59 protein-coding genes, 10 tRNA genes and 1 rRNA gene (1 of these 70 running past the window's edge) are annotated in these 57,671 nt (G+C 41.9%); 16 read left to right on the top strand and 54 right to left on the bottom strand.

The features are described from left to right. The 3 genes from LCL89_RS13215 to LCL89_RS13205 form a co-directional block, all read left to right on the top strand. On the top strand, positions 1–943 hold the final stretch of the coding sequence (locus LCL89_RS13215; protein ID WP_224810475.1) for a bifunctional diguanylate cyclase/phosphodiesterase. 1,877 nt of this gene lie to the left of the window's left edge; 943 of the gene's 2,820 nt are visible here — the last part of the coding sequence; its start codon lies beyond the left edge, outside the window; the stop codon is at positions 941–943. A gap of 4 nt (positions 944–947) precedes the next feature. Then, positions 948–2,582 carry a thiamine pyrophosphate-binding protein gene (locus LCL89_RS13210; protein ID WP_224810474.1) on the top strand — a complete coding sequence of 545 codons (1,635 nt, stop codon included), beginning with the start codon at positions 948–950 and terminating at the stop codon, positions 2,580–2,582. 94 nt (positions 2,583–2,676) lie between these two features. After that, positions 2,677–3,153: a PCYCGC domain-containing protein gene (locus LCL89_RS13205; protein ID WP_224810473.1), complete on the top strand. Its 477-nt coding sequence runs from the start codon at positions 2,677–2,679 to the stop codon at positions 3,151–3,153. Between the two features lie 334 nt (positions 3,154–3,487). Here LCL89_RS13205 and LCL89_RS13200 read toward each other — a convergent pair whose 3' ends face one another. From LCL89_RS13200 to LCL89_RS13185, 4 genes are read right to left on the bottom strand one after another with little or no spacing between them, the layout of a single operon-like run. Beyond that, positions 3,488–4,012 carry an RNA polymerase sigma factor gene (locus tag LCL89_RS13200; RefSeq protein ID WP_224810472.1) on the bottom strand — a complete coding sequence of 175 codons (525 nt, stop codon included), beginning with the start codon at positions 4,010–4,012 and terminating at the stop codon, positions 3,488–3,490. 11 nt (positions 4,013–4,023) lie between these two features. Then, entirely contained in the window at positions 4,024–6,009 is a 1,986-nt protein-coding gene (locus tag LCL89_RS13195) for a DUF6449 domain-containing protein (RefSeq protein ID WP_224810471.1), read from the bottom strand. Continuing rightward, the gene (locus LCL89_RS13190) at positions 5,984–6,883 is read right to left on the bottom strand and encodes an ABC transporter ATP-binding protein (protein WP_224810470.1); all 900 of its coding nucleotides are present in this window, start codon (positions 6,881–6,883) and stop codon (positions 5,984–5,986) included. Before LCL89_RS13190 ends, LCL89_RS13195 begins: the two co-directional genes overlap by 26 nt. After that, positions 6,858–7,253: a GntR family transcriptional regulator gene (locus LCL89_RS13185; RefSeq protein WP_224810469.1), complete on the bottom strand. Its 396-nt coding sequence runs from the start codon at positions 7,251–7,253 to the stop codon at positions 6,858–6,860. The genes LCL89_RS13190 and LCL89_RS13185 overlap by 26 nt, the downstream gene beginning before the upstream one ends. Positions 7,254–7,585: 332 nt before the next feature. Between LCL89_RS13185 and LCL89_RS13180 the strand changes: the two genes are divergently transcribed. Both LCL89_RS13180 and LCL89_RS13175 read left to right on the top strand, forming a co-directional pair. After that, a complete protein-coding gene (locus LCL89_RS13180; protein ID WP_224810468.1) occupies positions 7,586–9,001 on the top strand; it encodes an alanine/glycine:cation symporter family protein in 1,416 nt (471 codons plus the stop codon). 100 nt (positions 9,002–9,101) lie between these two features. Beyond that, a complete protein-coding gene (locus LCL89_RS13175) occupies positions 9,102–10,190 on the top strand; it encodes an NAD(P)/FAD-dependent oxidoreductase (protein WP_224810467.1) in 1,089 nt (362 codons plus the stop codon). Positions 10,191–10,223: 33 nt separating this feature from the next. On the opposite strand, the gene LCL89_RS13170 is transcribed toward LCL89_RS13175, so the two are convergent. Beyond that, positions 10,224–10,805 (bottom strand): cell wall hydrolase, encoded by a 582-nt coding sequence (locus LCL89_RS13170; protein ID WP_224810466.1) that lies wholly within the window; start codon positions 10,803–10,805, stop codon positions 10,224–10,226. 170 nt (positions 10,806–10,975) lie between these two features. After that, a complete protein-coding gene (locus tag LCL89_RS13165) occupies positions 10,976–11,413 on the bottom strand; it encodes an OsmC family protein (protein ID WP_197318323.1) in 438 nt (145 codons plus the stop codon). Positions 11,414–11,759: 346 nt separating this feature from the next. On the opposite strand from LCL89_RS13165, the gene LCL89_RS13160 reads away from it, so the two are divergent. Continuing rightward, entirely contained in the window at positions 11,760–12,341 is a 582-nt protein-coding gene (locus LCL89_RS13160) for a CDP-alcohol phosphatidyltransferase family protein (protein WP_224810465.1), read from the top strand. A gap of 455 nt (positions 12,342–12,796) precedes the next feature. Here the strand turns inward: LCL89_RS13160 and LCL89_RS13155 are convergent, their stop codons facing one another. Next, entirely contained in the window at positions 12,797–13,474 is a 678-nt protein-coding gene (locus LCL89_RS13155; protein ID WP_224810575.1) for a Crp/Fnr family transcriptional regulator, read from the bottom strand. Between the two features lie 47 nt (positions 13,475–13,521). Between LCL89_RS13155 and LCL89_RS13150 the strand changes: the two genes are divergently transcribed. After that, entirely contained in the window at positions 13,522–13,737 is a 216-nt protein-coding gene (locus LCL89_RS13150) for a glutaredoxin family protein (RefSeq protein ID WP_224810464.1), read from the top strand. 120 nt (positions 13,738–13,857) lie between these two features. On the opposite strand, the gene LCL89_RS13145 is transcribed toward LCL89_RS13150, so the two are convergent. The 4 genes from LCL89_RS13145 to LCL89_RS13130 form a co-directional block, all read right to left on the bottom strand. After that, positions 13,858–14,289, bottom strand: coding sequence for a DUF1440 domain-containing protein (locus tag LCL89_RS13145; RefSeq protein WP_224810463.1), 432 nt, complete (start codon positions 14,287–14,289; stop codon positions 13,858–13,860). Between the two features lie 114 nt (positions 14,290–14,403). Then, positions 14,404–15,360 carry a UV DNA damage repair endonuclease UvsE gene (uvsE, locus tag LCL89_RS13140; protein ID WP_224810462.1) on the bottom strand — a complete coding sequence of 319 codons (957 nt, stop codon included), beginning with the start codon at positions 15,358–15,360 and terminating at the stop codon, positions 14,404–14,406. A 133-nt stretch (positions 15,361–15,493) separates the two neighbouring features. Next, entirely contained in the window at positions 15,494–16,318 is an 825-nt protein-coding gene (locus LCL89_RS13135; RefSeq protein ID WP_224810574.1) for an aldo/keto reductase, read from the bottom strand. 90 nt (positions 16,319–16,408) lie between these two features. Then, the gene (locus LCL89_RS13130) at positions 16,409–16,825 is read right to left on the bottom strand and encodes a DUF4362 domain-containing protein (protein WP_224810461.1); all 417 of its coding nucleotides are present in this window, start codon (positions 16,823–16,825) and stop codon (positions 16,409–16,411) included. A gap of 122 nt (positions 16,826–16,947) precedes the next feature. On the opposite strand from LCL89_RS13130, the gene LCL89_RS13125 reads away from it, so the two are divergent. Next, a complete protein-coding gene (locus LCL89_RS13125) occupies positions 16,948–17,265 on the top strand; it encodes a sunset domain-containing protein (RefSeq protein ID WP_224810460.1) in 318 nt (105 codons plus the stop codon). A 26-nt stretch (positions 17,266–17,291) separates the two neighbouring features. On the opposite strand, the gene LCL89_RS13120 is transcribed toward LCL89_RS13125, so the two are convergent. The 5 genes from LCL89_RS13120 to LCL89_RS13100 all read right to left on the bottom strand — a co-directional run bounded on the left by LCL89_RS13120 (position 17,292) and on the right by LCL89_RS13100 (position 21,206). After that, positions 17,292–17,780 (bottom strand): DUF1189 family protein, encoded by a 489-nt coding sequence (locus LCL89_RS13120; protein ID WP_224810459.1) that lies wholly within the window; start codon positions 17,778–17,780, stop codon positions 17,292–17,294. 20 nt (positions 17,781–17,800) lie between these two features. Continuing rightward, positions 17,801–18,049 carry a YuzB family protein gene (locus LCL89_RS13115; protein WP_197318332.1) on the bottom strand — a complete coding sequence of 83 codons (249 nt, stop codon included), beginning with the start codon at positions 18,047–18,049 and terminating at the stop codon, positions 17,801–17,803. Positions 18,050–18,072: 23 nt separating this feature from the next. Further along, positions 18,073–18,969, bottom strand: a complete 897-nt coding sequence (locus LCL89_RS13110) for a riboflavin kinase (protein WP_224810458.1) — start codon at positions 18,967–18,969, stop codon at positions 18,073–18,075. A gap of 255 nt (positions 18,970–19,224) precedes the next feature. Further along, the gene (locus tag LCL89_RS13105; RefSeq protein ID WP_224810457.1) at positions 19,225–20,718 is read right to left on the bottom strand and encodes a UDP-N-acetylmuramoyl-L-alanyl-D-glutamate--2,6-diaminopimelate ligase; all 1,494 of its coding nucleotides are present in this window, start codon (positions 20,716–20,718) and stop codon (positions 19,225–19,227) included. Between the two features lie 290 nt (positions 20,719–21,008). Beyond that, positions 21,009–21,206, bottom strand: coding sequence for a hypothetical protein (locus LCL89_RS13100; protein WP_224810456.1), 198 nt, complete (start codon positions 21,204–21,206; stop codon positions 21,009–21,011). Between the two features lie 152 nt (positions 21,207–21,358). On the opposite strand from LCL89_RS13100, the gene LCL89_RS13095 reads away from it, so the two are divergent. After that, the gene (locus LCL89_RS13095; protein WP_197318336.1) at positions 21,359–21,775 is read left to right on the top strand and encodes a VOC family protein; all 417 of its coding nucleotides are present in this window, start codon (positions 21,359–21,361) and stop codon (positions 21,773–21,775) included. Between the two features lie 158 nt (positions 21,776–21,933). Here LCL89_RS13095 and LCL89_RS13090 read toward each other — a convergent pair whose 3' ends face one another. The 5 genes from LCL89_RS13090 to LCL89_RS13070 all read right to left on the bottom strand — a co-directional run bounded on the left by LCL89_RS13090 (position 21,934) and on the right by LCL89_RS13070 (position 26,645). Further along, a complete protein-coding gene (locus LCL89_RS13090; RefSeq protein WP_224810455.1) occupies positions 21,934–23,055 on the bottom strand; it encodes an NAD(P)/FAD-dependent oxidoreductase in 1,122 nt (373 codons plus the stop codon). 134 nt (positions 23,056–23,189) lie between these two features. Continuing rightward, on the bottom strand, positions 23,190–23,420 hold the full coding sequence (locus tag LCL89_RS13085) for a hypothetical protein (RefSeq protein ID WP_197318338.1): 231 nt from the start codon (positions 23,418–23,420) through the stop codon (positions 23,190–23,192). A 63-nt stretch (positions 23,421–23,483) separates the two neighbouring features. After that, positions 23,484–23,867, bottom strand: coding sequence for a carbonic anhydrase (locus LCL89_RS13080; RefSeq protein ID WP_224810454.1), 384 nt, complete (start codon positions 23,865–23,867; stop codon positions 23,484–23,486). Positions 23,868–23,922: 55 nt separating this feature from the next. Further along, the gene (locus LCL89_RS13075) at positions 23,923–25,635 is read right to left on the bottom strand and encodes a DNA-binding protein (RefSeq protein WP_224810453.1); all 1,713 of its coding nucleotides are present in this window, start codon (positions 25,633–25,635) and stop codon (positions 23,923–23,925) included. A 56-nt stretch (positions 25,636–25,691) separates the two neighbouring features. Continuing rightward, on the bottom strand, positions 25,692–26,645 hold the full coding sequence (locus LCL89_RS13070; protein WP_224810452.1) for an MBL fold metallo-hydrolase: 954 nt from the start codon (positions 26,643–26,645) through the stop codon (positions 25,692–25,694). 131 nt (positions 26,646–26,776) lie between these two features. On the opposite strand from LCL89_RS13070, the gene LCL89_RS13065 reads away from it, so the two are divergent. Then, positions 26,777–27,154: a hypothetical protein gene (locus LCL89_RS13065; RefSeq protein WP_224810451.1), complete on the top strand. Its 378-nt coding sequence runs from the start codon at positions 26,777–26,779 to the stop codon at positions 27,152–27,154. A gap of 50 nt (positions 27,155–27,204) precedes the next feature. Here the strand turns inward: LCL89_RS13065 and cydC are convergent, their stop codons facing one another. The 4 genes from cydC to LCL89_RS13045 all read right to left on the bottom strand — a co-directional run bounded on the left by cydC (position 27,205) and on the right by LCL89_RS13045 (position 32,054). Next, a complete protein-coding gene (gene cydC, locus LCL89_RS13060; protein ID WP_224810450.1) occupies positions 27,205–28,914 on the bottom strand; it encodes a thiol reductant ABC exporter subunit CydC in 1,710 nt (569 codons plus the stop codon). Next, on the bottom strand, positions 28,911–30,641 hold the full coding sequence (gene cydD, locus LCL89_RS13055; RefSeq protein WP_224810449.1) for a thiol reductant ABC exporter subunit CydD: 1,731 nt from the start codon (positions 30,639–30,641) through the stop codon (positions 28,911–28,913). Before cydD ends, cydC begins: the two co-directional genes overlap by 4 nt. A gap of 106 nt (positions 30,642–30,747) precedes the next feature. Next, complete coding sequence (locus LCL89_RS13050; protein ID WP_224810448.1) at positions 30,748–31,314, bottom strand: P-loop NTPase family protein; 567 nt, start codon at positions 31,312–31,314, stop codon at positions 30,748–30,750. Between the two features lie 20 nt (positions 31,315–31,334). Then, positions 31,335–32,054: a nucleotidyltransferase domain-containing protein gene (locus tag LCL89_RS13045; protein ID WP_224810447.1), complete on the bottom strand. Its 720-nt coding sequence runs from the start codon at positions 32,052–32,054 to the stop codon at positions 31,335–31,337. Positions 32,055–32,224: 170 nt separating this feature from the next. Between LCL89_RS13045 and LCL89_RS13040 the strand changes: the two genes are divergently transcribed. After that, positions 32,225–32,947 carry a 3-ketoacyl-ACP reductase gene (locus LCL89_RS13040; protein WP_224810446.1) on the top strand — a complete coding sequence of 241 codons (723 nt, stop codon included), beginning with the start codon at positions 32,225–32,227 and terminating at the stop codon, positions 32,945–32,947. A 436-nt stretch (positions 32,948–33,383) separates the two neighbouring features. Here LCL89_RS13040 and LCL89_RS13035 read toward each other — a convergent pair whose 3' ends face one another. Next, positions 33,384–34,733, bottom strand: a complete 1,350-nt coding sequence (locus LCL89_RS13035) for a S8 family peptidase (protein WP_224810445.1) — start codon at positions 34,731–34,733, stop codon at positions 33,384–33,386. 240 nt (positions 34,734–34,973) lie between these two features. Here LCL89_RS13035 and LCL89_RS13030 point away from each other — a divergent pair, with 240 nt between their 5' ends. Then, on the top strand, positions 34,974–36,146 hold the full coding sequence (locus LCL89_RS13030; protein WP_224810444.1) for a DUF3179 domain-containing protein: 1,173 nt from the start codon (positions 34,974–34,976) through the stop codon (positions 36,144–36,146). A 41-nt stretch (positions 36,147–36,187) separates the two neighbouring features. Here the strand turns inward: LCL89_RS13030 and trxB are convergent, their stop codons facing one another. The 4 genes from trxB to LCL89_RS13010 all read right to left on the bottom strand — a co-directional run bounded on the left by trxB (position 36,188) and on the right by LCL89_RS13010 (position 39,332). Beyond that, complete coding sequence (gene trxB, locus LCL89_RS13025; RefSeq protein WP_224810443.1) at positions 36,188–37,141, bottom strand: thioredoxin-disulfide reductase; 954 nt, start codon at positions 37,139–37,141, stop codon at positions 36,188–36,190. Between the two features lie 96 nt (positions 37,142–37,237). After that, on the bottom strand, positions 37,238–37,660 hold the full coding sequence (gene arsC / locus LCL89_RS13020; RefSeq protein WP_224810442.1) for an arsenate reductase (thioredoxin): 423 nt from the start codon (positions 37,658–37,660) through the stop codon (positions 37,238–37,240). 18 nt (positions 37,661–37,678) lie between these two features. Further along, entirely contained in the window at positions 37,679–38,974 is a 1,296-nt protein-coding gene (locus LCL89_RS13015; RefSeq protein ID WP_224810441.1) for an arsenic transporter, read from the bottom strand. Between the two features lie 13 nt (positions 38,975–38,987). Then, on the bottom strand, positions 38,988–39,332 hold the full coding sequence (locus LCL89_RS13010; protein WP_197318352.1) for an ArsR/SmtB family transcription factor: 345 nt from the start codon (positions 39,330–39,332) through the stop codon (positions 38,988–38,990). 283 nt (positions 39,333–39,615) lie between these two features. Here LCL89_RS13010 and LCL89_RS13005 point away from each other — a divergent pair, with 283 nt between their 5' ends. Beyond that, positions 39,616–39,900: a phospholipase gene (locus LCL89_RS13005; RefSeq protein WP_224810440.1), complete on the top strand. Its 285-nt coding sequence runs from the start codon at positions 39,616–39,618 to the stop codon at positions 39,898–39,900. 87 nt (positions 39,901–39,987) lie between these two features. On the opposite strand, the gene LCL89_RS13000 is transcribed toward LCL89_RS13005, so the two are convergent. After that, positions 39,988–40,464: an SRPBCC family protein gene (locus LCL89_RS13000; protein WP_197318354.1), complete on the bottom strand. Its 477-nt coding sequence runs from the start codon at positions 40,462–40,464 to the stop codon at positions 39,988–39,990. A gap of 108 nt (positions 40,465–40,572) precedes the next feature. On the opposite strand from LCL89_RS13000, the gene LCL89_RS12995 reads away from it, so the two are divergent. Both LCL89_RS12995 and LCL89_RS12990 read left to right on the top strand, forming a co-directional pair. Next, positions 40,573–40,863, top strand: a complete 291-nt coding sequence (locus tag LCL89_RS12995; protein ID WP_224810439.1) for a DUF6958 family protein — start codon at positions 40,573–40,575, stop codon at positions 40,861–40,863. Positions 40,864–41,007: 144 nt separating this feature from the next. Continuing rightward, complete coding sequence (locus LCL89_RS12990) at positions 41,008–41,310, top strand: hypothetical protein (protein WP_197318356.1); 303 nt, start codon at positions 41,008–41,010, stop codon at positions 41,308–41,310. Positions 41,311–41,355: 45 nt separating this feature from the next. Here LCL89_RS12990 and LCL89_RS12985 read toward each other — a convergent pair whose 3' ends face one another. The 8 genes from LCL89_RS12985 to sigW all read right to left on the bottom strand — a co-directional run bounded on the left by LCL89_RS12985 (position 41,356) and on the right by sigW (position 51,273). Beyond that, on the bottom strand, positions 41,356–43,008 hold the full coding sequence (locus LCL89_RS12985) for an endonuclease/exonuclease/phosphatase family protein (RefSeq protein WP_224810438.1): 1,653 nt from the start codon (positions 43,006–43,008) through the stop codon (positions 41,356–41,358). Positions 43,009–43,231: 223 nt separating this feature from the next. Continuing rightward, the gene (locus LCL89_RS12980) at positions 43,232–44,158 is read right to left on the bottom strand and encodes a DUF6454 family protein (RefSeq protein ID WP_224810437.1); all 927 of its coding nucleotides are present in this window, start codon (positions 44,156–44,158) and stop codon (positions 43,232–43,234) included. A gap of 203 nt (positions 44,159–44,361) precedes the next feature. Continuing rightward, positions 44,362–46,164 (bottom strand): glutamine--fructose-6-phosphate transaminase (isomerizing), encoded by a 1,803-nt coding sequence (glmS, locus tag LCL89_RS12975; protein WP_224810573.1) that lies wholly within the window; start codon positions 46,162–46,164, stop codon positions 44,362–44,364. A gap of 495 nt (positions 46,165–46,659) precedes the next feature. Then, on the bottom strand, positions 46,660–48,012 hold the full coding sequence (gene glmM, locus LCL89_RS12970) for a phosphoglucosamine mutase (protein WP_224810436.1): 1,353 nt from the start codon (positions 48,010–48,012) through the stop codon (positions 46,660–46,662). A gap of 75 nt (positions 48,013–48,087) precedes the next feature. Then, positions 48,088–49,077 (bottom strand): CdaR family protein, encoded by a 990-nt coding sequence (locus LCL89_RS12965; RefSeq protein WP_224810435.1) that lies wholly within the window; start codon positions 49,075–49,077, stop codon positions 48,088–48,090. After that, positions 49,070–49,882: a diadenylate cyclase CdaA gene (gene cdaA / locus LCL89_RS12960; RefSeq protein WP_197318362.1), complete on the bottom strand. Its 813-nt coding sequence runs from the start codon at positions 49,880–49,882 to the stop codon at positions 49,070–49,072. The genes LCL89_RS12965 and cdaA overlap by 8 nt, the downstream gene beginning before the upstream one ends. 157 nt (positions 49,883–50,039) lie before the next feature. Continuing rightward, positions 50,040–50,693: a zf-HC2 domain-containing protein gene (locus LCL89_RS12955; protein WP_197318363.1), complete on the bottom strand. Its 654-nt coding sequence runs from the start codon at positions 50,691–50,693 to the stop codon at positions 50,040–50,042. 16 nt (positions 50,694–50,709) lie between these two features. Then, positions 50,710–51,273 (bottom strand): RNA polymerase sigma factor SigW, encoded by a 564-nt coding sequence (gene sigW, locus LCL89_RS12950; protein ID WP_197318364.1) that lies wholly within the window; start codon positions 51,271–51,273, stop codon positions 50,710–50,712. 164 nt (positions 51,274–51,437) lie between these two features. On the opposite strand from sigW, the gene LCL89_RS12945 reads away from it, so the two are divergent. Beyond that, complete coding sequence (locus LCL89_RS12945) at positions 51,438–51,629, top strand: aspartyl-phosphate phosphatase Spo0E family protein (protein ID WP_197318365.1); 192 nt, start codon at positions 51,438–51,440, stop codon at positions 51,627–51,629. A gap of 11 nt (positions 51,630–51,640) precedes the next feature. Here the strand turns inward: LCL89_RS12945 and rocF are convergent, their stop codons facing one another. The 15 genes from rocF to rrf all read right to left on the bottom strand — a co-directional run bounded on the left by rocF (position 51,641) and on the right by rrf (position 57,666). Next, on the bottom strand, positions 51,641–52,543 hold the full coding sequence (rocF, locus tag LCL89_RS12940) for an arginase (RefSeq protein WP_224810434.1): 903 nt from the start codon (positions 52,541–52,543) through the stop codon (positions 51,641–51,643). Between the two features lie 214 nt (positions 52,544–52,757). Further along, positions 52,758–52,833 (bottom strand) — tRNA-Ala (locus LCL89_RS12935). 3 nt (positions 52,834–52,836) lie between these two features. Continuing rightward, positions 52,837–52,911: transfer RNA gene (locus LCL89_RS12930), tRNA-Gly, on the bottom strand. A gap of 38 nt (positions 52,912–52,949) precedes the next feature. Beyond that, positions 52,950–53,022, bottom strand: a tRNA-Lys gene (locus tag LCL89_RS12925). Between the two features lie 113 nt (positions 53,023–53,135). Next, positions 53,136–53,210, bottom strand: a tRNA-Gln gene (locus LCL89_RS12920). A gap of 110 nt (positions 53,211–53,320) precedes the next feature. Further along, positions 53,321–53,406 (bottom strand) — tRNA-Tyr (locus LCL89_RS12915). A gap of 13 nt (positions 53,407–53,419) precedes the next feature. Continuing rightward, a tRNA-Thr gene (locus LCL89_RS12910) sits at positions 53,420–53,495 on the bottom strand. 16 nt (positions 53,496–53,511) lie between these two features. Beyond that, a tRNA-Val gene (locus LCL89_RS12905) sits at positions 53,512–53,587 on the bottom strand. 6 nt (positions 53,588–53,593) lie between these two features. Then, positions 53,594–53,668, bottom strand: a tRNA-Glu gene (locus LCL89_RS12900). 16 nt (positions 53,669–53,684) lie between these two features. Continuing rightward, positions 53,685–53,756: transfer RNA gene (locus LCL89_RS12895), tRNA-Thr, on the bottom strand. A 283-nt stretch (positions 53,757–54,039) separates the two neighbouring features. Further along, entirely contained in the window at positions 54,040–55,002 is a 963-nt protein-coding gene (locus LCL89_RS12890) for a glycosyltransferase family protein (RefSeq protein WP_224810433.1), read from the bottom strand. Between the two features lie 58 nt (positions 55,003–55,060). After that, a complete protein-coding gene (locus LCL89_RS12885) occupies positions 55,061–55,753 on the bottom strand; it encodes a GT-D fold domain-containing glycosyltransferase (RefSeq protein WP_224810432.1) in 693 nt (230 codons plus the stop codon). Between the two features lie 15 nt (positions 55,754–55,768). Next, complete coding sequence (locus LCL89_RS12880; protein WP_224810431.1) at positions 55,769–57,073, bottom strand: nucleotide sugar dehydrogenase; 1,305 nt, start codon at positions 57,071–57,073, stop codon at positions 55,769–55,771. Positions 57,074–57,445: 372 nt separating this feature from the next. Continuing rightward, positions 57,446–57,520 (bottom strand) — tRNA-Asn (locus LCL89_RS12875). Positions 57,521–57,552: 32 nt separating this feature from the next. Further along, a 5S ribosomal RNA gene (gene rrf, locus LCL89_RS12870) occupies positions 57,553–57,666 on the bottom strand. Between the last annotated feature and the right edge of the window lie 5 nt (positions 57,667–57,671).

Below are 57,671 nucleotides of genomic sequence, written 5' to 3'. Positions count from 1 at the left end.
TATAAAAACCAGCATCGGTATCAGCCTTTATCCTGAAGGTGGGACGACAAGCGAGACGCTCGTCAAACATGCAGATGTGGCGATGTATAAAGCCAAAGAACTGTCAGGTAACCAATATCAATTCTATTCTTCAGATATCGTAGATCGATCTGTTGAAAGTGTTCAATTGGAAAATGACTTGTACAAAGCCTTGGACCAAGGCGGCAATGAGTTTTTCCTTCACTATCAACCGAAGTTCAATGCAAATACAAACGAAATCACAGGAATGGAAGCTCTCGTCAGATGGAATCATCCTAAGCTGGGTTTCATGCCGCCAAATATGTTCATACCATTAGCTGAAGAAACAGGGTTGATTGTTAAATTAGGCGAGTGGGTCATCAGACAGTCCTGCCTGCAAATGAAGAGGTGGTATGATGCAGGACTTACGGAACTCGTCATTTCAGCCAATCTGTCTCCTCAGCAATTCCGTCAGCATGATATAACGAACGTCGTCAAAGAAATCCTTGAGGAAACACAACTCCCACCTGAAAATTTAGAATTGGAATTGACAGAAAACATTATCATTCATAACTCAGAAACAATGCTTGCGACCATGCATAAATTAAAGAATCTAGGGATAAAAATGTCGATTGATGACTTCGGGACCGGCTACTCTTCCCTTGGATATTTAAAAGATTTCCCTATCGATACGTTGAAGATAGACAAATCTTTCATTGATGATATTACGACCAATACGAATAATGCAGCCATTACGAACACCATCATCACACTGGCTGATAGCTTGAATCTCAGTGTCATCGCTGAAGGTGTAGAAGACCAGGAACAAGCTGAGTTTCTGATCGAACATGGCTGTTATTTGATGCAGGGATATTATTTCAGCCGCCCATTGGAGGCTGCCAAGTTAGAAGAAGTATTTTTGAAAAACTTATCACAAAAGGGGTAAAACAATGAAATCCGTTCGAGCTGTATTAGATTATTTTGTTTCTGGAAATATACAATATATATTCGGCATTCCAGCTGGATCTGTAAATGCTTTTTTTGATGAGCTATACGATACACCATCCATTACGCCAATCGTTACAAAACATGAAGGGGCTGCTTCTTACATGGCCGCCGCTTATGCCAAATATTCTAAATCTCTCAGTGTCTGTATCGGCAGCAGCGGTCCAGGCGGAACTAACTTAGTGACGGGAGCGGCTAATGCGATGAGAGAGCATCTTCCTGTCCTCTTCCTGACAGGTGCTGTACCCGTAAGCACTATGGGACTCAACGCATCCCAGGAGCTTGATGCAGGTCCAATCTATCAATCTGTGACGAAATATAGTAAGAGAGTGGATCGTGCCGAAGACTTACTGCCTGAAATACACAAAGCGATAGAAATAGCTATGACTGGTGTCCCCGGCCCGGTACATATCGCCATGCCTATCGATGTGCAGCTTCAGCAGATAGCTGATACCACTCTTCCTGAGTTCCCTGTGAGAAAACCTTTGCTTCCTGGTGATGATTCGATTTCAAACGCAGTAAATCATTTAGCAAAAGCTAATAGCGGTTATATCTTCGCAGGACAGGGAATCAGGGACAGCGTGGAGGATGTCATTGAACTCGCTGAACTATTGAACTGGCCGATTGTAACTTCTCCTCAGGCCAAAGGACTCATCCCTGGTGATCATTCCCTTCTTAAAGGAATTTTCGGTTTCGCAGGCCATGAAGAGGCTTCCCAGCTGATTAATGATACACCTACCGAAGCAGTACTGATACTAGGTTCAAGCTTGGGAGAAACGGCGACGAACAACTACAACATGAATATCACTAAAGATCGATTTACCATTCAAGTCGACTTTGACGACTCCGTGTTCAACCGTAAATATCCTGTTGATGTTTCGATCCATGGAGATATCCAGCTCTCCGTATCTTCCCTGGTAACAGAGTTGAGAAATAAAGGGTTTGAAAAGAAACCAAAAGCTTCTATTCAAACACCTCAGACAGCAGATATGGTCGAATACAACACAAGGAATGTCTTAGCTTCTCTCCAGGAGAAGCTCCCACAATCGACCAGGTATACGATCGATATCGGAGAGTTCATGGCTTATGTCATTCATCATATGGATGTTCTACATGAAGATTCTTTTGATATCAATGTACACTTTGGTGCAATGGGAAGTGGAATCGGCAGTGCCCTCGGTGCTAAACTGGCGGATCCTGATCGATTGACGGTCAGTATTACAGGGGACGGCTGTTTCTTCATGCATGGAATGGAAATTTTGACGGCAAAAGAATATGAAATCCCTGTTCTGATTGTGGTAATGAATAATGCCAGACTAGGCATGGTTCACCACGGACACTCACTTCAATACAAACGAGCGCATGATCGTTTCAATCAAGAACCGACCGATATCTGCAAAATGGCTGACTCTATGGGTATACCTAGTGCAAGAGTGGAACAATTAGAAGACTTGACTGCTGATAAGATAGAATCATTGACGGAACATCAAGGTCCTGCAGTATTGGAAATAGCTCTCGTCGATGACAACATCCCACCAATGGGTGACCGGGTAAAATTCTTATCTTCTTTCGGAAAGTAAATATGGCAAAATTCGTAACGATATAAATCCTTATTGATTATAATCAGCACCTTCTTTATGATGAATTTAAACATTCATAAAGAAGGTGTTTTTTTTGAAATTAAAATGGTTTCTTTCCATTGGAATCCTTTTAGGCAGTCTATTGTCAGGATGCAGCTCTCACTCTGCGGAAAAACACGAAGGACAAGAGCATGTGAATGGAGATATTCGTGAAGAAACAAAACATAAAGAAGAGCTTCCTTCTTTTTTAGATGATAAAAATGAAGATATGCAGCTCCTATATACGGCAGCAGCCGAAAGCAAACCCATCCTTGATCATATTCCCTGCTATTGCGGATGTGGAGACAGTGTGGGACACCGAAGCAACTACGATTGTTTTGTCCATGACAATAAAGAAAACGGAGCTGTCGTGTGGGATGACCATGCAACGAAATGCGGCGTTTGTTTAGAGATTGCAGCCCAATCGATTATGGACTACCAAGAAGGTAAATCCATTGAACAAATTCGAAAAGAAATTGACAAAAAGTATGAAGAAGGGTTTCCTGAACCGACCCCGACACCCGAAATATAAACACTCAGCGTTCTCTTTCATGATGAAAGAGAACGCTTTTTTGTGGATAACCTGTTGGATGTGAATAAGCTGCCCCTAATCAAATGTTTAATTTATGAGATTTTGCCTTTCTTTCCTGTGTATATGTGTATAAATTTACAAAAATGGAGGATAACTCCATATTTATCCCCAATCGATAATGATACATTGTTGGATACGACACGTTTGGTTTGTGGAAAAGTTTAAATTCTTCTTACAGTAAACCCCCATCAGTTGAAATCCTACTCAATAAACAGAAGACGGTATTTATACCATGTAAAATAAGAAAGGTTCCACATTTCTGTGGAACCTTTCTTCAAGCTATGAAAACTTTCATTTCCTTATTGTTCATTTTTTCTTTCATAGCTTTTCGAGCACGATGAAGGCGTGACTTTACAGCAGAAGGTGTAATGTTCAATTGCCGGGCAATTTCTTTCTCTCCCAATTGTTCTTGATAATTCAGGAGAAGTACGACTCTTAACTTTGGAGGAAGTGTGCACACCTTTTCCGTCACATCATCTACTAAAAGAATTTGCTCCATTTCCCTTTCGACACTTGATGAATAATCACAACCAATATCTTTGAGTTGGATTTCATTTTCAGGTACAAGCACCACCTTTTTTTCCCTCCTCAAATAATCGATAGCTTTATTAGACGCGATTCTCGACAACCAGGCACCGGCTTTTTGAACATCTCTGACCTCATTCAATTTGTTATATGCCTTCAAAAACGTTTCTTGAAGAACGTCTTCAGCTGCACTGGAATCTTTAGTGATTTTTAGAGCCACATGATACACACGCTGGTAATAATTCTGGTACAGATCATTAAACTGAATACCCATCATATTCTCCCTTAATTATTGAAGTGATTTTTAATGAATTCCGGAGCTTCTTCTTTTTTAAAACTTAATACTTCAAAATCACCCCGGCCGGATTCTCCAAAGTAGAACGCGACCAGATAATCACCGTCTTCTTGGTAATTCTTTGCCTTCATTGCCTCTTCGATCTTTTCTTTATCTTTTATAGTCAGACCACTTTTCCCATTCGCTCTAGCATGATGAAATGCACTTTCTGAATCATTATTCTCGAATGTGTTCCACGGAATAACCTCCATCCGTTCAATATCGTCCGCCTGAACCATCACTTCATCGTACAGCCCCTCTTCCTTCAGCCACTGTGTTGTCTTATCAAAAGAAGGAAGAATTGTTACGTGTGGTGGATTGTTATTACCTGAATGGACAAATACCTCAGCCCCTGGAATTCCAGTCGGCCCGATCATATCCTCATAGGTCAAAGTAAAAATATCAGACTTCAAACGGTTAAGGAACTCTTCGATCTTTTCAGGGCTGTTTAAAATCTTCCCTTTATTATGACCAGAATTAAACTCCAGCTTCATGACAGTAGAAGGATCGACTTGCACAATCGGGTAATGAATCTCTTTATACTCCTTCGTTTCTGATATAGTTTTCAACTCTGGGGCAAATACTTCTTTATCGATTTCATAGCTCCGAAAGATCGTATCTCCATTTTTCATTTCATAAGCCACAAAATAACGGCGGTCTCCTTCATCAAAAGAAGAATCCTGTTCTATTATTGCTTCATGAAGGTTGATTACGGACTGGATGCCTTCCTTTGATTCAATTACCATGTCACCGCTACTTTGATCAATTCGATCTTGATAGTGATGATAACTGTTTCCTAAGAACACACTTTCAACTTCATCCATTTGAGGAATATTGGATTCATACCCTTTCCATAGTAGTGGTAGAACAGTAATAAACAATAAAGTCACACCGCCATAAACTCCCAAGCCTTTGAGAAGGGATAAATTGAACACACGCCACGTTTTTTTAGTCACCATGACCGCAACGCAATAACCGAAAAGCAGTCCCATGCCGTATCCTACGAAGGACCAGTTTAGAGAAGATTGTGATTCTCCGAAATAGATCCCGCCGAATACGGAGAAACATAAGGTCATTCCAGCTATGAATACAGGTCTCAACGAAGCTACAGCAATAGCCGAAGATGCCGCCTCCAGAGATCTTTTCTTGTAAATGATTTTTGCAAGGACGTAGAATGAAACAGCTAAGATAATATAAACTCCCAGCTCCACATAAGAGATTGGCATGAACTTTTCTTCAGGTTGATAATAACTCGTCAAATCCAGTATAGGAGAAAAGTTTTGAATCCCGTCTTCATAAACCACTCCTTCCGTAAATCCGTTCACAAACATACCGATATGATAGGAACCTAGAAACATAATCCCTGTTGGGAAAAACAGCAGAATATAAGTCAAAACACCTTGAAGAGTGGAGAGGCCTGTCAATGTCCCGACCAGCACGGCTGCAAGAAAGACGAAAACAGTCAAAACCAGCATAACCGCCGTCCAATAGGCTACATCGCTGAACACGTAAAACTCAGAAGCTCCATCGATTCCCAGCAGGACTGCCATGATGATACTGTTTACCAATACAGGTAAAAGCAACATAAGCAGACCTGAGCTCGCATGATGGTTGAACAGCTTTTCCCTCTTTATCGGAAGACTGTGTATGAAATCCGAAGTCGTCTTTACATGTAGATAACGAAAAAGGAAAATGGCCATCAAGACGGGCAGAATGAACAAAAAGAGAACCTGGATATCAAATAAGAATGTCTGATCAAACAACCCTCGATCAAAGGTGATTCCATAATATTCTCTACGTTCATCACTCAATGCCATGAACAGCTGCAAAGGCAGAGCGAAGAATAAGCCGAGAAAATATACAATACTGATCCACCCCACATTACGGAAATCTTGTTTAAGAATCTCTTTTTTAAACAAGGATATTTTCAATGGCATAACCGACACCTCCCATTTCATAAATGAAAATCTCTTCTAATGTCAAAGGCAGCCGATCGAAGACAAGTGGTTGATGGCTTTGGATCAGCGATGTCACTTGTTCTTCTTCACCTCTTACAATCAACAGCTGGATACTGCCCCTGTGCTCTTTGTGTAAAATATTCAATTCGCTTTCCAAAGCAGCATTCATATCACCCTTAAAAGCGACTTGGATTTTATGGATATCTGCTTTCAAATCATCCAGATCCCGTTCTAATAGGATTTCGCCTTTATGTAAAATCCCTATGAAATCGCAGAGGTCCTCCACTTCACGAAGGTTATGGGACGAAATAAGGACGGTCATTTCACGATCCGCCACATCCTGAACGATCAGATTGCGGATTTTTTTCCGCATGACCGCATCCAATCCATCGAACGGTTCATCCAACACCAGAACATCCGGCATGACGGACATTGATAACCAAAAAGCGACCTGCCTCTGCATTCCTTTGGAAAATTGCTGGATTTTCTTATTTACATCCAACCCAAATAATTCATTCAGTTTTTGGAAACGCTCCTCGTTCCAATTTTCATAGATTTCCTTATAGAAATCCGCCATTTGTCTCACAGTATAGTGAGGGAGGAAATAAAGGGTATCAGGCAGAAAAACCATCCGTTGTTTGATTGATTCATTTTCGAACACATTTTCTTCTAAAACGGAAACTTCGCCTCGGGACTGCTTTAAAATTCCTGCCACCGTTCTTAACAATGTCGTTTTCCCTGCTCCGTTCGACCCGAGAAGTCCATAAATGGAACCCTTCCTGACGTGGAAGTGGACATCATTCAAAACTTTCGTCTTTTCAAATTCTTTATGAAGTTGCTGTACTTGAATCATCTTCCTTCCCCCTTTCCACTTCATAGAGAAGTGCATGGATCTCTTCAGCGGTCATCCCTAAATAAATCGCCTCTGAAAACAGTTTTTTCAACTCTTCCCGCACCTTTTTCATCTCCTCTTCATTCGCATCTTTTTCCACCGGGTGAACGAAACTCCCTCGACCTTTCACTGAATAGATGTATCCTTGTGACTCCAGCTCTCGATAGGCTTTTTGTATGGTATTCGGGTTGATCGTCAATTGCTGGGCAAGCTCACGGACAGAAGGCAGCTTTTCATCGGCTTTCAGCACGTCATGTATGATCAGCTGTTTGAGCTTTTCAACCAATTGTTCATAGATCGGTTTCCGACTTCTTAAGTCCAATTCGAACATCAACACACCTCCCGCTCATTTTTAACCGTATTAACTGTATTAGTATTTGTAGTACAGTATTAACTATATAGAATTCCTTTCATTTTGAGAAGTGCTTTTTTTATTTTTTTCCAAAAAAGGACTTAAGAACCATATTCACATGAACATCTCCACGTATTGAAATCATTTTCCGCGTTTTCTTATGTTTCACGTTATCTAGACAGTGTAAAGAGGCCTAAAGTTAGTCAATCCCTCCAATTAATAATTTTCTTGGAAGGTTTCAACCTATGGTTTATCAATCCCATATAAGGGAATATATGGGGCAACAATACAGCTATGAAGGAGGCTCCCCATTGGGACAACTTTGGAGTACTATTGAAAAAGGAATCGCAGATGTATCCAATTTTTTATGGACGTATCCCTTATCGATCATTTTAATTCTCGCCGGGATCTTCCTTACGATCAGAATCAAGTTTTTTCAATTCCGCTTTTTTGGGCACGTCCTTCATCAAACCATCGGACAAATTTTTAAAAAGACGGAACAAAAAGGAACCATCACCCCTTTCCAGGCTTTCACCTCGGCTTTAGCTTCTACAGCAGGAGCCACGAATATCGTCGGTGTACCGATTGCCATATCTTTAGGAGGGCCTGGTGCGCTGTTTTGGATGTGGCTTGTCGCCTTGATCGGTATGGCGACCAAGTATTCTGAAATACTTCTTGGAATGAAATACCGGGAGAAGAACGAGAAAAACATATGGGTAGGCGGACCCCAATACTACATAAAGAAAGCTTTGGGGTGGAAGTGGGTATCGACAGCATTCGCCTTCTTCTTAATGATTGAATTGATTCCAAGCACGATGGTCCAATCCAATTCAATCGCCACTCAGACCGAAGGAGCATTTGGCTGGCCGGTCTACATTACAGGCGCCATCATGTGTGCAGCCATAGCTTTAGTAGTGTTTGGCGGCATCAAGCGCATTGCTAAAGTAACTGACAAAATGGTCCCGGGAATGGTATTGATTTATTTAGGTATATGTTTATACGTCATCTTCGCCAATATCGATCAGCTCCCGAATGTTTTCGGTTTGATTTTCACCCACGCTTTCAGTCCGATAGCAGCTACTGGAGGGTTTGCAGGCGCTGGAATTGCACAAGCTTTGAGATGGGGTGTGGCCCGCGGGCTTTACTCCAACGAGGCTGGTCTAGGTACAGCCCCTATCGCTCATGCCGCTGCTAAAACAGACCACCCTTCCAGACAAGCGTTGTGGGGGATTTTCAGCGTATTCATCGATACCATCGTCATTTGTACCATCTCCGGTTTAACGGTCTTGGTCACCGGGGCCTGGAAAGAAGTCAGTGGTGAGAATGCGTCGAATATGATTAATGTGGCAATCGGAAGTGAGTTTGGAGATGCATTCGGCAGCAGCTTCATCAGTGTCTTCTTACTGTTTTTCGTAATCACAACGATTGGGATCCTTACTTTCTATGGAGAAAAACAAGCGGAGTATCTCTTTAACTTGAAGGCTGCCAAGTTTATGCGGATCGTGTATATTTTATCTGTATTCGTCGGAGCCATAGGAGGATTGAAGTTCGTGTGGCAGTTCTTGGATCTTCTGCTCGCCTTTGTTTTGTTAGCGAACGTCGTCCCGCTTTTATTTTTACACAAAGAGATTGCAGCGCTCACAGATGATTACATCAATCGTGTTTATAAAAAGCGTACGAAAAAGAAAAAAATCGACCTCTTTTATGAAGAGGAAGATGCAAGCTGAGAAGACACCGTCAACGGTGTCTTCTTTTCAGTTCGTTCCTTTGTATAAAATGACCTCTGAGAGTGGAAACTAACGCTCATAAAAGGTCAGGAGGAGTACAATGAAGATCGCTATTATAGGAGCTGGTTTGTCAGGACTTGCTTGTGCAGTGACGTTGGAAAAGTATGGATACACAGCAGATATATTTGAAAAGAGGGGCATGGCTGGTGACCGGATGGTCTTTGCTGAAGGAATATCCCCCCTTTTCCATACCCCTATCAAGGACTACATCCGTTATTTATCAGAGACTTATCAAATCGACTTAAAACCTACAAGCAACATCATCCGAACTTATATTCATTCAAAGAACGAAACCGCAAGCCTTGAGGGAAATCTGGGATTTATCAATTTGCGCGGCAAACACCCGCAGTCCTATGATCAACAATTAGCTCAACTTGTCTCTTCACCGATCCATTATAATCATGAAGCGGAGTATGAAGAAATCACCAAAGAATACTCACACGTCGTTTTGGCAACAGGGGACCCCTCGGATACCCAGAAAATCCAACCTTATGAGGTAGCTTATGAAGCTTCTTTCAAAGGGGCGATTGTCGAGGGGGATTTCAAACGAAACGAAATCCACACATGGTTCAACGAAGATTTTTCCCCCAAAGGGATGGCTTACTTGCTTCCTCATTCCGAATCGGAAGCCACATTGATTCTGGTCTATCCTCAATACCCTGAACAAATGGTGTATGATAAAGAGCAATTATGGAACGACTGCTTTGCATTTGTACAGAAAACACTCAATCAGAAATTGGTCATGCAAAGCGAATATTCCCTGCAGGATTTCAAAGTAGGAAAATCCGCATATCCAAGGATTGGAAATACATTCTTTACAGGGAATTGCTTGGGGTGCATTTCTCCATTTATCGGCTTTGGGGAATTCACCGCTCTCTTAACAGGAATTTATGCAGCAGAAGATATTTGTGGATTGAAAAGTTATGAGAAACAGACAAAGGCCATTTATCAAAAATACCATGACTCACTCACATTGAGGCGTGCAATTGAAAGGCTAGACAATGAACAGCTTGACCGGATCGTGAAATCTCTGCACATTGAATTATTAGGGAAAGCATTGACTTCTTCCAACCTTGAGCCTCTGAAATGGCTGTCCCGCCTCATACATCCGTTCCACAGAGAAAAATAAAAGAAGCAAGCATAATCTATATGCTTGCTTCTTTTACTTAGAGAACACATGATTTCCAATGACCACAGTGACTTCTCGGTCATTGTGGTATGCACTTGATACTTTTCCTGGGTTATAGAAAAATAAGGATCCTCCATCAAACCCTTGGAAAGATAGTGCTTCTTCAACGGCCTGTCTGGAAGTATGACTTGCCGGGTAATTAATGTGTCCGTTATCTACAGGCTCAAATTGATGGCTTTGATAAATCACTCCATATAAGGAATCCGGGAACAAAGGACTTTCCACCCTGTTTAAGACGACTGTAGCTACAGCCACCTGTCCTGCATAGCTTTCTCCTTTAGCTTCCGCTTCCACCAGTCGAGCTAGTAGATCTTTCTCCCATTCCTCCAGGGTGACGGGCAGGGTAAGCTCTTGTCCAGGGTAAATCATCGTCCCGTATATATCATTCATCGCTTGAATCTGTTGTACAGAAACCCCGTACTTCATTCCTATTTTATATAGAGTGTCGCCCTGCTTTACTTCATGGGTGTTTAACCCCTCTTCTGCTTGGACAGGGCCGGTAAAAGCCAGCGCACACAAAAACATCAAGCCTACAACAATCATTCTTTTTAACACTCTCGTAAACCTCCCTGAAAATTTCATCCCTTACAAGTTAACATAACCATCTAAATTTTTTCACTATTAATTCTTTCCAGTATTACCATTGTGACAAGCTTTAAGTGGATAATGAATAAAAAAACCCCTGGATTTCGTAAACCGAAACCAGAGGTTTTGTATAATTTTTATTAAGCTTTCGTCCAATTAACATTCAATTGTACATCTGCAGCTTGCAGCGTCGTGAATACCGGGCATCGTTTATCGGTGATTTCCTGCAGTTCTTCCACACGGTCCTGAGACTCTGAAGTTTCTACTTTTGCTTCAATGTTGACCGTGTCAAAATATGGTTTCACATCGGCCGTGCCCATCAACCCTCTTGGATCCAGTGTGCCATTGATATCAAAGGAAATACCTTGAAGGTCGAAATCGATCTCTTTAGCAACCATATTAGCGATAACCGTTTCACAACCAGCGAGTGAACCCAGCATCGTTGCCAGCGGGTCAGCTCCGAGATCTGTTCCTCCCATTTGTTCGGGTTCATCAATAGTGATTTGATGATTTCCTGCTTGAATTTCGGATTTCATTCCCTCAGAATGACTCGTAATTTCAATTGTATGTTGTGCCATATTAATCCTCCTTCGATTTATTGCAAAGTGTACATCATTCTTAAATTTCATGATGTAACTTAAGTTACATAGAAGAGAATCGACATACGCTTCATTCTTACTTTTCACATTTTTTCTCCTCAAAAAACATGACAATGTGTTTTTGTAAGCTCGCATACATCCACGCTGTGTCCAATGTAAGATGTGTTACATGTCCTTCCTTCTCCGTCATGTATAATTAGAAGAGAATCATTTCATCATAGTTCTGAACACATTGCTGCCTGATCGAATGACTACCCTGTCTTCATGGAGGGTACAATGACAAGCAGGACATTCTAAACGATTACAAATGTAAGTAGGTGGTTTTGTGCTGGACACACATGCAAGAAAGTATGTTCAACCTTCTATAGATAAGACCGCATCCTTCTTCTTGAAACGAGGACGGACAGCCGACCAGATCACAGTCATCGCTCTATTTGTCGGTTTATCTACAAGTGTGTTTTACGTTTTAGGTTATCCATTCTTAGGAGTCATTATGTTATGGTTTTCAGGTTTCTTAGATGCGGTCGATGGTACAATGGCCCGCCATACAAAAACATCACCGTTCGGCACTGTGATGGATATTACTTTTGATCGAGTGGTAGAAATTGCGATGATCGTAGCCATCGCCTTCGTTCATCCTGAAGTCACTTTCCCCCTCCTATTACTGAGTGTATCCATCATTGTATCCATGACTATCTTTCTTGTCGTTGGTGCGGTGTCTGAAAAAGCAGGCATCAAGTCATTTTACTATCAAGCTGGTATGGCTGAGCGGACAGAAGGGTTTTTATTATTCAGTATCATGCTGCTTTTCCCGGACTTTCTTTTTTGGTCGACTTTACTGTTCTTTGTGATCGAATCCTTCACTGGAATCCAGCGGTTTATGGAAGCTAAAAAAATATTGAAATGAAGTTTTTTGCAGGCTTAAAACCTTTCAAATCAAATCTCGAATAACTGAGACTAAATAAAAGGCTCTGTTAAAGGCTGGTGTTGATATTCGCTGTTTTATAAAAAAATGAATTCAGTGCAGGGTCGTCGGGGAAGGGTCTGCTTTCCTGCGGGGGAACCGGCAAGCTTCCTCGGGCTAAAGCCCTGTGGGATCTAGCCTGCTTCCTTCTCCCGCGGGAGTCTCCCCCTTCCCCGACGACCCTTTCGATGATTATCTCTTGATATCATCTTTTTCGTAAAAAGATTAAAAACCAAAAAGGTACCACATCCTATTTAAACGGTTCTAATTTGTAAATTAAAATTTTTAAATGTAAGTAAAGCATGGTTAAAGCAACTATTCACTCACAAAAGTCTCAAAACGAATAAATCAACACTAAACTTTAACAGAGCCAAATAAAAAGAATCACCTTGGTTTTGTTATACACCAAGATGATCCTTCGTCTTATCCGCATCAATAGCAAGATAACGTATTTTTCTTAAATACCCTTCTTTTTTCAACTGACTCATGACTGCACTCGTCGTTTCCCTTGTCGCACCAATCATATTGGCTAAGTCTTGATGCGTAAGCTTCATTTCAATCGTCTGCCAATTCTTTTTACGCCGTCCTGTCTTCTCGCTTAACATCAACAGCAAAAACAACAACCGCTGTCTCACATCACTCAAAGCGATTTTTTCACTCAAGCTGTAAAAGTCTTTCAGTCTTGAGGATAAAATATCAATCAACTTCAAAGCGATTTTTGGATTTTTCTCAATGAACTGCTCAAAATCTTTATGGCTCAGTGTACAAATGTATGTATCGGTCATCGCTTCTGCGTACATTTGATCATCTGTAAGCGTAACGGTTGACGTTTCTCCGAAGATGTTTCCATCAACGAGAATATCCATAGTAAATTGCTTTCCTTGCTCATTCATCCGGTACAACCGAACCTGACCTTTTTTCAAAAGGAACAACGCTTCGATCGGATGGTCAGGAGATAAAATGATTGAACCTTTTTTCACGGGACTCATTTCACTCATTTCATCAATGATCATCAATTCGTCTCTAGACAATTCATCGAATAAACTGATTTCAGACAATAAGGATAACTTGTCCATCATTCCTACACGCCCTTCAGAGATTATTATAAAAAGGAGATCATCTCATGAACACTCTCTACACCATACATGGCTGTTCTGTTTGTGCACGTTCAAGAAAGCATTTGATTCAAGAGGAGATCCCTTTTGAAGAAGTCAACATATTAAATACACCCATGGCCCAACGGAATCTTAAAGAACATATCGGAGAAGTCTACACCCCTGTTCTTGTAACGAACGAATCCGTTGTAAAAGGCAAGGATATTTTAACTTATCAAGGATAAAGTGTTCTTCTACATTATAAACAACAGAGTAAATTTAATAAATGAAATTGAACGATTATGATTTCATCAAAAAAGTTGCTGATGTATCAGCAACTTTTTAAATTTATATTTATAATTCCCTTATGCTGCTTTTGCTCCAGCAACTTTCTTTCTGGTCATAACCTTGAATGTAGCTCCAACAATGAAAGAGAAACCTATATGAGTCACTAAACTCATCAACAAATCAGGAGTAAAAGCATTGGCCAGATTCGTTCCCATCCCCATCATCGCAGGCATGATCAGCAATGGACCGATGATCCATATTCCGATACCGAACAAGAGGGAAAGTGTCCACAAATTAGGAATGACAAAGGTAAGAACTGCGAATGATAAACCGAAAATGACGCTGATCACCATATGCACGACCCATCCTACAAACAAGCTTTCACTACCTGCCAAGCTTGCGACCATCCCCAACATGCCCTGCATCTGCATAAAAAGACCGAATACGACTCCACCAATGATCCCTCCGATTATACCAATCCGATACGCTTTTGCTGCTGAACCAGTCATCATGCCACACTCCTTTTTGTTTTATGTCTCTATTGTAGCTAATCAACGGCATAATAACTGTAAGCTTGATTACAAATTTTTCAATATATTCAGATTATTTACGAGCACTTTACGTTAAATTTTTAATGTTGCTCCTCCAACCCGCTTATACCCTCTGATGTTCGATAAATCATCAATCAATTGGAGAAGGGCTCGATCTTTCTCTTTCGCTTCAATCATGAAGTCCACCGCTACATCAAAGCGCTTAAGCTCTTTTAGAAGAGGCTTTATGAATTCAGGATCTACATAGGAAGCATGACTTCTAAATTCACTTTCAGATTTTGGAGAGGATATATGGATCTTGGGCGGCATCCCTAACCTCTCCCACGTATTATAAAACCGAGGTAATAAATCCGTTAACGATTCTTCCTCTGTGTGATTGGCCATGAAATGATGATAATCAAACATCATAGGAATGCTTTCCTTTTCACACACCTCCAGCGTTTCACTCGTCGTGTACGTTTTATCATCATTTTCGAGCGTCATTTGATCTTTGATTGGTCCAGGCAGAGTTTTCAAATTCTCATGAAACCTCTTCAAGGCGTCTTCTTTGTTCCCATAAGCCCCACCCACATGTAAATTGATATGGGATTCTTCATGTAACCCCATCGCTTCCAGCAGAGCATAGTGATACTCCATATCCTGAATGGCGTTTTGGGTGACATGGTCCTTATCGCTTGTAAATAGGGTGAACTGATTCGGGTGAAAACTTGTCCTCATCTCATGCCTTTGGACTAATGAGCCGATTTCTTTATATAAATCCTCAAAAGGGGTGATATAATCCCATTCAACTTCATCATGTGTGGCTAAAGGAACGAGCGAAGAAGAAAAACGGTACAAGTTGATTTCATGAGCGATGTTATAGTGTAGAGCCCTTAAGGTATGAAGCAGATTTGTGCGGGTAATGTACTCTAACTTTTCTATGCGCTCTTCGGGTGACATTTTTTTATATCTCGAATAAGTAAGGGTTTTGGCAGGTGTAGCTTCCCATAAAGACAGGGCGTGGGAAACATAACCGAAACGTATCTGCATAAAGAATCTCCTTTAAAAATTGATATATACCTATCTTCCCCATTCCACATATTTTAAAAGTGACAGAGAGAGCTCAGTAAAGACTACAATAAAAAAAGCTGCCGTGATCATCACGACAGCTTTTTGGATATCTTTATCTAACATTCATTTCAGAAGGCTTGGGTCCTTTACGCTCTTCACGATCCAATTGATTGATCGCATCCATGTCTTCATGTGTCAATTCAAAATCGAAGACGTTGAAGTTCTCTTCAATTCTTGAAGGTGTTACAGATTTAGGGATGACAATAGTGTCATTTTGAAGATGCCATCTAATGACTACTTGAGCCGGAGTTTTGCCATGCTTCTTTGCAATAGATTGAATGGTATCATTCTGAAGGACTTCTCCCCCCTGCATGAGCGGGCTCCATGCTTCTACATAAATGCCGTGCTGACGACAGAAATCTTTCAGTTCGTTTTGAGCAAGATAGGGGTGGCATTCTACTTGGTTCACTGCAGGTTTGACCTCACATTCATCAAGCAGGCGCTGCAAGTGATCGACATCGAAGTTGCACACACCGATCGCTTTCACCTTTCCATCTTTTTGGAGTTGTTCCAATGCTTTGTAGGTTTCAACATATTCATCGAATTCCGGTGTCGGCCAGTGGATCAAATAAAGGTCGACATAGTCTAACCCAAGCTTATCCAAGCTTGTTTCCAACGCCTGTATTGTATTTTCAAATCCTTGGTCTGAGTTCCAAACCTTTGTAGTTATGAACAGCTCTTCGCGTTTTATTTCACTTTCACGAATCGCTTCGCCTACTTGTTCTTCATTTCCATAAATCATCGCTGTATCAATGGAACGGTAACCCGTTTCGATCGCTTTGGTTACAGCCGGTACCGCTTCCCCTTCTTCAACTTGCCAAACGCCGAACCCTAACTGCGGCATCTCCACTTTATTATGCAGCATCATCGTTTGCATTGCATCTTCCCCTTTCATTGCATATTCACAATCGTAGTGTAGCATATGGGGTTTCGCACCGCTTACTATCTGCTCATTGAACAAACCTGTTTACTCTATTGTGGTTTCATATATTTCAATGGATCCGTAAAATCCACACTTTAACACATACACGAGTGATTCATCTTTTTTTACCTTTTCAATTTTTTCACAAGTTCGTTCAATGATTTGCCCCTCTCCCACTTTCACTTTCCTCGTATCATGTTTATATAGGATGTTTTCTCCTGTGTAGGTCAAATCTGTATACACAGGGTCTCCTTCAACGCTTGATTGAATGATTCGCACCTCTGCCTGAACTCCGTTGTGATACTTTTGAATAAAATCATCCAACTTCTCGATATTGTCAGATGGTGCCTCCATATTTGAAACCCCCGTTCCAGTACGATTTTTCGAGCCTTCCCCTATATCCGGACTTTCTGTACAACCGACCATTATGACAATGAGTAAAACGCCCATCCAACGTTTCATTTTTCATCACCTCTACTCAATTAGACGTTCCAAAAATCAGGAGGTTTCACTGGTGTCCATCCCCCCTTGAGACAAGAACTTTTTTAACGGCCAAGCATACGATATCACAAGGGGGGAACGGTATGAGTAACTTGAAGAAAAAGGTTACTTACGCAAGTATCACTTTGGGCGCATTCTATTACTTCCGCTCTATACTTATCAAAAAAAAGGGCGTTAAATTAAATGTCCGCGTGTCATTGGACAAAGTTACTCCGAAGAAAAAGCTTAATGGAAACGTGTTGAATGAGCTTCCTGTCAAAGCACATATAACAAATGAGGGAGAACGAATCTATCATGTACCAGGAAGCCGTTACTACGAAGACGTTCAAGAATATGAGTTGTTTTCAACAGAAATCGAAGCTATAAATGCTGGATACCGAAGGTCAAAGCAGGAAAAGTAGAAAACACCCACCAAGGGGTTGTCACATTAAGACGACCGTTTGGTGGGTGTTTTAGGGTAAATTGCAATCATCTGATACATCATGTAAAAAAATACAGTAAAAAACAATAGAGCACTAACACCGTCCGGGACAGCCAGCGTTTTTAGCAACACACTCAAAATCAACGGCAAAGTCGAAGCGTATGCGGTCATTTTCCACAACTGCTGGTAAGTCAGTTTTCTCCCCATAGCTTTCCGCATCAATAGACACACTCCAGCTAAAACCGATACTCCGATCAATATCAGAAAAATGATGAATAATGGATAAAATACAAACATTTGGACCAAATACTGTCCACGGGAAACTTCAGTTAAACTAGAATCCAGATACAACACAGAGTAAATCATATCAGGCATGAATAATAGAGCTAACAATATGAATAAATACGAAATCGTATGCGTCATGCCATTACGATTCAACTGAAACATTGCTTCTTTTTTCGGGAGTCGTACACTATTCCAAAATGATTGAATCATCCCCACAATAATCTCCTACCTTAATCTGCATATACAGCAAGTTCTTCTTCTATCTTCTTACGGATTTTCTCCAGAGCTTCTTCTGGTGTTTTGCCGAATACTCGCGAACCGTTCACAATGGCATATGGACGGACGGCACACATTCCGCAAAATGAAAGGCATTCGTTCATGAGCACGGCTACTTCAGGGTATTCGGACTCGATGATGCTCTCAATATCCATCTCCGTAATCAAGTTGCCATCACAAACCTCTACTACAACGATTCCCATGGTGAATACTCCTTTCTAAGGTGTCACTTTTCTAGTCCTAAAATATCCCGCGTCATCTCTTCATCTTTTTTCATTTGATCGACCAAAGCATCCAAGCCATCAAAATTTTCTTCATCTCTTAACCGTCGTAAAAACTGTACAGAAACCTGTTTCCCATAGAGATCCCCATTAAAGTCGAGTAAATAGGCCTCTACTTTATAAGAATCTCCGTTCACGGTCGGTCGGTACCCTGCGTTGATCAACGCATAATAAAAAGTATCGGGCTCTCCTTCAACTTTTATTAAACCTATATATACAGCCGGCTTCACCTTTACATAGCTGTCGATACCGCCTAAATTCAAAGTAGGAAAACCTAGTTCTCTCCCGAGCTGCTGCCCTTTTACCACCTCACCATTCAGTGTAAAAGGCCTCCCCAGCAAAGACTTTGCCGCTTCCATACGACCCTGTTCAATAAGGGGAAGAATTCTGGTTTCGGTAACATTATCCCCGTGAACCTTGAGATCTGAAATCACAGTCATTGGAACATCCATCTTCTGTGACCATTTTCTCAAGGTTTCCACTGAATAGGCGGCGTTTTGAACCGTTTCTGAGACCACGATGTGTGTAATATTTAAAGCTTCATAATGGTTCCTGATGAAATGATCAGGAGTTGCTTGGGCATGCTCCTGTGCAGGAACTTGATAGTAACGTTTTACTCCATAGCTCTTCAGAAGAAAGTTCCGATCATTCTCAATCGTCACCATTGGAGCAGAGGCTGAAGAAATTCCATATACCGCTATTTCCTCATCGTCAGAAGAAAGTTCTTGAGCTTTTTCCAGCACATACCGCTCTCCTATATGGACACTGTCCATCACCCCTATTACAAGAACTGTTCCCTTTTCAACAGCAGGGATCGTTTTACTTACATCAATGACTTGCATCCCCAAACACCTCCTATATCAGCATTATTAAACTTATTTATTATATAATGACATGTATTATTTAATCAACCCTTGCAACAATATTCAACCGTTATGCTCCCTGAACAAACGTTTAATTAAATGTCTCTGTTAAAGACTATTGCTGATATTTATACGTTTTTTTACGTTCCCTCTTGTCGTGGTTCATTTTTTATTAGAATGCTCAAACAAAGCCAAATAAAAAAAGTACAGGCCCCAGGCCTGTACTTATATCTTTCATTGAGCTACCGGAGGATAAAAACGTTCAATAATCGCTTCATCTGAATGAGGGACTTCCTCACCACGGATGATTTGGGCATTGTTGATACATCCGCTGGTCAACAGTATGATATCGTCCGGCCCTCCAATGTTCAATGCACGTTCGACCCCTTCTTTTCTGGTCAGCGTTGTATGGATATTGCCTTTATCGGGATTTTTAAAGCCTGTCATGACCTGCTCAACAATGACTTTCGGATCATGGTACCCTGGGTGGTCTACCGTCACTACCACTTCATCGGCTTTCCCTTCAATCTCAGCTGCCATTTTCGGCATTTTATTAAAATCTCTTATACCAATTCCAGCAATCATGACAATCAATCTTCTGTATTTCAGCTTTTTCACTTCTTCCACCAATCGGTTCAAAGCTACTGGTGTATGAGCATAATCAAGAATGACTTTTTGGTTTTGAGGCAGCTTCATCACTTGAAAACGTCCCACCGGGCCTTGCAGACTAGGCAGTACGCACAAGATATCCTGCATTGAAAATCCAAGATGAAGAGCAGCTCCAACCGCAGACAGAACATTAGCTACATTGTAAGTTCCATATACGGGAACATAAATAGGGTACGCACTGCCCTTATACCACAAATCAAAAATCGATCCTTCCTCCATCACTTCAATGTTTTCTGCTCTCAAATCGGCTTCTGGATGGGATTCGATGCTGTAGGTGAGCATAGATCCTTTACACTTGGCTTTTAAGTCTGCCCCGATTCCTGCATCATCCAGATTGACGACTTTTTTGTCCGACTGTTGAAACAGCCTCAATTTGCACTCTTTATAATGATCGATCGTTTTATGATATTCCAAATGCTCTTCTGAAAAGTTCGTATGAATCCCTACATCAAACAAAATACCGTCTACACGATGCTGATCTAAAGCGATTGAAGATACTTCCATGGCCACCGCTTCATCATCCAAGTTGACCAAATCTGAAAAAATCTGATGAAGGTCCAGCGCTTCAGGTGTTGTCGGTGTGCTTTTTTTATAATCCAATTTCCTTTCAGAAGACCATATTCCAGTAGTGCCTATCGACCCTGTCGGCATCCCCAGTAAAGACAAAAGAGAACGGACATATGCGGTAACCGTTGTTTTTCCGTTCGTTCCTGTAACACCGATCGTTTTCAGCTTTTCATCAGGTTTGTCAAAGTATAACTTTGCAAATGCAGCCATCGATTCTCTGACATTTCCGACCAAGAGAAATGTACAATGAGGATAAACGGTCGATAATTTCTCAATCAGATCACGATCAGAGGAAAAGACTGTATTGGCACCGGAAAGTATGGCTTCTTCAATATAATCATCTCCATTAAAATTTACCCCTCGGATACTGAAGTAGGCAGAGTCCGCCTCCACCCGTTTAGAGTGAAAGGAGAGCTTTCCGACCTCTTGTTTTTGAGGGCCGTAGATTCTCTTTATATTGATTTGTCCTAAGTTGTTAAAAGATATCATCATTATCGGTTCCTCACTCTTAGTATAAGTTTATCGTCGTCTGAATGGGTGAAAAGTATGTATTATCCACCCAGTTTCCTTTAATAACCATGATACTTAGGCTTTCCCATATTCAGCCTTCTTTCAAACCTCTATCTTTTACAAATGATGTACAGTGTTTTCAAGTGTATGTTCATATAAAAGTCCAGCCAACTCTTTACTTCATTTAATCAAACAAATGGGTGAACAGCAAAAAAAAATCAAAAAACATCATAAAACGATGTTTTTTGATAAGATAGTCAGGAGTTCTCTTTTTATGTTCGACTTGATTCAATGGCTTTATCAGCTAGATAGGCGAAAACAATCAACCAGATGACTGATAAAACTAGCAAAGTGACGAGTAGAGTCGTGGTGGCTAACGCAGAATTAACTGCGATGGCAACACCAGCTACTCCTGCTAGAGCAAGTGGAGCAAGGAAAAGCGAAAAAAGCGCTAGTCCAACTCCTTTCATAAATTCAGGCATAACCTCACCTCCCAATACTAGCGTATGATAAAAAACATGCTTGTATTGTGTAATTACCTAATAATGGTAATTGTTCGATTTTAACGAACAAAATAGGCTGAAAATCTTAATATATTTAAAAAATAACGAGGTGAATGATAATGAAAAAGAAATTCGATCACATTGGCATAGCAGTAAGAGACATCGATTCCAGCATCTCTTTCTATACGAATGTTTTAGGAGGAAAACTCGTCGATCACTACAGGAGTGAAGCTGAGGGTGTCGAAAGTGAAATTGCGATTATTGATATACATGGCGACAGGACAGAGCTGTTGATGCCTACGAATAATACCACGTCTCCTATCGCTCGTTTCATCAAACAAAAAGGGAAAGGCGTCCATCATGTCGCTTATGATGTCGGGGACTTGGATGCAGCTTTGAAAGATCTTGAAGAACAAGGCATTCGTACACTTGATTGGTCTCTTCGCACGAATAAACATGGTCGTCGATTGATTTATTTGAATCCTGCCGATACGGAAGGAACAATCATAGAATACTGCGATTATCCAAATCAATAAAAGACCTCACAACCCTTCCATACATGCCCTGGAGAGCGGCTTGTTTCTTATCCCAATAGGTCTGCCTAACAAATGAATCAGCGGATCCGAGTGAAAAAAGAGGGTGTCCACGATAAATGGACACCCTCTCTTTATTCCTTAAAATTGAAACCTTGGTTTTAGTCGGTACCGATCGCTTCACTCACATCAAACTCAGCTGGGTCCAATTCTGTTTCTTTCCCCATAGCAAGTTTTGCGAGTTCAGACCCTAGGTAAGGACCGGAAGTCAATCCTGAGGCACCAAGTCCATTGGCTACCAACATTCCTTTTATTCCTGGTACTTCCCCAAAGATAGGCAGGGAACCAGGGGTGAATGGTCGAAATCCGACTCGAGTTTCAGCTACCGTACTGTCATATAAACCAGGAGCGACTTCCAGTGCTTTATCAAAAATGTAATGTAGACCCCCGGCAGTTGTACGATAGTCAAAATCATGGCCTTTCTCATGTGTCGCTCCGATGACGACCCGGCCTCCCCCGAATGACAAAAGATATTGGTTGTTAGGCGGCATGACGACAGGCCAGTCACTTGTTGCTGTATCAGGCAGATCCAAATGTACAAGTTGTGCTTTTTGAGAAGAAACGAGAAAATCTACGCCTAACGGTGCAAGTAAAGGCTTGGCCCATGCCCCTGCAGTAAGGAGTACATGACCTGACAACACATCATTGCCATTCACCTTCACTCCCGTAACCGATTTTCCTTCATAAATCAGTTCAGCATCTCCTTTCACGAAGGTGGCTCCATTTTTCTGCGCTGCACTCAATAATGCATCGCGCATAGCACGTCCATCGACACGTGCTGCGCCACTTACATGAACAGCTTGATACCCGTCTGCTAGAGGTGGGAATAATTTTTTGGCCTCCTCTGAGGATAATAACGTAATGTCGCCGATTTCAGGAGCATCTTCTCTCCGTTTAGTGGCTCTCTCAATCGTTTTCTCCAGCTTCTTCTCATCGTTATGGAGACTGAGAGCCCCAACTATTTGGTAGCCTGTTTCCGTCTCCCCGTCTTCTTTCAACTTTTCAATCAGTTCCGGGTAATATCTCGCGCCACCTTTGACAAGGCGGTACCATTTTTTATTCCTGCGTTGAGCAAGCCATGGACAAACGATACCAGCGGCTGCTTCAGTTGCCTGCCCTGAGTCTTTTCTGTCGACAATCGTGACATCCGCTCCGGCTTTTGCCAAGTGATAGGCTGTGGAAGCTCCTAAAATGCCTGCTCCTACTACGATATATTTCTGCATATGTCACACCTTTTCTCTCAATTAATCTAATCCGTATTTTACAGGATTCCTCTTCCCGTCTCAAAAAAGACATCCATTAAAAAAGAACAGGACGAAATCATAAATGATTTCGTCCTGCATTCCCTGCGCACATGTTAAGACATCACAGCCTTACTGTAGCTGCACAAATATTGATAACACTCTTCGATTGTACTGACACAATCATGAATGCCTTCCGTTTCAATTTCATAGAGGTCATAACGGTTTTTCGTAATCGTAAAAGGGCGGATGTGGACAGTCGTTTGTCCATCAGAAAACTTCTTCAACTCCAGGTAAATAGGATCTACATCATTTCCCAACAGGTCAAACCAACTTGTCTGCTCCATATCTCCCGCTCCTTTATCCTTACTTATCCGAGTAAGTATTCGATATCGAGCTGGAAAAACCCTTTATTGCTCTACAACTTCCACTTGCCATTCTTCATTCACATACAGTCCAATGACTTTGCTGGATGGACTCCACGCTTGAATGACTTCAACTGAAGATTTGATCTGGTCAATTTTGTCATCTTTGTCTGCTGGATTTCCTGCACAGTCAAAGTGGCCGGCCACGGCTATGACTTCTGATCCGTGTTTTTCAGTCGAAACCTCGATCTTGGATTGGATCGATTCTTTCTCTTTGTCTGTTCCTCTCAAAACGACACGGGTAGGACCAGCCTCCGTAATCATATCGATGTAATCGACACCATATTCTTCTTTCATCCAATGAATGACGGGCAGTTGCACTCTCCCATCCATACAATTAATCGCTGTTGCAAATGTACCGTTTGCCATTTTGTATCCTCCTCAATCAATTGATTTACATTCTTATGATAGCACAAGTTTTTTGTTACTCGCTGATTCCTTTTATGCTCATTTCTTCAACAGTGGCAGTTCCATTTTGTCTTATGCGGGCCTTCAAGTCGACTTCATCGCCTTCCTTGAGGAATATAGCCAGCGGGGCTTTGCTTGTCGTGACCGTATAAATCGTCGTTTCCCCTTTCAAGAGGAATTGGACCGCCTGTCGTTCATCCGTGGATGTAACCAGCACACGATTGACTACTCCACTTTTATCTTCCAATTCAGCACTGCTTCCACCTTCGATACTGCTTGGGTCTTGAGCAAGCTGCAGACGATAAGCATTCAGCGTCTGCTTTGCGGTGTCTCCGAAGACAGCGAAATCGGAATCATTCGCTTTGATATAAGCATAACGCTTAAATAGTCCGTTCGGATCGAGGACGTTTACGATCCAAGTCGGATGACCATCGATATTGTACAGAACCGGCATGGAACCTGTCCATCTTTTTTCTGGAAACTCTTTATTGACGATCTGCTTTGCACCTTTACTATCCATAATACCGTTGTTTTGTTTTCCATTATAATAAGTCAGCTCTCCGGTACGAGCGTGTATCAGTGTATACCCTAGAGCTGAATCAATGTTTTCTTTCGGAGAGGCCATATCTGTGAAGTAATACATCTCTCCATCTTCACCGAAGATCGGGGTTACACTACTTTCTGTCCCAGATTCATTAGGGATTTTGACATCTTTTTTGCCAAAAATAGAATTCAGCCAGCCGTTGACATATTTACCGAAGTATTCATTTTCCAGTGCAGCCAGTTCTCCACTGACTGAACCTTCAATGAAGTCAGGAGCTTCATCAGATTCATAAGTTTCCACCGAACCTGAAACAGGGTCTACGACAGCCACTTTGATTTCTTTCATGTCTGGTCTATTGGAAAAGAATAGTGGTTTATAGATGGTTTGGATGTACCATGGCTTCCCTTCATCATCAATTTCAATTTGTGCTTCTCCACTTTGAATGTGATCCGGGTGCTTACTGTACACGACACGTTGGACATTGTGGTTGAAGAAACTTGAATTAGTATATCTCATTTTCTCCTGAATGAATTCCGGCTGCGCATTCACATTCGTTGCAGGGATTGAGAAATACCCTTCCGTCTCTTTCCCTCTCAAATACCTCCAAAAGCTTGTGAACTCAACAGGAGCGACATAAACGATTTCGCCATCGACTCTTTGAGCCTGCAGCTTGCCTAAATCATAAAACTGCGTGTTCGGAACCACGCTCATCGCCTTTTGAACTTTATTTCTGGCCGATTCCGGAGCGACAGAAATCGGAGTATTTTCTTCATTCAAAGGGCGGGCTTCTTCTTCCTCGCTTTTAGGAATGGATTCGTAACTATCTTCCAATGCAAAAATACTATAAACAAATACACCGATGATGGATAGAGCGACTACCAACAGAACGATTCCGGATAATGACTGATACGCGGTTTCGTAACGGACTGGTATTCTGGCTCCTCCATAAACGGCAGGCACGAGAATGACTGCTACTACAACATTCAATAAAAGCATATTCGGTACTGTAATCGGAGGCATGAACACATAAACGACGATAGACATAATGACTGTACCGAATACGAATAAACCCAACGCATTCTTCCAAATCATCTTTTTTCTCATCCGATTTTTAAATGCTGCAATCAATACCAATAAAAAATAAAGCAGAAATGATAATACTGCGGTCGTTAATATCCCTATCATACTTTTCTCTCCTACTTGTTATTCTCTTGAAGGGCAGGGATAGGTTCAAAGTAAGCCTATTTGCTACGCTTATTCAAATAATCCAACAGTCCCATGGCGCACACTTCAAGGTCAATTTTCAATATTTCATATACACTGTGATCATCGGGAATCCCTTCATCCCTTAAATAGGAGGAGATGGTTTGATGGAGTCTTTCTGCTACCCCCTCGACCCCTTCTCCTTCTTCATGAGCCTTCTCAGCGGTTTCAACAAAAATAGGAATCCAGCTTTCGACCTGTTCCATAGCTTTTTCAGGACGTCCAGTTTCACCAAAATGGCCGAAGAAAAGCTTTCTTGGTTCCATGTTCCGGAAACGTTCGATAGACCGCAGCATAGCATCCGGGTCAAATTGATTGGGGGATGTGGTCGGCAAATAGAACGTAAGGCCATAGTCCTCTGTTTGATGATATTGAATGCCAGCTGTATCTCCTATGAACAGTCCCTTACTTTTTGAATCATATATCCCGATATGATGTTTTGCATGGCCGGGAGTATCCAAAAAGGTCAGCGAACGGTTCCCACCAACATCCAATGCCTCCCCTTCCCTGACCGAAATCAATTTTTCTTCAGGAATCGGGAGGATGGGATCAAACAACTCATCAAATTCTTCTCCATAAACCATCTTCGCTCCCTTAATCAATTTTGAAGGATCGGCTAAATGCCGTATACCTCTCTCATGGACGAATACTTTTGCATTGGAACATTCTTTCACAAGCAGGCCTGCTCCTCCTGCGTGATCGAGATGAATATGGGTCAAAATGATATTCTCCACTTCTTCAGGCTGTATAGCTAACTCTTCCAGACCTTTTAAAACCCGCGGGACGGAAGGGCTTGGTCCGGTTTCTATCAATGTGGTTTTTGTTGATTTCAAGACATATGTACCTGTCCGCCCCTCCCAGCCCAAGTCATAACCATCGATCAAATGAATATCCTCACCAAGCTCAATCGGTTCCCTATGCTTCAAAGTCATCACCTCTCCTTAGTGTTATTTCCAGTTTACTAAAGATTACCGGATAAGCCTATGAATCTGAATGTGTGAAAAATTTTTAGCAACTTATGAGGCTTGGGTGAATATCATGGTTGGTAAGGAGGTGGCGATCGATGACTGACGAACGTATGATGCATGAACAAAATGGGTATATGAATCCCTCCCATGGTAATTGCAATAAGTACAAGGACTATCATGTCATGGTTCAACTGAAAGATGGAAGTTCTGTAGATGGAATCATTATTGATGTTAAAGAGGACAAAGTGACGATCTTAATCAGTGAAGATGTCATGGTGGATGAAAATGGGGAAACTTCAGAGCACCGACAATATGGTTATGGCGGGTATGGTGGATATGGACGCCGCAGAAGAGCACGTCGATTCCGACGCAGGGTCTTACCGTTAGCAGCTTTGACAGCCCTGGCTCTTTATCCATACTTGACTCCATACCCTTATTATCCATACCCATATCCATATCCTTACTATTACTGATGGATATTGCGTCCCCTCCAGGCTCTCAAAGCTTCGAGGGGTGTTTTTATTCACGTGCTGAATACACTTTGTTCGATTTGTTTCATTTCATAAAAATACCCTTGCTTCTCCATTAATTGTTCAAAAGTACCCGATTCAACTATTTTCCCTTCATCTACGACTACGATCTGGTCCATTTTTTCCAACCCAGTCAACCGGTGACTGATGAGTACTAAAGTGTCTTTTTGTGCCAGATTGAATATCTCATCGTAAATACCCTTTTCCGTCACTGCATCGAGAGAAGAAGTCGGCTCATCCAGCATCCATAAAGACCCGTTTTTCAGCATGGCTCTCGCGATTGCAAGCCTCTGCTTTTCACCTCCTGAGAGATTCTCTCCTTTTTCTAAGACTTCTCCTTCCAAGGCAAACGCATCCAACCCCACTTTTTGTAAGATCGTGTTCAACATTTCGTCAGATGCTTCTTCTTTGGCAATTTTCAGGTTGTCTCGAATGGATCCGTAAAAGAAATGATTTTTCTGAAGTACGACACGGCTTTGCTCCCAAATACTCTCAGGTTCCGTCAAACTGCCGGCAATATCATCGAACCACACTTCTCCTTCATCCGCTCTAAGAGCCTGCAGCAGCAATTGAAACAGGGTGGATTTCCCTGAGCCGCTGCTTCCTATGATGGCTGTCTTCGATCCTTTAGGGATTTGAAGGTCAATACCCTTTAAAGCAGAGCGTTCTTCCCCCGGATAGGTATAGGAGACATTCTCCAACGTGATGCCAGGTGCCTGATGGATCTGGACTCTCTCCCTGCTCTCTATTTCTTTTTCCTCTGTTATAGAAAACAACCGCTTCGATGCCTGCTTGTTTTCCTCCAAGTGACCTGGAAGCACGGCCATCGGTGTTGCATTTTCAAACACGGTAAGAGAGATCATGACCAGCATGGCTAAAAACAGTCCGTTCAATTGACCGGTACTCACAAGAAATGCCCCTGCTGCAAGTACAAGCCAGGAAACCATCAGAGTGATCATTGTATTTACAGAGTGATTGTAAACCAGTTGTTTCCCCTCACCCTCCTGTTCTCTGACATAGGTATCGGAAGCCTCTTCCAAAACGGATTGCTTCTGTTCCACCTGTTGGTAGATCTTCAAATCTCTAAATCCATAGAAAAACTCTGCCGCTTCTGTAGATAATGACCCACGTGATTCCCTGATCATCCGCTTGACCTTCCTTTGACGATAAGAGAACCATAAGGGGATAAGAAAACCTGTCAAAATCAACCCTATGACCAAAATCAGAGCGACAGAAACAGAGAAAATCGTAGTAAAAGCAATGGTTGATAGAAAAATGACAATCATGACGATGGGTGGGTAGAAGACTCTCAGAAAGAAGTTCTGCAGACTTTCCACATCTCCTACGATTCTTGAAAGCAGATCCCCGCTCCGATACTTATGAAGAACCTTTGTTGCGTAAGGTTCCAACCTTTCATAAAAAGTGACACGGATCTTGCTCAGCATCGTAAATGTAGCTCTGTGGGAATAGTAACGCTCTGCATACCTTCCCAGCGCACGTATGAAGCCAAACAGTTTCAGGAATGCAATCAATACCGTCAAAGCGTACAAAGGCGGGAGAAGCGCTGCGCGCGAAATCAGATATCCACTGGAAGCAAATAATCCTACAGCAGAAATTCCAGCTAAGAAACCGAACAAAACAGATAACCATACGTCCTTTTTTTCCTGTAGAACGATCTTTATGACTTCTTTCAATTCTTTCATGCTGAATTGCCTCCTTGCTGCACGTTCACCATATCCCTATATTCCTGGGCTTGCTTCAACAATTCCTCATGAGTTCCAGAAGCGATCAGTTCTCCTTTATCAATTAAGAAGATACGATCGGCTTTCTTGATCGTGTGCAATCGGTGAGCTACTGTGATGATTGTTGCGCTTTCAGATAACTTTTCCAAGGAATCTTGTAAAACTTGTTCCGTTTTTAAATCAAGCCCTGTGGTAGGTTCGTCGAATAAGATGACAGAAGGATTTTTCAAGAACACTCTCGCAATTGCCAGTCTTTGTTTTTCCCCTCCTGACAATCCTCTTCCTCCTTCACCTACAAACGTATGAATACCCTCTTCAAATGTATCGATCAACGAAGCCAGGCCGGCTTTTTCTGCGGCTCGTTCAATCTCTTCGTCTGTATAGGTAACCGTTGCCCCAATAGCTATATTGTCAGCGATTGTACCTGAAAAGATATACGGATCTTGAGAAATATACCCGATTTGATCGAACCATTCTTTTTCATGGTAAGAGAATAAGTTTCTTCCCTGCACCTCAATCTTCCCTTCCCCCGGCTTGATGATCCCAGCTATCAGATGAAGCAACGTAGACTTTCCTGCACCACTTCGCCCAATGATAGCTGCTTGAGAATACGGTGGAATAGAAGCGGTGATGCTTTTGATAGCAAACTTATTTCCATAGCTGAATCTGACCTTGTCCAGGTTGATTTGTGGAGGAGCTTCTTTATTTTCTATTAATGCTTCCCCCCACTCCACCTTATTGGCGTCACCTTCCAACTCTTCCATCAGTTGATTTGCGGCCCCACTACTTCCGCGCCCCGTATGAAAAGCACTGCCGAACTCTTTTAGAGTCAAATAAAATTCAGGGGCCAATATCAAGATGAAAAATGCCGGGAAAAAACCAATACTTTCATAAACGACCAGTCGAATAGCGATTTCCAATGCGATGATTCCGATGCTTAACATAGAAATGAACTCGAGCATCAAGGAGGAAATAAAAGCGACTTTAAGGACTTCCATCGTAGCATCACGAAAACCTATACTACTCGATTCTATGTCGTCTTTCTGTCGTTTTGAACGACCGAACAACTTCAATGTCAGAAGCCCTTGCAACGTATCTAAAAACTTCCCGGAAAAAGCCGACAACTGTTCCATTTGCTCTTCTGATTTCTTTTTTGTCATTACCCCTACAATTGCCATGAAGAATGGGATGAATGGGGCCGTAACAATCATGATCAACCCGGAATAGATGTGCTGTGTAAACACGACCACCAGGATAATAATAGGAATAATAGCTGTTTGAATCATTTGCGGTATATAACGGCTGTAGTAACCATCGACTTCATCCACAGCATCCATAAGGACACTTACTTTACGTCCGGATTGGCCCTTCAAGGAAGATAAAACGGGATTTTCGGCATATTTACGAATCAATCTTTTTCGGAAATGCTGTTTCGCATGAGAAGCTAACTTAACTCCCGTGTGACCATTCAGCCATGTGAACAGTGACCTTCCCATTAAAACGAGCAGTAATCCTGCCAATAGTGGGAGGACGCTTTCGAATGATCCCCCCTGCAGAAAGATTCGATCGACGACTGCTACAAAAAAGTAGGCTTGACCGACAATCGTCAGTGCGATGAATACAGAAGTAAGCACTAATATCCAAATTTTCTTCTTCTCTTCAAAAGCTATTTTGCTGAGGTGCTTCATCTCTATAAAAACTCCTTGTATCCAAGATCAATTGTGAACTATTTCACATTATATATCCATTATAATTCATGAAGCGTAAGAACTCTAAAAAAACAACTTGTGCTTTTCATTTTGACCGAACCTCATTCCCTGCATACTCTTCGTCATCACTCTGCAATCGAACCCTTTCCAAAAAGCTATGTATCTCTTTCTTATCTTTCAAAACAATCACTTTTCTTTCAGATTCTCCTTCTTGAAATTCGTCCATGAGTTTCCGCATCTTTTTCTTTCTCGGGTAATAAGTCGTGATGATAAATTTTAAAAAGTCAAAGTCTAACTTTTCTTCACACCCTTCCCCAAGATCCCAGCGTGTCCCTCCTCTATTATTCCACCAGCGTTTGAAGACTCGATATAAACAAGTCAGCAAAGGAAGTTCCAAGTAGATAAGGGTATCTGCACGTCGGATTCGTATATCAATAGTCGTTCTATAATTCCCTTCTATGATCCAATTTTCTTCTACGGCAACTTCTTTTTGTCTTTGAGAAAATTCTTCTAAAGAAGCTTGATTCCACCCTGGTTTCCAAAAGAAGCGGTCCAAATGGTAAACATCAATGTTCAACAATTCCCCCAGTTCTTTTGCAAAAGTGGACTTTCCTACTCCTGCAGAAATACCGACGACCATGATTCTTTTCACTTTTACCCCCACCCCCGGAATCATTCTTTTCCTATAGAAAAACCATCGAATAACCGACCACCATAAGGTTCTAACACTCGATCCACTAATGTGATGATTTTTTCTTTATCATTCAGTTTGTAATAACTTTCAAATGTCTGGATGAAATGATTAGCAAATCTTGAATCATATTCTTTCAAAGTACGCATCATCCATTTAGAAGATCCGACCCATTGGTTGTTCGTACGTAAGACGAATTCACATGCAAGTGACATTAAAGAACTGGCTATAAATAACCCTTCAGCTCTGTTTTTACAGCCTATAAAATCATCCAGGGCATCCGTTATGAAGTATCTTTTCATTTTTATTTCTTCTTCAGACCATCTCTTCGGTCCTTCTTTTATCAGTTCTTCCGCTTCTTTTTTTATTGGCGCTAAGAATGACTCCCCTTTCAGGATTTTACCTTCCATTACCATTCGCGGCATTGACGGGCGGGCACGCTCCTTATCTTCATTGAAAAATTTAGTATACGAGGTTGAGTTATGTACGAACACTTCTATCGGCCAGCCGAATTCTACTAGAGACTCTCTATACGAGGTCTTAAACCGCTCATCAAAGATGACTATGTCAAGGTCCGATGTCTCGGTACTTTCTCTTCGTATTACACTACCTGCTAAAAGCGCCGCCTGACAATCCGGGTGGTGCTTCTTTACAAATTCAGTTGCAGCATCGACAGGTGGCAATTTTTTTCGCTTAGACACCTCATCACTCCTCATTACAGTATGAGATAGATAAATAAACTCAACGTTGTGAGATTCAATCTTACCACAAACTGAAAACGCTTTTTCATTCCCACAAGTCTATTGTTTGCTTCGTATGGTTGGTAAATTTACACTGATTAAAAGATCAATCATTGAAAGGATGATTCAACATGGGACAGTCCATCAGAGGAAAGATCGCTTATATCACCGGCGCAGGAAAAGGGATAGGAAAAGCTACAGCACTTGAATTAGCCAAAGAAGGGGTTCATCTCGGGTTGCTGGCCAGGACGGAAGATGATCTGAAAAAAGTCGCTGAAGAAGCTGAAGCTCTCGGGGTGAAAACAAGTATTGCACCTGCGGATATTTCTTCTTTGAATGAGGTGGAACAAGCGATTGAAAATATGAAAGCAGAACTAGGTCCTGCAGATATTTTAATCAATAATGCTGGAATCGGATCAAAAGGACAGCTACTGGATGCAGCCCCTGAAGAATGGAAGAAGACATTTGAAGTTAATGTGTATGGGACTTATCACGTTACACGAGCTGTGCTTCCCCATATGATTGAAAAAGACCAAGGGGACATCATCAATATTTCTTCCAGCAACGGATTGAAAGCGACAGCCGGCTCCTCTGCTTACAGCGCTTCAAAGTTTGCTGTCCAAGGAATGACGGAAGCTTTGATGCAGGAAGTTCGAAGAAACAATATACGGGTGAGTACCCTCAACCCAAGTTTAGTCGCTACGGAGCTGGCATTTGGAAGTCAAATGGATAACAATGACAAAGAGAAGTTCATGCAGCCCGAAGACCTTGCCGAATACATGGTATCGTTGCTGAAATTGAATCAGAGAATCTTCATCAAACAATCCTTGCAATGGGCGACAAATCCTTTTTAATCTGGCTGTTATAGCATCATTTCAAGACTTATGTAAAAAGATGCCGGTTTTAGTGAGATAGCCGCTTGTCACCATCAACTGAGGTCAGCCTTATACATTCTAAAAGGCCGCCTCTTCAAAGTAGAAGAGTTAGAAAGATCACAACCGAAATCCGTTACACCAACAACGAACGGGATGGTAGGGAAAACAGGTAGACTCCTTCGGGAAAAGGAACAAGGTGAGACCCCGGAGAACGAAGTTCGATGAGGCTCAAGCGTCCCTCGCGGAAAGCGTACTGTTTTCCCTGCCATCCCATGCTCTGAGTAAATAAAGGAACGAACACCTAATCTCTGACGGGGACTATTTAGTAATCGTTTAAAATATCAACAACAGACTTTAACAGAGCCAAAAACAAAAAGACCATCCCGATCTGGATGGTCTTTTTGTTTTTCTCTTTTTATTTAACTGCTGCTGCCGCTCCTTGTTCTGCTTGCTGGACAGCTTTGAATGCATCCACATAACCTGCTCCGACTTCATGATATTCATATCCAGCCATAGGCTCAGCCGTGTTCTGCAGAAGATTCAACGCTTCATCAGGAGATAAGCTTGGATTCGCTTCTTCCATCAAAGCGATGATTCCAGAAATATGTGGTGTCGCCATACTCGTACCACTTGATGTCGTGTAACGAAGAAGGTGTTCTGGAGCGATATAATTTATATCTTTTGTCGCTCCTAATGTATTTATAAAGAACCCTGTAGATGATTTAGTTGCTACAATGTCTACACCTGGAGCAGTAATGTCCGGATGTAACAATGGATCTCCAGCTACACCACGGGAAGAGAAGTCAGCTAACTGCTTATCTTTCGTTCCTGCCGCCACAGAAATGACCCACGGTGCTGCGGAATATGGATTCAATGTGTTGTCTTCTGGACCTGAATTCCCTGCTGCAAAGGTTACAGTCATACCTTTGTCATGTGCCGTTTTACTAGCTACATTGATCGGGTCATTTGGGTCGTACTCCCCAGTCGTTCCCCAACTGTTACTAATGACGTCAATGCCATATTCTTCTTGGTGCTCAATCGCGTAGTTGAAACCTTCCAGTGCCCATAAAACGCTGATTCCTTCACCGGCACCAATTCCAACGATTTTCGCATCCGGGGCAACCCCTTTGTACAATCCGTCACTTGCTTCACCAAGACCTGCAATCGTGCCTGCTACGTGAGTTCCGTGACCAGAGCTTGTGTCCGTGTTAGGTACATTCTCTAAATAAAGTCCACTGTCTCCAAAAAGACCGCCTCCAACAAGGAGTTGAACGTTTTGTATAACTTTCGAACCGAATGGCAGGTCTGGGTGTGTACCATCTACACCGCTATCGATGACGGCGACTGTCGTACCCTTCCCTGTATAACCTAAGTCCTGCCATACACGTTCTACACCGACTAATTCCCTGCTGTCTCTCAACAAGTATTCTAAATCTTTATTCGGATGAATCGAAACAGCATCGATTTGACTATTTATCAAGTTTTCAATTTGAAGTGCTGTGCCTTGAACTCCTACCACAGGAAGTTCACTGAATGTTTTTAACGTCAGCCCGAATGACTCCAGTAAATCCAGCTGATCCACCGTAGGATTCGTCTCGTAGGTAATGATGGCTTCTGTTTCTGTAGAATCTTTCACTCGGTCAAGTAAATCAACAAGCTGAACATCAACCTTTAGTACGCTTGCTTCTGCCTTATTCGAGTGGAAAGGCAAAAATGATGCCAGGACTAAAATGAATACGAATGATAGTTTGCTTAATAACTTCATGTCTACCTCCGACCGTGCAAATTTACGCTATGTAAAATATTGGAGCGCATACATAAAGTATAAGGGGGTACGGACAAGTTGTGTATTGGGAAAGTCACGATCATTATCCCCTTTTAACAGAAGATTACAGACCAAACATTCCCAACATATTTAGTCCATTTGTAATATACCCTACTTCCTTTTATAACCGCTTCCATTACAATGAAGACAACTAACCGTTTATTCTGAGGAGGCTGCGAGATGAAGATGATGTATTGGGTTTTGGTTTTAGGAATCACTCTTTTGGTTTCTGGCTGTAACGTGAATCAGTCTCAGGATATGAATAGATTGGATACAAGCGTGGTAGAATCTGAAACAGAACTTCCAAGCAGGCTTGAAAACCTCTCAAAAGATTGGAAGACAGATTGGAGCAAACATACAATCCCTTATGAAGAAATCATCTCCGGAGGGCCACCAAGGGACGGCATCCCCTCTATCGATGATCCCAAGTTTCTCTCTGTCAAAGAAGCGAGCGAATGGCTCGCCCCGACCGAACCCGTAATGGTGGTTGACATCAATCAAGACGCCCGAGCTTACCCGCTTCAAATTCTTATATGGCATGAAATTGTTAATGACACAGTCGGTGGAAGACCCATATTAGTCAGCTATTGCCCTTTGTGTAACTCTGCGATCGTCTTCGACCGTCAAATTAAGAACCGAACCTTCGAATTTGGAACCTCCGGACTGCTGGTCAACTCTGATTTAGTCATGTATGACCGAACCACGGAAACTTTGTGGCAGCAACTGACTGGTGAAGCGATCGTCGGTGATTTAGTTGGAGAAAAGCTTAAAATGTTGAATTCAAACCTAGTCAGCTTCAATGATTTCACATCCGCTCACCCAGATGGAAAGATCTTATCCAGGGAAACAGGCTATGATCGAAAATACGGCCATAACCCTTACCCTGGATATGACGGTCGTCAAGAGTCTTACTTTCAAACAGGGCAGGACCTCGGCCGCCTCCCTGCCATGGAACGCGTCGTAAGCATTTCAATGAACGGAATCGATCGAGCCTATCCTTACTCTTTATTGAAAGAAAAAAAGGTGGTTAACGATAAGATCGGTAACCAGGAGGTTGTCATTTTCTATAAAAAAGGGACAAATTCCGCTTTAGACTCCCAAGTGATCGCAAATGCCGAAGACGTCGGTTCAAGTGGTGCTTTCGATCCGTCAGTGGATGGCAAAGCGTTGAGATTTGAATTGAAAAATGGAGAGATCGTCGATCAGCAGACTCACAGCACGTGGAATATTCTCGGGCAGTCCACTTCAGGCCCGTTAAAAGGTAAGCAATTGAAGGCTGTTGTTCACGGCGATCACTTCTGGTTCTCCTGGGTGGCCTTCAAACCGGAAACGACTATATACTCTGTTGAATAATAAGAAACCCCACGGATGTATTCATCCATGGGGTTTCTGGTCTACTCAGATAAGTTTTGACTCCAATCAACGGCCGCTTCACCTTCTAAAAACCTTTCTGAATCCATAGCTGCCATACAACCTGTTCCGGCAGCGGTAATGGCTTGTCGATACTTCTGATCCTGAACATCTCCGCAGGCAAATACACCTTCAATGTTCGTATTCGTCGTTCCCGGTTCAACAAGAATATATCCTTTGTCATCCATATCGATTTTGCCTTTCAGAAATTCAGTGTTCGGATTGTGGCCGATGGCGACGAAAATGCCGTCCGTTTCAATCAATTCCTCTTCGCCGGAATCATTATCCTTCACTTTTAAACCTGTAATCTTCATACCATCCGAAACCATTTCCACAGGGGTTTTGTTCAGAGCCCAAGTAATTTTTTCATTGCTCTTGGCACGATCCTGCATGATTTTTGATGCTCTCAATTCATGACGGCGGTGTACGATCTGAACTTCACTGGCAAACTTGGTCAGGAAGTTGGCTTCTTCCATGGCCGAGTCTCCGCCGCCTACAATCACGACTTTCTTGTCCCTGAAGAAGAACCCATCACATGTCGCACACGTACTTACACCTTTTCCGAGGCTTTCTTTTTCACCAGGGATATCCAGCATTTTAGCTGAAGCCCCGGTAGAAATAATTAACGTTTCAGCTTCAAGTTCTCCAAGGCCGTCCACACTGACTTGGAAAGGACGTTCATCAACATTCACATCAGTCACCCATCCCCGTTTGAAGGTCGCCCCGAACCTTTCCGCTTGTTTCTTCATATTGTCCATTAAATCTGGGCCAAGAATACCTTCTGGAAAACCAGGGAAGTTTTCAACGTCTGTCGTAAGCGTCAATTGGCCTCCCGGCTCGGGACCTTCAATCACTAACGGCTCCATATTCGCTCTCGCTAAGTAGACCGCTGCAGTCAATCCTGCAGGACCTGTCCCTAAAATAATGGATTTGTACATTGGAATGAACCTCCTATTAAAAAAATCGCTTCTTTTTACACAATTTCTTACTCGAGCTTTCATTCATCAAGCAGGGCAGGAATGGACAGGGGATGTTTACTTCTCTTCCTCAGCAAATTTTTGAATGCGTTCACTGATTTCATCACGCACTCGCTGGAAAACACTCCACTTTTCCTCTTCTGTCCCCTCAGCTTTTGCAGGATCATCGAACCCCCAATGGTAGCGTGTCACATTAGATGGGGTGACTGGACACTTATCATTCGCATCTCCGCATAAGGTAATGGCATAGGCAGCCTCGTTCAGGATTTCCCCGTCGATGATATCGGATTGCTGCTCACTTATATCTATACCCACTTCCTGCATGGCTTTAACAGCGTTAGGGTTCAAACCATGAGCTTCAATACCCGCAGACAAGACTTCATATTTGTCTCCGAGGTATTTCTTTCCGAATCCTTCAGCCATTTGGCTGCGGCATGAATTCCCTGTGCATAGAAAGTATAGTACTGGTTTTTTAGACATTTTTACATTTCCCCTTTTTTAAATAATTAATAACCAAAGATATAGACCAACCAATGTGATGAACAAGGTCGGGACCGTCAAAATGATACCTACTTTGAAATAATATCCCCAGGAAATACGGAACCCTTTCATGGAAAGCACATGAAGCCACAATAATGTAGCCAGGGATCCGATCGGAGTAATTTTCGGTCCTAAATCAGAACCGATGACATTGGCATAAATGAGCGCTTCTTTCATTTTCCCTGCTGCCATCGTTCCTTCAATTGCGAGAGCATCAATCATGACCGTAGGCATGTTGTTCATGATGGACGATAATATGGCTGCGATGAATCCCATGGAAATCGTTCCTACAAACATACCTTGATCAGCTGCTGCTTGAATGACATTTGCTAACACGTCAGTTAAGCCGACATTCCTCAAACCATAAACAACGACATACATACCCAGGGAGAAAAATACGATTGCCCAAGGAGCACCTTTGACTACAGTCGCTGTGTTGACCGCCGCGCTATTTCTCGCCATAAGAAGGAAGAAGACAGCGACGATGCCGGCTATAATGGATACCGGTACACCAAGAGGTTCACTGGCAAAATATCCGATCAGAAGGACAGCAAGCACGCCCCAGGACATCCGGAACATACGGTCGTCCTGAATCGCCTCTTTCGGGTTTTTCAACTGGGATAAATCATAATCTTCTGGAATGCTTTTACGGAAGAATATATAAAGCACAAGAATACTAGCTCCTAATGAGAATAAGTTCGGAACAATCATTCTTGATGCATATTCAATGAATCCGATATTAAAGAAATCAGCAGAAACGATGTTGACCAAGTTACTGACAACCAGAGGCAGGGAAGTCGTATCGGCAATGAAACCACTTGCCATGATGAAGGGCAAAATCATCGCTTGCTTGAAATTCAAGTTTCTGACCATGGCTAAGACAATCGGTGTCAAAATTAAGGCGGCGCCATCATTGGCGAATAATGCGGCTACAATCGCCCCAAGTAAAGTGACATAGATGAACATCCGCTTTCCGTCACCTTTAGCGGCACGAGCCATGTGGAGTGCTGCCCATTCAAAGAACCCGATTTCATCTAAAATCAATGAGATAAGTATGATAGCAACAAACGCTAACGTGGCGTTCCAAACGATCCCTGTCACAGCCCAAACGTCTTGAAAATCTACAACTCCAAATATCAAGGCAAGACCCGCACCAGCACAAGCTGTCCATCCAATGCCTAAGTTTTTTGGCTGCCATATGACAAAAACTAAAGTCAATAAAAAAATAAGTGTTGCGACAAGAGCTAAATTCAAAACAATCCTCCTACTAATCGCACTGTATACGTAAACCTTTATCTTCTAGTGCGCGTAATTTCTCTTTTTGATCTGGTATTTGTTTCAATACCTGATGTACGATGGGATAGGTTTCATGACTTGTGTTCAAAGAGTAGAAAACCCACTGTCCTTTTTTCTTTTCCTTGACCAGTCTAGCATCCCTCAATTTTTTCAGGTGTTGACTGATAGAGGGCTGGCTCATCTGTAATACTTCGACAAGTTCACAAACACAGCACTCGCCGGAATAAAGCAAGCCAAGAAGCGTCAGCCGCGTCCGGTCCCCTAAAAGCTTCATCGTGTGAGCTGCCTCTTCTACTTCAATATACGTTTTATCCATATCTTCACCTCACCCTGACATTATATAAGCAAACACTTATATAAACAACGATAAATTGATCATTTCTTTCAAATCAAAAAAACTGACCTTCTAATTCAGGTCAGTTCATTGATCCTGTTCATTCAGCTGAGTAATCATAACAACTCGGTCATCTCCCATATTCACCTGCTTGATTCCCTGTCTGAATACAGCTTCATGATTTCAGGACATTTGTCTAAGCACTTGTATTTTACACACATACATTAATCATATGGATTGATTTTATGTGAGGAAGGATGAGGTAATGGACAGACATAGCCCTTACAGAAAACCAGGATTGTGTTTGTTTCCCGGCTATAATTACTGCGGACCTGGATGCAGTGGACCAGGAGCACCTTTAAATGCAGTAGATGCCGCTTGTAAACAGCATGATGAATGTTATCGCTATTATGGAAACTACTGCGAGTGTGATTTGGCTTTCATCCGGCAGCTGAAAAGACTTCAAAACCCCTATACTGAAGAAGGACGTCACGCCCGGATGATGTACAAATACATGAAGCTCCAACAATTGTTCACTTGCTCTTTTTAATGAACGTCAGAGGAGAACCGGAGTCTCCTCCGTCTTCATTGTACGTTTGGAAGTTTAAATTCACTAGAGTACATGCTGGTATTTAACCTAATGACCTGAGTTACTGGTTTCTTTACTTTGGACCGCTTCTTTTTCAACCCTCTGCATGAATTCTTTGACGACTTTTTCCTTCGCCTTTTTACTTCCGAGCTTCGTCATCATACGGCCGATGAAGCCCACACCTTCATTGCGCCCTTCATAAATAAAAAGGGTTTCTTCTGCACTTTGTTTCAGCAGCGTAAATGAAAGATCGATCTTGAACAATTTTGCCAGTGTAAAAGCAATTCTTTTGAATTTCTTATCCTCACCATCTTCATATCCTATAATTTCAACGATATAAGTCTCTGTCCTCTTTCCCTCTTTGTAAGATTGGCGAAAAGTCGATCCGATCACTTCATCTTTAACTTCTAGAGGTGTATTTTCTACGACTTTAGGCATTATTTTATACATATTTTCTTCTGCGAAGAGCCTCCATACCGTTTCAATATCCGCTTCAATGAGCTTTTTTTCTTTCCATTGAATCATTCCATCTTCCTCCTTACCGAACGCTTCTTGTTAATATTATGGGAATCCACCTTCCAATCCTGCAAAGTGGTAAAATAAATTTCAAAGAAAAGGAAGGAATTGATTAAAATGAGCGAGCGTATTGAAATTCTGCATCCAGATCCGACGAAGCAGACAACCACCATCGATAAGAAAAAATATGAGGTTGTAAAAGATTCGATCATCAGTACGTTAGAAGAAAGGGAAAGCATTACGTTCAAAGAACTGACCGACGAATTATCCTGCAGATTAAAACCTGACTTTGAAGGTTCGATCGCCTGGTACTGCACCTCCGTTAAATTAGATTTAGAAGCCCGTGGAATCGTTGAGCGAATCCCTCGCTCACGACCGCAACGTTTGGTTTTGAACCAACATCAATAACCCCTTCACCTAAAACCTCTGCATATGTGCAGGGGCTCTTTTTTTCTTAATTCATACCAAAGTAAATTCAGAATCCAAGAGTATAAATCATGAAAATGTACATATTAAAAATGTTTAAAATTATTTCGATGGGAGGTTAAAGCAATGAAGAAGAAGTTGATCATTTTGTCTCTTTCCCTCATTCTTTCCACAAGCGCATTGACTGCTTGCGGAGTTGATAACAATGAATTGAATGACAGACCTGAAGACGTCAACTATCAACCAACTCGGTATGACCAAGGTGATATGAATTACGACAACAGAGATCGTGATATGGATCGCGAACGTCGTGTACGTCAACCAGGTGAACGTGACACGCCTTACAACATGGATGAAGAAGAGCCGGATTTGGATGAAGAACCATCTGAACAGCGCAGAGAGCGTGACCGTGAAAACGGCAATTATTAAACATGAAAAAAGAGTAGATGAAATTTCATCTACTCTTTCTTTTTATTAATAAGACGTACCATAATTGAATACGGCATGCAGAGGATCATGATCAGATACACTCAAAGCATTCGTCGCATCAGATTCATTGGAATAGGCAAAGTCAGGATTGATTTTTGCAGAATCCGTATCTATCATTTGATTGTATAAATTACCGCTCACAAGAATATGGTCGAGGAATTGTGCTTTTCCTGTGTAAATATAGCTGAACCGATTCTCAGCTGGGATATCATAGATGACATTCGACAAGTTTGCATTCGTTTCAATCGTATTGACTGACTGTTCATCTTCGTAGGAGTTTAAGTCTCCCGTAACAATAATCTCATGGCCGTTTGCCGCTTCGTCATTGGCTGTATCTGCAACAAAATCCGCCTGAGCATTTCGACAAGCATCAGAGCCGGATTTGGATTTAAAGTGATTATTGATGATGGATATGGTCGTCCCATCATCCGTTTGAATATTCAACACCAAAGGCGGACGGCTGAATAATAAATTCGTCCCTGAAGGTCCACATCCACTTTCATTTGTTGTTGCGTTCTTTCCTACTTGAGTGACACTCTGAACGTTCACTCCATCTTTTACTAAGTAAGCTACGTCTATGCCTCGTCCATCGTTTCCTTCGACTAGATAAGGCGTATAAAGAGGACCGCCGTCCGCTGACACTTTAGAAACCAGCTCATCAAGTACTTGATTGTTTTCTACTTCCTGTAAGGCAAGTATATCCGGCGATCCCAAGTTCGAGCGGATAGCGTGAGATAGTTTAGCTGTTTTCGTATCAAATTCTTCTTGTGTGACCTTTGTACCCGGGTCTCCTGGAGATACTTCTGAACCTACCTCAAAATAATTCTCTACGTTGAAGGTGTCGACACTCAATTCATTGGAAGTATCTTGAGCCATTGCATTTTCAGTGTGACCTGAATCCGTCACGTCAGCTGTTCCTGCGTTCCACTGCAGAGTGTAAGCATCGTAACTATAATCAAATGGACCTGTCAGGTCACCCTGTACAGTATCGAAAGTAGATGCTCCACTGATATAGTTCCCCAGTTTGTCACTAACCTTGAAGTAAGGAGTGGTCGTATCTTGACGATTCACTCGTGAAGACACATTCCCTGGAACGAGATACGTATCCTTATACTTATTACTCCCCGCTACAACCGTTGCATCCTTTACAGTCACTCGCATACCTTCCAACGACTCCAAGTCACCATAAGACATGGAAGGTGTAATTTCTGTTGCTGCCGGGACTTGGGAAGTGCCGATAACATTCCCGCTCTTATATGTAGATAACTCCGTCAAACCATAGTATTCCTTTACCGTTGCCGTTTGTTTGATCACATCCCCTACTTGAATAGACCCTGATCCGCTGGAACGATACACATAAATACCTTCTGAGGTGGATGGATCTCCATCACCAGTCGTATCCTGAATCCAGTAACCGTTGCTATGTACAGCATATACTGTCCCACATGTCGTCACTTCTTGTCCTTCCAATGTGGATGTATCGCCATTCCCCTGAATATCATGGATTTCATAATCCACCTGACTCGTGACACCAGAACAGTCATTGCTGCCGGCTGCTAATGTTTCGTTTGCACCAAGAATCGAAGAGAAACCTAGAAAGCCCAGAAGAGCGCCGGTTTTCATCCATTTTTTCATCATAATTTTTATCCTCCTCTATTTTTTACTACATTTCCAGGTAATCAAATGAATATTAACTCAACATTAATTCAATGTTTTTTTCAAAAATAAGTATATATTTCCTAAAAAAAGAAAAGTTTTCTCTGTTTATCAATAATTAAGAATACAATGCCATGAAATATATTTTCACTTGAATAAAAAAACTGCTTCACTAAAGTGTGAAACAGCTCCATCATACATACTATTAGCGGGTTTTCGCTTCATAAATCAGCAGAGACGCTTCTTTATCATCATCGGGTACAGCAAAAAGTCGGATTTCTTTATTTCTCATATTCAAAAAGACCGGATTACGTGTAATGACGTGTTGTTGCGAAGAAAATTCCGCCACTGGAACTTCATGTTCGATAGCCAAAGTTTTCGTATCTACCAAAGCTAAACCGCCTAACTCATAAGATTCTTCGGTACCTGGACGATTCAACCCCGCAATTCCGCTGCATATCATTTTTGATTGTTCAAGGTACTCACAATCCTGATAGTCTATAAAATGGCTGGAATTCATTAAGGCCTTCAATTCCTTCCCCTTAACATTCCATTCATAGTATTGTCTCGATCCCCAGCTTACTCCAAGCAGCTTGCCCGTTTGATCATTATGTACAATTCCCCCTATATGATCATCGACACGGAATTCTTTAGACACATTAAATGTTTCTGCATCAATTTTATATACGATCGATTTACTATCCGGACGATATTCAGCTACCGGGACCCATATATTCTCTCCGTCAAAATCAATTCCCCCCGGATGATAGATATCTCCTTCACCCAGCTCTATGTCCTTTAACAATTCACCTTTACCATTAAACACGAAAAGATGACCGGTCCCTTTCCCCGCTGAGCGATCGTAACCGTTTTTCTTTTGAGCATATTTTTTAGGTCTTTCTTCAATTTCAACCGAAGACATGAAATACTTGTCCCCTATCTTTGTCATGCCTTGGGGATGAAAAGCATCAAAATTTAAATCCACTTCACTTTCCTTTTTCCATTCTGTACTGCGAGTCAACTCTTTAAAGGAATGACTTAAACTTTGTTCTTTAATCAGATCTTCTGCAAAAACAGTGGACACCATAATAAGCGCGAATACAAAAGTCCAAAATGAAACAAATTTCTTCATGCTGGTCCTCCTTCAATTTATACTCCATTCTTTTGACATCTCCATTTTAAAAAGGATGTACAATTATGAGAACCTATATTTCCAAAACTTAACAAACCTTACACTCTGTTAAATATCCTTACATTTTAACCACTAATCTTTTATGAAAACCATACACAACAAAAAAAGCTTGAACCCATTGGGTTCAAGCTTTCTAATACTTATTATTCAACCGTAACACTCTTAGCAAGGTTACGAGGCTTATCGACATCACAATCACGATGCAGTGCAGCATAGTAAGAAATCAACTGCAATGGCACAACGGATGCTAGTGGTGTCAACAGGTGGTGGACTTGTGGGATGACGAAGGCATCTCCATCTTTGTCCAGACCTTTCATACTGATGATCATACTATTTGCTCCACGCGCTTCAACCTCTTGAACGTTTCCACGGATGGAATAGTTGACGTTCTCTTGAGTCGCAAGTGCGATAACAGGAGTACCATCTTCAATCAGGGCGATTGTTCCGTGCTTAAGCTCTCCTCCAGCAAATCCTTCTGCTTGGATATAAGAGATTTCCTTAAGCTTCAGAGACCCTTCAAGGCCGACATAATAATCAATGCCACGACCGATAAAGAAGCAGTTGCGAGTCGTCGGCAGATACTCACGTGTCAATTCTTCCAATTGCTCTTTCTGATCTGTCAGAGCTTCCATAGCGTTCGCTACAATACCAAGCTCCTGCATTGGATCGAAATCAAGTTCAAGACCTTTTGCACGAGCTGTATCTACGGCTAAAATTGCCAAAACAGCCATTTGTGCTGTGTAAGCTTTTGTAGAAGCTACAGCAATTTCAGGTCCGGCATGCAAGTGCATAGTGTAATCTGCTTCACGGGAAAGGGTGGATCCAGGAACGTTCGTGATCGTCAACGCTGGATGACCAAGTTCTTTCGTTTGAACAAGTACAGAGCGGCTGTCCGCAGTTTCGCCACTTTGTGAAATATAAACGAATAATGGCTTTTCAGAAAGTAAAGGCATGTTATAAGAAAATTCACTTGCAACATGGACTTCCACTGGGATTTCAGCCAGGTTCTCGATGAATTGTTTTCCTAAAAGACCTGCGTGGTAACTTGTTCCCGCTGCAATGATATAAATGCGGTCACAGTCTTTCATCGCCTGACGGATTTCAGGATCCAGTTTGATTTCATCGTTTTCATTTTGATACTCTTGAATGATTCTGCGAATGACAAATGGCTGCTCATCGATTTCTTTCAGCATGAAGTGAGGGTATGTGCCCTTTTCAATATCTGAAGAATCAAGTTCAGCTGTAAATGGTTCACGGGTAACCTCAGTACCGTCGACATCCTGGATTTCTACACCGTCGCGACGTACGATGACCGTTTCTTTATCCATAAGTTCCAGGAATTGATCCGTTACGTGAAGAGCCGCCATAGAGTCACTGGCTACGACATTGAAGTCATCTCCAAGTCCTACAAGCAATGGACTCTTGTTTTTAGCAACAAAGATCGTGTCTTCGTCTTCCCGGTCGATCAAAGCGATGGCATAAGAGCCTTTCAACAGTTGGACTGCTTTACGGAAAGCAGCTGCTACATCATTCATATCATTGTTCAACACTTCGATTAATTGGACAATGATTTCTGTATCTGTTTCACTCTTGAATTCCACATCACTTAAATATTCATCTCGTACATCTACGTAGTTTTCGATTACGCCATTGTGTACAAGCGTGAAACGACCTGAAGCACTTTGGTGAGGGTGAGCATTCTCTTTACTAGGAACTCCGTGTGTCGCCCAACGTGTATGACCGATTCCAAGGGTCGCTTTCACATTCTCATCAACAGCGTCTCTCAATGCGGCAATTCGGCCTTTAACCTTGGTCACATTGACGCCATCCTGATTCAACGTAGCGATACCAGCAGAATCATACCCACGGTATTCTAGTTTTTCCAGTCCATCCAATAAAATATCTTTCGTATCTTCTTGTCCGATATATCCTACAATTCCACACATAATTGTTGTCCTCCTCATAGTAGAGAGTAAGGGCAACGAATCTTCATTTTTAAAGTCAGGGGCGATTCGCTGCCCCTCTCCCGTTAACTGTTTATCGTTTTCACTTGATTCAAACGTTTTGGTCAAAGAGTCGCCTCTTTGGTTTAGCGTTTGAACATGCGGTTGAAGTGAAGCAACCGGGAGGCATCCGCCGAACACTCGATAAACCTCCTCCTCGTCAACTATATCTTGTTAACCGTAAGATATAGCCCTGGCGCTATAAATGTTGCTATTGTCCCTGACCTGCCTTTCCATAATAAAATAAGTTCACTTGTTTTATTTTTCCGAAATACTGAAATACTAAACATTTCGGGTCAATCTTTTTAACAAGCACAACTCTCATTCTACTGAATTGGAAACCATTGGTCAATTAAAACATTGGTTCGTTAATAAAATGAAAAAACCGTGTAATATAATATGCGCAGGCGGCACTGATGTGCTACCTGCGCATGAGCTTTATTCGTTTTCCATACCTAATTCTTCTTCGACTACGGCCACTACTTTATTGACATAGGTTTCGCATTGTTCTTCTGTTGGTGCTTCCACCATAATCCTAACCAGTGGTTCTGTTCCTGATGGGCGGACAAGCACACGCCCGCTGTCTCCCATCTCCTCTTCAACCGCTTGAATCGCCTCTTGAATTCGAGGGTGAGTTTGTACACGATTCTTATCGATGACTCGGACATTTTTTAGCACCTGTGGAAACTTCTCCATTTCTCCAGCCAACTCAGAAAGTTTTTTCCCAGTTTCTTTCATGACATTCACTAGTTGAAGTGCAGAAAGCAATCCATCTCCCGTCGTATTATGATCAAGGAAGATGATATGACCGGACTGTTCTCCACCCAGGTTGTAACCGCCGCGCCGCATTTCTTCCATCACATAGCGGTCACCTACTGCAGTTTTATCACTCTTCATTCCACCGGACTCTACAGCTTTATAAAATCCAAGATTACTCATCACTGTAGATACGACTGTAGAATGGTTCAACGTGCCTTGTTCATTCATATGCTTCGCACATATGTACATGATATAATCTCCATCTACAATGTTCCCTTTTTCATCTACGGCGATCAATCGATCACCATCTCCATCAAAAGCCAATCCTATATCGGCACCCTTTTCTTTCACGAGTTTCTGTAAAGCCTCAGGGTGGGTAGAACCGACTCCCTCATTGATATTCAAACCATCTGGAGATGCTCCCATAGACGTGATATCCGCTTCTAAGTCCGCGAATAGATGGGAAGCAAGGGAAGATGTCGCTCCATGAGCACAATCCAACGCAATGTGGAGACCTTCAAAGTCGTAATCAACCGTTTGTTTAAGGTGCTGCAAGTATTTCTGTCCACCTTCGAAGTAATCATTGATCTGCCCTAAATCCTCTCCTGAAGGACGCGGCAATGTATCTTGTTCAGCATCGATCAACGCTTCGATTTCCTGCTCTTGAGCATCGGTCAACTTGAAACCATCTGGTCCGAAGAATTTAATTCCGTTATCTTCTACAGGGTTATGCGATGCGGAAATCATGATTCCAGCCTCTGCTTCCAGAGCTTTCGTCAAATAGGCAACGCCCGGGGTGGAAATGACGCCTAAACGCATCACTTCAGCACCAATGGATAGAAGGCCGGCGGCTAGTGCCCCCTCCAGCATTTCTCCTGAAATTCTAGTATCACGCCCGATCAAAACTTTAGGCCGTTTCACTTCCTTCGTCAGAACGTAACCACCATAACGCCCTAATTTGAATGCCAATTCCGGTGTCAATTCTTTGTTAGCGACGCCTCTGACGCCGTCTGTTCCGAAGTATTTACCCATGATTGTTCAACCTCTCTTTCATAACTTTCCCATATTCCATGTCTATTTTTTTACAACCTATCACAAACGGGATTCCTAAGTCGTCCCATTTTCATCTTCTTGTTCTTCAGACTCCTGTACATCAATGAAGACTTCTATCTTTTCTGGACTGACCGCCCTTACTCCGTCTGGCACAGGAACGTCCACTTCTACCGTGGTATCTTCAGTCACTTCTGTAATATCAACTGGTATTTCAGGAAGCTCTTCCAAATTCTCAAGCACGTCTTCAGGACCATACACAGTAATTTCTTTTGTACTGGATGAAACGGAAGAAACGATTACTCCCTCAGGCGCTCCCCCTCGGGCTGTAACATTAATCTGTAATTGTTTTTTTCTTTTAGTGATAGGGACCGAAACTTGAACCGTGGTCGGATCCACGAGAACATTAAGCTCATTCCCCTGATTGTCATAAACTTTCACGGGTGCCTCACGATCTTCAATCGAATCTTCTACGTCCTCAATGTCAATAATCGCTTTGACAGATGCTACTCGTTCAACGACTGAGGAGGACCCTGTAATGGCGACTCTGGCCGGCGCTACTTTCGCCTTACCCAGAACAAGCTCGCCGTTCAACTTGCTTTCATTAATGTAGTCTACATTAACTTCAAAATTTTTACTAACCTTTTCTTCAATGGTGACTTCAATCGTTTTAGGATCTAACGTGACAGCCAGCTGATTAGAAATGCCGGTATGCTGCAGTGAAACTTCATGAGTTCCCGGCCCTAAGCCATTCAAGTCCACAAAAACGGTGAAGTTCTGTTGTCTGACGACCGGTGTCAATGTACTGGCCGGCCCTTCTACTGTTACCGATACTTCTTGAGGCAGCCCGCTGACTACGTACTCTTCACTGTTGAAACGAATTTCTAATGGGATGTTTTCCATCACCTCAAGTTCTGATGGCGTATCATTAAAGAACAGTGAATCTGACTCCGTATTATTGTCCACATTCACTGTTACCCATAACAATCCTGCCAGCAGCAAAGAAAGAATACGTATGAACCATACACTTCTGAACCAACTATCCATTCTTTCTCCCCCTCCAGTTCCAGGATTTTACCGCAGGGGCCGAGTAAACTAATTCGTTGCGTAATATTTCTTCAAGTTTTTCTTGATCGATATCCCGATGCAGCTCGCCATTTTTTGTACAGGAAATAGCACCTGTTTCTTCGGACACGACGATGGTCAAAGCATCTGTTACTTCGCTTATGCCCATAGCTGCCCTGTGCCTTGTGCCTAACTCCTTTGAAATGAACGGGCTTTCTGATAAAGGCAGGTAGCACGCTGCAGCTAAAATTTCATCGTTTTTAAGTATGACCGCTCCGTCATGCAGCGGTGTATTTGGAATAAATATGTTCGTCAAAAGCTCACTGGATAGATGACCTCCGACACGGATACCGGTTTCAACATAGTCGCCCATCCCTGTGTCACGCTCAATCGTTATCAAAGCACCAATTCTGCGCTTTGCCATGTAATGACAAGATTTAATAATCGCTTGAATTGATTTCTCCGTATCTTCTTCCTCAACTGAATTACGACTGAAGAAGCTTCCGCGTCCAAGCTGTTCCAGAGCCCTTCTCAACTCAGGCTGGAACAAAATGATAATCGCTAGAAATCCCCAGGTAATCGCTTGAGACATCAGCCACCTGAGCGTGGTAAGTCCAAATAAATTACTCAACAGCCAGATACCCAGGATGACAAAAATTCCTTTTAATAGTTGGACAGCTTTCGTCCCTTGTATCAGCATGATTAATTTATAAACAACAAACCAGACAAGGGCAATATCAACGGTTATTAAAAAGTATTCCAGTACACCCAATCCCCCATCAAGCATGCCTACACTTCCTTCTATTAAGAAATAAAGCTATAATTCAAATAATTTCGCCTGTACCATTATATCACACATCACCCTGCACGAATAACCTTACGTCATAGAATGAGAATTCAAAAAAACCAGGATGAGACTACCTTCATCCTGGTTTCCATATTCCTTATTCATCTGAGCCAAATGAAAATATGCTGGTGATTGCATTTTTCGTCTGATACCAGACCCATTCGTGGATCTTATTCACTTCAGTCAGTTCTCCTGAATAGGCTTGAAGAGTAGAAGAATCAATTCCTTCAAGTTGATGGTCCGCCTGACCCTCAATAATATCGCCATTGATTATAGTCACGTCTCCATTTATTTGACCTTCAATCCTCAGATCGCCATTTCGCACAACTAGATCCCCGTTGACCGTAACACCTTCAGGAACAATAACAGTGTTATCACGAATTTCCAGATTTTCCTGTTTAGATACGGTCACTTGCTGATCTTGGTTCCAAGTGGTGAAAACACTGCTGAACATTAAAATGAAAAACACGGCTGCCGCCGTCAAGATCGGGTGCTTCTGCAAGAAACGCGTATAACGTTTTTTCTTTTTCTCTTTAGGTAAATTCGCCATCACATTTGATGTGAAATTTTTCGGCGCAGACACAGGGCCTGTATTTTTAATTAGTGTCGTCGTCTTTTTTAATTCATGAAAATGATTTTGACAAGTTGAACATGCTTGTAGATGGTGGCGAAGTCGTCTCTCTTCTTCCTGGGTCAGGTCTCCATCCATATATTTATGCATGAGTGCAACAGCTTGTTTATTACAATCCATTCCCTCTCTCACTCCTTTACACGTGCCGAAGCTTTTTACGTAAAGCTTCCCTGCCACGATGGACCCGGGTTTTGACGGTTCCCACCGGAATATCCAATATCTCAGCTATATCCTGTAATGGCAGTTCATCCAAATATCTCAATACGATTACGCTGCGATACTTGGGAGGTAAAGCCAATATTTCTTTGTGGATATACGTTTGCAGCTCAAGGCTTTCTACTTCTTCCTCAGGTAGCGCCTGATCAGCTGCTAGTTGAGAATACATATCTAGTCCTTCAGTCCCTCTCACCTGGGCATCCAAATGATAATCAGGTTTTTTCTTTCGTATTCTATCAATGGTCAGGTTGGTGGCAATTCTGTATAACCAAGTAGAAAACTTTCTCCGATTATCAAAGGTGTGGATGTTTGTATAAGCTCTAATAAAAGCTTCTTGAGCCAAATCCTCTGCTTCATAGGCGTTCCCTATCATACGGAAGCAGATATGGTAGACTTTGTTCTGATAAAAGGACACAATGTCTTCAAAGGCGGATTGGTCGCCTTTTTTCACCTCTTTAATTTTTTGTTTGATCATGGTTTCCATCTGCTATACCTCCGCTTTACTTGCGGTCGATACCCTATACGGATGAGATCGCCCTTAGGTTTCATAAAAATAAAAATTTCTTTTATCCTTTATTAAGTTTAACGTATTTCATATTCGGTTATAAGAGAATAACTGTAAAAAATATGAATTAAAGGGTGATACCGATGAGGCAGATAAGTTTCCTAGTCAAAGAAATCGAGGATTGCCGAAGGAAGATGGGGGTCCTGGCCCGCACCCATCCGCTAACTTCCAGTGAAGTGTTGTGTATGAGCATCCGTCTGGATCACCTGATGAATGAATATGAAGAAATAAAAGAAAAACAGCAACCTGCCGTCAACAAGACAAGTTACTGTTAATCGTCAAACCTTTATTTTAAACTTTCTCCGAATAATGAACCCATCAATCCGACTGCTAAACTAGCGGTCTTATTTTTTTCATCCAAAATCGGGTTTACTTCAACAAACTCAGCCGATGTAATCATCCCGGACTGGTGAAGCATTTCCATAGCCAAGTGGCTCTCACGATAGCTCAAACCACCAAGGACCGGAGTACCGACTCCAGGAGCTTCATTCGGATCTAAACCGTCAAGATCCAGGCTCAGGTGAACCCCATCAGTACGGTCTTTCAAATAATCGACGGATTCCTCAATGACTTGAGTCATGCCCATACGATCCACTTCGTGCATTGTGTAAACTTTAATTCCTTTTTCTTTGATTAATATGCGTTCACCTTCATCAAGGGAGCGTGCGCCAATGATTACAATATTTTCAGGTTTGATCTTCGGCTCTTCGCCATGGATGCTGGTAAGCTTCTCATGACCGATTCCTAAACTTACTGCAAGAGGCATTCCATGAATATTTCCTGATGGAGAACTGTCTGCCGTGTTTAAATCCCCGTGGGCATCATACCAAATGACGCCGAGGTTTTCATAATGCTTCGACAATCCAGCAAGAGTACCCATTGCGATACTATGATCCCCACCCAATACCAGTGGGAAACTGCCTTTTCCAACGATTTGGTCGACTTCATTGGCTAAACGTTGTGTACCTTCTGCTATTTCATTCAGATTCCTTAAATTATCATGTTTCACACCAGCTGGTTGTGCTGGTCGAGGAATTTCAATATCCCCAAGATCCTCAATGTCATACTTCAGCTGTGTAAGGCGTTCTACCATACCGGCGTAGCGGATGGCACTTGGTCCCATATCTACCCCTCGGCGCATCTGGCCTAAGTCCATTGGTACCCCAATGACGGATATTTTATTATTCATATTTGTTCCTCCTTTTGTCCACTACAATTATTGTAACCGTTTTATCAAGAGTGACTCAACCGGACATGATTCTGCATATATATACGGATTCTTCCAGGTTATCTACTCAGTTTCTGTATGATTACTTATTTTCGACCATTTTATCTAAAACAAAAAACTGACACCTTGAAGGATGTCAGTTGTATTATGATCAATCGTTTGTATGTATAGTATATGGTGGAGCCTAGCGGGATCGAACCGCTGACCTCCTGCGTGCAAAGCAGGCGCTCTCCCAGCTGAGCTAAGGCCCCATATGGAGCGGGAGACGGGATTCGAACCCGCGACCCCCACCTTGGCAAGGTGGTGTTCTACCACTGAACTACTCCCGCTTAGATTGATAGATTCAATCGTTTGTTAAAGATAAAAGTGAGCCATGAAGGATTCGAACCTTCGACCCTCTGATTAAAAGTCAGATGCTCTGCCAGCTGAGCTAATGGCTCGTAATAAATATTACGTACCCATTAAGCAGTCAGATCAAACCATGCCTAGCATGTCTACATCCTAAGAATCAACATTGTACTGATAACTGTATTGATGAATGACTAACTGAAAATGGCTGGGCCAGCTGGATTCGAACCAGCGCATGACGGTACCAAAAACCGTTGCCTTACCGCTTGGCTATGGCCCAACAGTTATAATAGTATTATGGGCTTTCTTTCAAAAAGTATACCCGTAAATGTTCATTTATTTTCATAAAAATAAGCTGATCTAAGTGCTACCAGCGTAAAAATAAAAAAATGGTGGAGGGAGTAGGACTCGAACCTACGAACCCGATGGGAGCGGATTTACAGTCCGCCGCGTTTGGCCAACTTCGCTATCCCTCCACGCTTTGTAAAGTGGTGCCGGCCAGAGGACTTGAACCCCCAACCTACTGATTACAAATCAGTTGCTCTGCCAGTTGAGCTAGGCCGGCTTATTATGGAATTGAATGGTGGAGGATGCAGGGTTCGAACCTGCGACCCCTTGCTTGTAAGGCAAGTGCTCTCCCAGCTGAGCTAATCCTCCATAAAGTGGTGACCCGTACGGGATTCGAACCCGTGTTACCGCCGTGAAAGGGCGGTGTCTTAACCACTTGACCAACGGGCCAAATTGTTTCTTTCAGAGCTTCCAGCCGGATTTGAACCGGCGACCCCTTCCTTACCATGGAAGTGCTCTACCACTGAGCTATGGAAGCAAGCATTTAAAGGTCAGAAGCTTTTTTTTGACCGCTCTGTCTCAAGCGGACAAGAATTATTATATAAGGGTATCAAGAAAAATGCAAGGGGTTTTGAGGAATTTTTTATATTTTTTTATAAACCATCTTTTTTTCCCGTTATTCCCCTTCTTGAGCATGCCCCTCACTCATTTATGCCTGTGTTCATGCGTTTATACATAACCTTATCATAAAAAGCATGTGAACACTTTTCCCCAAAAAAAATCTGATGACATTTATCATCAGATTTAAGAAGCTAGATGATTTATTTAGTGTGAAGGATTTCCTCGATGAAGCCCAAAAGCTCTTTAGCTCTCACATCATTGGTATGGTGGCTTTGGACGAATTTATATCCTTCATCCGTAATTCGTTTCCTCTCCTGTTCATTTTTTAAATAATACATAGCCTTTTCATAAAAGTTTCCGCGATTGCATGATACATAGTGAACACGATCTTTAAAACCCAGTTCTTCAATTTCTTTATTCGATTCAGCTAAAAGAAGAGTCCGACAAGCCGGAGCTTCATAAAACTTTAATACTGGGTATTGCAAAACAGATCCACATGTGAAAAACATTTTTGCACGATTGAGCTCCTGTGCGTATTTTTTGTCCACCAGCAAGTCGTTGGAAGGTGCAACTCGATGACCAGGATGCGGGTGAAAGACAAACCCTTTTACCCTGTACATTTTAGAAAGAACGGCCTCTCTGAATGGATATCTCCCTTTTTGTGTATTTGACTTATTCATACTCTTCCTAGGGTGATACACTTGACCCATCAACAAAAAATTGATGTCTTTTCCCATCCCCCAGTCCTTAAAAACATCGGGGTTAATTGACCAAGGTAAACAACGAAATTTATCCTCATATTCCGGATATTCACGTAAAAATGGATACTTAGGTCCTGATAATATAAGGTCGATCTTACTTGAATCAATATATTGCTTTCTGATGTTTTTATTGTAATGGACATCAGAAATAAAACAGCCCTTTGGAATATCCACTGTTTGCAGCCCTTCTATTTTAGGCGCAAAAGCGTATCCCCATGCAATATCGTAATGAAGGATGAAATCCGGTTCAAAGTTGAGTTGCTTTAATATATATTGAATGTGTCCATCTTCCCCCCAGTATTGTACTTCTGCAATTTTTTCTAATGCCTTGAAAAAGTCAAATTTCCCTTTATGTTTAGCTAGTTTTTCACCGAACGGCTTTACTAACAATAGTATTTTCATCTCATCACCTCAATGGCTCAGGGTGGAAACGATAAAATCGCTCACACCACTGAGAGCGTTAATAGGGTTTCCCAGTCATAAACTGGGCTGGTTTACCAAAGTCAATAGCGACTTTCCCTGTTTTTTTAGCAATTTCACTTGCCAGAATAACTGAATTTACACCACATGAAATTAATGCCACATCAAAATCATTTTTTTTCTGTTCCATAAGTGCAAGGGTTTCCGTTAGCTGGTTATAATGAGTAAATGTAACCTTTTCTACGACTGAGATGGAATAATCCTTTTGCAGCTTATAACTGAAATCTTGTGCATATTTGTAAATCACTACGACCCGTTTACCTTTAAACAAGTTCCAAAACTTCGAATTGGAGGCACAATCTCTCATTACTGTTGCATCACACATAAGTTGCGGGGTTATTTGATAATGTTTGAGGATTTGATCTGTCAAAGGACGTTTGAGATAGGAGGGAGCAAAGATTTTTTTATCATCTATAGGTAAAACCCCTACAATATCCGCCTCTCTAATAGCCTTTACCAAGTGATCTCGGAGGGTTAAGTCCAGCATAGGTATTCCCTTCTTCCCCCTCATTGCAAGCTGCGCCCAAGGCTCTTTTAAAACCTTCCTCATTGGCCATACTGAGTCTTGAGCCAGGACGATATTTTCACCATCCCCTATCCTCACGATTGATAGCGGTTGATTCTTTTTCAGGGCTATTTCTATACGCTGGATCAGCTGACTTTCATTTAGCATTTGAATCGTAACTCCTCAAACAACATCAAAGCCACCTCCTAAACGATACACTTCAGCTTTTCCATTTAGACCTCTTGTGACATTCCTAGTATCATATACATTTTTCGAGTGTTTTATGATTTTATCTACCGGAATGACTGTATGATCAGTCAAGATAAGGACACAATCCACACTTCCCAGTAATTCATCAGTTATCTTTACACCCTTCATTGAAACATTGGATTCTAAAACAATCTCATCTACAAAAGGATCATGAAACTTTACATCTACTCCCTTTTTCACCAATTGCTCAATCACTTGAATTGCAGACGATCCACGAATGTCCTTAACATCAGGTTTATAAGTAACTCCGTAAATCAAGACTGACAATTGTTGAAAAGGTTTAGAGAAAATTTTTTCAAGTTGGCCTGCAATATAAACTGGTATCGAATCGTTGATGGATTGAGATAAGTCTATGAATTGATGAGGTGCCCCTGCTTGGAGAGCTTTGTACTTCAAATATAGTGGATCTACAGGTATACAATGTCCTCCGATCCCAGGGCCAGGGAAGAATGGTTGGAAACCATAAGGCTTGGTACTTGCTGCTTTAATTACTTCCCATATATCAATATTCAACTTGTCACATAACATTGCAAATTCGTTAATGAAAGATATATTGATGTATCGATAACAATTTTCCAGCAGTTTAGTTATTTCAGCCACTTCAGGCGAATTCACTTTAACCACTGAATCATAGACATTGTTATAGACCTCAAAGACGAGAGTCAAACAAGACGGTGTCACCCCGCTGACTATTTTAGGAATTTCTTCGACTTTAAACTTTTCATTCCCTGGATCTATACGTTCCGGAGAATACGCCAAATGAAAGTCACGCCCTACTTTTTTTCCACTTTGCTCAAGGATACGTAAAAAAATGTCTCGCGTGGTTCCTGGGAATGTCGAGCTTTCCAATATGATCAGATGACCTGACTTCAGCTGTTGACTAATTGCTTCCCCCGCACTTTTTAAATAACTTAAATCAGGTAAGTTGTTTTCATTTAGAGGTGTCGGGACGCAAACGATGATGATGTCCTGTCTTTTTAACACATCCATACTGTCGGATACTTCATATTTGCCTGATAAAAAAGCCTCTTTCAATTGAATTGGACATACTTCAGATATATAGCTGTCCCCGGCCCTCAAAGCTTTGAGCTTGTTCTCATCAATATCTATACCTGTAACTTGAAAACCTTTTTTATATAATAATAAGGACAAAGGTAAGCCTACGAACCCTAATCCTAAAACCCCAACTCTTTTATAAGAATGCTTTCGGGCAGTCACACGATCCCACCTTCTTTCATTAAAATCATTACAGGGAAAATAGACCTGACAATAATGTATTCTTTATTTCCTACAGTGACCGTGTGTTTTCCCTACTTTGGCTTGCCTTTCGATATACATGTTCAATTATATGATCTTTTCCGGCTCTGGTAATGCAGGGACATGGAGCTGGCGGAGCCTGGACGCGGACCCTAAATCAAGAATATAACTGGATGAGATTATAGAGGACGTTAAAACTTTTATGAATACCTTCATTGGAGGTGAAGAAAGCAATCAAAAAAAGCCGCTTTCTGTAGAAAGCGGCTTCCGGTCATTTAACTTTTTGTTTAATACTTTTGATCTCCTGCCATTTTTCTTTTGAAAACATAAAAATGGCTCCAACGGTAGGATTCGAACCTACGACCGATCGGTTAACAGCCGATTGCTCTACCACTGAGCTACGTTGGAACAATATACTAAGTATTAAAAATTAACAATCGATGTGGCAGCGTCCTACTCTCACGGGGATCGACCCGACTACCATCGGCGCTGAAGAGCTTAACTGCTGTGTTCGGCATGGGAACAGGTGTGACCTCTTCGCCTTCACCACCACATCGTA

Origin of the sequence: Halobacillus yeomjeoni, from assembly GCF_020171525.1 — a bacterium.
Taxonomy (GTDB): domain Bacteria; phylum Bacillota; class Bacilli; order Bacillales; family Halobacillaceae; genus Halobacillus; species Halobacillus yeomjeoni.
Note: the sequence above shows the minus strand (reverse complement) of the source record. Positions and strands in the feature narration are given on the sequence as shown.

Coding starts and splice junctions, on each gene's coding strand:
- LCL89_RS13065 (WP_224810451.1), top strand. CDS start 26,777: ATGACTGACGAACGTATGATGCATGAACAAAATGGGTATATGAATCCC.
- glmS (WP_224810573.1), bottom strand. CDS start 46,164: ATGTGTGGAATTGTAGGATATATCGGACAAGAAGATACGAAAGATATT.
- LCL89_RS13115 (WP_197318332.1), bottom strand. CDS start 18,049: ATGGGAATCGTTGTAGTAGAGGTTTGTGATGGCAACTTGATTACGGAG.
- sigW (WP_197318364.1), bottom strand. CDS start 51,273: ATGGAAACCATGATCAAACAAAAAATTAAAGAGGTGAAAAAAGGCGAC.
- LCL89_RS13125 (WP_224810460.1), top strand. CDS start 16,948: ATGAGTAACTTGAAGAAAAAGGTTACTTACGCAAGTATCACTTTGGGC.
- trxB (WP_224810443.1), bottom strand. CDS start 37,141: ATGTACAAATCCATTATTTTAGGGACAGGTCCTGCAGGATTGACTGCA.
- glmM (WP_224810436.1), bottom strand. CDS start 48,012: ATGGGTAAATACTTCGGAACAGACGGCGTCAGAGGCGTCGCTAACAAA.
- LCL89_RS13010 (WP_197318352.1), bottom strand. CDS start 39,332: ATGGATAAAACGTATATTGAAGTAGAAGAGGCAGCTCACACGATGAAG.
- LCL89_RS13075 (WP_224810453.1), bottom strand. CDS start 25,635: ATGATAGGGATATTAACGACCGCAGTATTATCATTTCTGCTTTATTTT.
- LCL89_RS13095 (WP_197318336.1), top strand. CDS start 21,359: ATGAAAAAGAAATTCGATCACATTGGCATAGCAGTAAGAGACATCGAT.
- LCL89_RS13155 (WP_224810575.1), bottom strand. CDS start 13,474: ATGGACAAGTTATCCTTATTGTCTGAAATCAGTTTATTCGATGAATTG.
- LCL89_RS13110 (WP_224810458.1), bottom strand. CDS start 18,969: ATGCAAGTCATTGATGTAAGTAAAACGATCCCTGCTGTTGAAAAGGGA.
- LCL89_RS12980 (WP_224810437.1), bottom strand. CDS start 44,158: ATGAAGAAATTTGTTTCATTTTGGACTTTTGTATTCGCGCTTATTATG.
- LCL89_RS13185 (WP_224810469.1), bottom strand. CDS start 7,253: ATGTTCGAATTGGACTTAAGAAGTCGGAAACCGATCTATGAACAATTG.
- LCL89_RS12945 (WP_197318365.1), top strand. CDS start 51,438: ATGAGGCAGATAAGTTTCCTAGTCAAAGAAATCGAGGATTGCCGAAGG.
- LCL89_RS13100 (WP_224810456.1), bottom strand. CDS start 21,206: ATGAAAGGAGTTGGACTAGCGCTTTTTTCGCTTTTCCTTGCTCCACTT.
- LCL89_RS13120 (WP_224810459.1), bottom strand. CDS start 17,780: ATGATTCAATCATTTTGGAATAGTGTACGACTCCCGAAAAAAGAAGCA.
- LCL89_RS13165 (WP_197318323.1), bottom strand. CDS start 11,413: ATGGCACAACATACAATTGAAATTACGAGTCATTCTGAGGGAATGAAA.
- LCL89_RS13175 (WP_224810467.1), top strand. CDS start 9,102: ATGAAGATCGCTATTATAGGAGCTGGTTTGTCAGGACTTGCTTGTGCA.
- LCL89_RS13105 (WP_224810457.1), bottom strand. CDS start 20,718: ATGATGATATCTTTTAACAACTTAGGACAAATCAATATAAAGAGAATC.
- LCL89_RS13005 (WP_224810440.1), top strand. CDS start 39,616: ATGGACAGACATAGCCCTTACAGAAAACCAGGATTGTGTTTGTTTCCC.
- LCL89_RS12955 (WP_197318363.1), bottom strand. CDS start 50,693: ATGGATTGTAATAAACAAGCTGTTGCACTCATGCATAAATATATGGAT.
- LCL89_RS13030 (WP_224810444.1), top strand. CDS start 34,974: ATGAAGATGATGTATTGGGTTTTGGTTTTAGGAATCACTCTTTTGGTT.
- LCL89_RS13085 (WP_197318338.1), bottom strand. CDS start 23,420: ATGGAGCAGACAAGTTGGTTTGACCTGTTGGGAAATGATGTAGATCCT.
- LCL89_RS13040 (WP_224810446.1), top strand. CDS start 32,225: ATGGGACAGTCCATCAGAGGAAAGATCGCTTATATCACCGGCGCAGGA.
- LCL89_RS13190 (WP_224810470.1), bottom strand. CDS start 6,883: ATGATTCAAGTACAGCAACTTCATAAAGAATTTGAAAAGACGAAAGTT.
- LCL89_RS12885 (WP_224810432.1), bottom strand. CDS start 55,753: ATGCTAAATGAAAGTCAGCTGATCCAGCGTATAGAAATAGCCCTGAAA.
- LCL89_RS12965 (WP_224810435.1), bottom strand. CDS start 49,077: ATGGATAGTTGGTTCAGAAGTGTATGGTTCATACGTATTCTTTCTTTG.
- LCL89_RS13000 (WP_197318354.1), bottom strand. CDS start 40,464: ATGATTCAATGGAAAGAAAAAAAGCTCATTGAAGCGGATATTGAAACG.
- LCL89_RS13080 (WP_224810454.1), bottom strand. CDS start 23,867: ATGGCAAACGGTACATTTGCAACAGCGATTAATTGTATGGATGGGAGA.
- LCL89_RS13150 (WP_224810464.1), top strand. CDS start 13,522: ATGAACACTCTCTACACCATACATGGCTGTTCTGTTTGTGCACGTTCA.
- LCL89_RS13070 (WP_224810452.1), bottom strand. CDS start 26,645: ATGACTTTGAAGCATAGGGAACCGATTGAGCTTGGTGAGGATATTCAT.
- rocF (WP_224810434.1), bottom strand. CDS start 52,543: ATGAATAATAAAATATCCGTCATTGGGGTACCAATGGACTTAGGCCAG.
- LCL89_RS13090 (WP_224810455.1), bottom strand. CDS start 23,055: ATGCAGAAATATATCGTAGTAGGAGCAGGCATTTTAGGAGCTTCCACA.
- uvsE (WP_224810462.1), bottom strand. CDS start 15,360: ATGCAGATACGTTTCGGTTATGTTTCCCACGCCCTGTCTTTATGGGAA.
- LCL89_RS13195 (WP_224810471.1), bottom strand. CDS start 6,009: ATGCCATTGAAAATATCCTTGTTTAAAAAAGAGATTCTTAAACAAGAT.
- LCL89_RS12995 (WP_224810439.1), top strand. CDS start 40,573: ATGAGCGAGCGTATTGAAATTCTGCATCCAGATCCGACGAAGCAGACA.
- cydD (WP_224810449.1), bottom strand. CDS start 30,641: ATGAAGCACCTCAGCAAAATAGCTTTTGAAGAGAAGAAGAAAATTTGG.
- LCL89_RS13135 (WP_224810574.1), bottom strand. CDS start 16,318: ATGCAAACGATGATGCTGCATAATAAAGTGGAGATGCCGCAGTTAGGG.
- LCL89_RS12890 (WP_224810433.1), bottom strand. CDS start 55,002: ATGAAAATACTATTGTTAGTAAAGCCGTTCGGTGAAAAACTAGCTAAA.
- LCL89_RS12985 (WP_224810438.1), bottom strand. CDS start 43,008: ATGATGAAAAAATGGATGAAAACCGGCGCTCTTCTGGGCTTTCTAGGT.
- cydC (WP_224810450.1), bottom strand. CDS start 28,914: ATGAAAGAATTGAAAGAAGTCATAAAGATCGTTCTACAGGAAAAAAAG.
- LCL89_RS12990 (WP_197318356.1), top strand. CDS start 41,008: ATGAAGAAGAAGTTGATCATTTTGTCTCTTTCCCTCATTCTTTCCACA.
- LCL89_RS13210 (WP_224810474.1), top strand. CDS start 948: ATGAAATCCGTTCGAGCTGTATTAGATTATTTTGTTTCTGGAAATATA.
- cdaA (WP_197318362.1), bottom strand. CDS start 49,882: ATGCTTGATGGGGGATTGGGTGTACTGGAATACTTTTTAATAACCGTT.
- LCL89_RS13035 (WP_224810445.1), bottom strand. CDS start 34,733: ATGAAGTTATTAAGCAAACTATCATTCGTATTCATTTTAGTCCTGGCA.
- LCL89_RS13145 (WP_224810463.1), bottom strand. CDS start 14,289: ATGACTGGTTCAGCAGCAAAAGCGTATCGGATTGGTATAATCGGAGGG.
- LCL89_RS13200 (WP_224810472.1), bottom strand. CDS start 4,012: ATGGGTATTCAGTTTAATGATCTGTACCAGAATTATTACCAGCGTGTG.
- LCL89_RS13130 (WP_224810461.1), bottom strand. CDS start 16,825: ATGAAACGTTGGATGGGCGTTTTACTCATTGTCATAATGGTCGGTTGT.
- arsC (WP_224810442.1), bottom strand. CDS start 37,660: ATGTCTAAAAAACCAGTACTATACTTTCTATGCACAGGGAATTCATGC.